This is a genomic window from Amycolatopsis sp. NPDC006131, assembly GCF_040614175.1.
Lineage (GTDB): Bacteria > Actinomycetota > Actinomycetes > Mycobacteriales > Pseudonocardiaceae > Amycolatopsis_E > Amycolatopsis_E tucumanensis.
The window spans coordinates 55,737-106,570 of sequence record NZ_JBEXTX010000014.1 but is presented as its reverse complement, the minus strand read 5'-3'; the positions used below and the strand labels follow the sequence as shown (position 1 = coordinate 106,570).

The following is a 50,834-nucleotide window of genomic DNA, read 5'->3' as shown; positions in this document are numbered from 1 at the left end:
GCCACCAGGTCAAGCCACGCTTTCCCGGCTTGACGCGGTGTCTCGGCAACCGAACACTGAAAGATCGGGTTCGGGAGGGCCAGATCCGGGCGTAGCGAAGCGAAGCCCGGCGCCCTCACCACCCGCGTAGCGAAAACCTAAGAAAGCACCTCGGCGATCCGCCGCAGGGTCCCCGCGTCCCCACGCAGCAGCAACGTCGTCACCACGGTCTCCTCCCAGGCGGCCAGCTCCGCCCGGATCTTCTCCGGCGGCCCGATCAGCGAGGTGTCCTCGACCAGCGACGTGGGGATCGCCGCGGTGGCTTCGGCCTTGCGCCCGGCGAGGTAGAGCTCCTGCACCTTCTCCGCGACGTCGGCGTAGCCGAGCCGGGCGAACACGTCCTTGTGGAAGTTGACCTGCTTGGCCCCCATGCCGCCGATGTAGAGGGCCAGCGACGGCTTGATGAACCCGGCCGCGGTCTCCACGTCGTCGTGCACGATGACCGGCACCGAGGCGGCCACCTCGAAGTCGGCCTGCGTGTGCCGGGCGCCCGGGCGCGCGAAGCCCTCGGCGAGCGCTTCCCGGTAGAACGCGTCGCTCTTCGGGGAGAAGAACAGCGGCAGCCAGCCGTCGCAGATCTCGGCCGCCAGCGCGACGTTCTTCGGCCCCTCCGCCGCCAGGTAGATGGGGATTTCCGGGCGCAGCGGGTGCACTGTGGACTTCAGCGGCTTGCCCAGCCCCGTACCGTCCTTCAGCGGCAGCTGGTACTGCTCGCCGTCGAAGGTCACCGGTTCCCGCCGGGCCACCACCCGCCGCACGATTTCCACGTACTCCCGCGTCCGGGCCAGCGGCCGCGGGTAGGGCTGCCCGTACCAGCCCTCCACCACCTGCGGCCCGGACGCGCCGAGGCCGAGGATGAACCGGCCGCCGGAGAGGTGGTCCAGGGTCATCGCGGCCATGGCGGTGGCGGTCGGGGTGCGGGCCGACATCTGGACGATGTTGGTGCCGAGCTTGACCCGCGAGGTCGCCGCGCCCCACCAGGCCAGCGGGGTCAGCGCGTCCGAGCCGTACCCCTCGGCCGTCCACACCGAGTCGAACCCCAGCTCCTCCGCGGCGCGGATCGCGTCGAGCGCGCCCTCCGGCGGACCGGAGGACCAGTAACCGATGTGATAGCCGAGCTTCACGACACCTCCCGTGGAACGTAATGGGTGGGACTGTCCCGTTCGGACAGCGGCGGCAGGTTGCGGGCCGGCGTCTCCACCAGCGGGGCGTCCGCCGGGACCTCGCCGCGCGCCCGCCGCCACGCCGCCCTGGCGCGCGGGTGGTAGCGGCGGTCGTGCGGCACGAACCGGAACGCGAGCCCGATCGCGCGGCCGGCCAGCCGGTGCAGCACCTCGTTCCGGCGCGACCAGGAGTAACCCATGCGCTCGCGCACCGCCGGGTGGTACAGACCGACGGTCCACCACACGAACGACTTCGCGATCACCACGCGCAACAACCGCCAGACCGGGTCCGGCATCCACGACACGAACGGCGGCTTCGCGATGCCGGCGATGTCCAGCACGTCCCTGGTGGCCTTGTTGTCCTCCAGGACCTCGGTGCACATGTGGTCCCAGTAGGCCTGGAACTCCTCCCACGAGCCCGGCACCGGCCGCATGGTCAGCCCGTAGAGCCGGTACCACTGGACGTGCTCGTCGAACAGCCGCCGCTTGTCCGCCTCGCTCAGCCCGCCCATCATCCGCTCCGCGGCGACGACGGTGAGCATGAAGAACGTCGAGTGCGCCCAGTAGAACGTGCCCGGGTTCAGCGCGTGGTAGCGGCGGCCGCGGGCGTCCACGCCGTGGATCGTCTCGTGGTAGCCGCGCACCGCGCGAGCGGTCTCGGCCGCGCGCGGGCCGTCGTAGACCACGCCGCCGATCGGGTAGAGCGAGCGGAACAACCGCTCCCACCGCTCGGCGAAGAACCGCGAGTGCTCCTCCACCCCCGCGCCGAGTTCCGGGTGCATGTTCTGCATGGATCCTGCCCACAGTGCCATGAGCAGGGTCCGCCAGTCGCCGAAGTACTTCCACGTCAGGGAATCGGGGCCCAGGGGCTGCGGTGCCATGATCCGAACGCTACAATTGACAACACCCGTAGTCAATTGTGAGGGCGGATGGCGGAGAAGACCTGGGCGGGCACCACCCTGAGCGACCGCCGGGCGGCCCGGCGCGCCCAGCTGCTCGACGCCGGGCTCGACCTGCTCGGCACCGAGGGCAGCGCGGCGGTGACGGTGCGGGCGGTGTGCCGGCACGCGAAGCTCACCGAACGGTACTTCTACGAGAGCTTCACCGACCGCGAGGAACTGGTGGTCGCGGTCTACGAGCAGGTCGCCGCCGAGGCCCACCGCGCCATCGCCGGCGCGGTGCCGGACAGCCGCCGCGCCCCGGCCCAGCGGGCCGAGGCCGCGGTCACCGCGTTCGTCGAGCTGATGCTGGACGATCCACGCAAGGGCCGGGTCCTGCTGCTGGCGCCGATCACCGACCCGGCCCTGTCCGCACGCGGAATGGCGCTGCTGCCGGCCTTCGCCGGGCTGATCCGCGAGCAGCTGCCCGCGCGCATGGACGCGCTGGAGAAGCAGCTGACCGCGATCGGCCTCGTCGGCGCGCTGACCCACCTGTTCACCGCCTACCTGTCCGGCACCCCCGAGATGCCCCGGGAACGCCTGGTCGAGCACTGCGTGCGCCTGCTCGTGCGGTCGTCCTAAGCGGACTCGCGCTCCGCCACCAGTTGCAGCGCGATGTCGATGATCATGTCCTCCTGACCGCCGACGTAGCGCTTCTCCCCCACGCGGTAGAGGATTTCGTGCGCGGGCACCTGGTAGCGCTCCGCGGCGCGCTCGGCGTGCAGCAGGAAGCTGGAGTACACCCCGGCGAAGCCCTGCACGATCGACGACCGGTCCATCACCGGCAGCCGCGTGATGAACGGCTTCACCACGTTCTCCGCGGCGTCCATCAGCACGTCCTTGTCCACACCGGTCTCGACGCCGAGCCGCTCGAACACCGCGGCCAGCACCTCGGTCGGCGAGTTGCCCGCGCCCGCGCCGAGCGCCACGAGCGAACCGTCGATCTGCTTCGCGCCGGCCCGGTGGGCGAGCACCGAGTTCGCGACGCCGAAGCTGAGGTTCTGGTGGCCGTGGTAGCCCACCTGCGCCGCGTCGCCGAACTCCGCGACCAGCGCGGCCACCCGGTCGGCGGCCTCCTCCAGGATCAGCGCCCCGGCGGAGTCCACGACGTACACGCACTGGCAGCCGGCGTCGACCATGATCCGGCCCTGCTTCGCCAGCGCTTCCGGCGTGGCCATGTGCGACAGCATCAGGAACCCGACGGTCTCCAGCCCGAGCCTGCGCGCCTCGGTGAAGTGCTGGATGGACACGTCCGCTTCGGTGCAGTGCGTGGCGATCCGCACCGCGCCCGCGCCGAGGTCGGCGGCGGCCTCCAGGTCGGCGACCGTGCCGAGGCCGGGCAGCAGCAGCACCGCGATCTTGGCCTGCTTGGCCTCCTCGACGGCCGCGGCGATCAGCTTCCGCTCGTCCACCAGCGAGAAGCCGTAGTTGAAGGTCGAGCCGCCGAGCCCGTCGCCGTGGGTCACCTCGATCAGCGAGATCCCCGCCGCGTCGAGCGCCCGCACGGTGTCCCGCACGTTCTCCTCGGTGAACTGGTGCGCCATGGCGTGGCTGCCGTCGCGCAGGCTCGTGTCGACGAGCCGCACCTCCCGCTCGGTCATGCCGGCACCTCCTGAGTCCGGTTCGCGGCCAACAGCTCGCCGACACGGGCGGCCGCGGCGGTCATGATGTCCAGGTTCCCGGCGTAGGGCGGCAGGTAGTCGCCGTTGCCGGCGACCTCCAGGAACACCGCCACCCTGGCGCGGCCCTGCCAGCCCGGGCGCGGGTCGTCGAACTGCGGCGCCGCCTTGAGCGTGTAGCCGGGCACGTACTCCTGCACGTCGGCGACCATCCGCTCGACGGAGGCGGTGATCGCGTCGCGGTCGGCGTCCGGCGAGATCGCGCAGAACACCGTGTCGCGCATGATGAGCGGCGGTTCGACCGGGTTGATGATGATGATCGCCTTGCCCTTCGCGGCGCCGCCGACGATCTCCAGCCCGCGCGCGGTGGTCTGGGTGAACTCGTCGATGTTGGCGCGCGTGCCCGGACCCGCCGACCGCGACGACACCGACGCGACGATCTCGGCGTAGGGCACCTCGGTCACGCGGGCGACGGCGTGCACGATCGGGATCGTGGCCTGGCCGCCGCAGGTGATCATGTTGAAGTTCGCGGCGCCCAGCTGGTCCGGCAGGTCCACCGCGGGGCAGGTGAACGGCCCGACGGCGGCCGGGGTCAGGTCGACGGCCTGGATGCCGGCCTCGGCGTAGCGCGGCGCGTTGGCCAGGTGGGCCTTGGCGGACGTGGCCTCGAAGACGATGTCCGGCAGCTCGTCGCGGGACAGCAGCCAGTCCACTCCTTCGGCCGAGGTCTCCACGCCCAGCGCGGCCGCGCGCTTCAGGCCGTCCGATGCCGGGTCCACCCCGACCATGTACGCGACCTCGATGTGCTCGCTGCGCCGCAGCTTGACGAGCAGATCGGTGCCGATGTTGCCGGGTCCGACGATCGCGGCCCGTGCCTTCCGGGTGCTCATGCGCCCTCCTTCCGGGGTCGGCTCCACGGTGCGCCCCGGAGTGCGGCACACTCAACGCATGTGTGCCGCTGAGCGGGACGACGGGATGACCGCCGCCCGGATCGCCGCGCTGCTCGGCGCGTTCCGGCCGGGCGATCAGGCGCTGGGCGCGTCCGAACTCGCGCGCCGCACCGGCCTGCCGAAGTCGTCGGTGCACCGGCTGACCGGGCACCTGGTCACGCACGGACTGCTGGAACGGGACGGCACCGCGGTGCGGCTCGGGCTGCGGCTGTTCGAGATCGGGCAGCTCGCCGGCCGCGAACGCGGGCTCGTCGACGCCGCCCGCCCCTACCTGGCCGATCTGCGCGAAGCCACCCGCAACACGGTGCACCTCGCGGTGCTGGAAGGCACCGAGGTGGTGTACCTCGACATCGTGCGCGGCCCGGACGCGCCCGCCCTGCCCTCGCGCATCGGCGGCCGGTTTCCCGCGCACGCCACCGCGGTGGGCAAGGCGATCCTGGCGCACTCCCCCGCGTCCGTGCTGGACACCGTGCTGGCGGCCGGCCTGACGAGGGTCGGCCCGCGCACGATCACCGCGCCCGGGCTGCTGCGGCGGCAGCTGACCCGGATCCGCGACGAGGGGGTCGCCTACGAGCGGGAGGAATCCGGGGTGGGCGTAACCTGTGCAGCCAGTCCAGTGCTCGGCGCGACCGGCCGGGCACGGGCCGCGATTTCGATCTCGGGCTGGAGCAACCGGGTCCGGGTCGAGCGCGTCTCTCCAGCGGTGCGCACGGCGGCTCTCGCTTTGTCGCGAGCCTTGCCGTAGGGTCTCGCGCACCAGCGGGGATGATCGACACGTACGGTCTCGTGGCGCTCGCCGGGCCACGGGGATGTTAGGGAGGATTGGCGTGACCACCGCGACCACCCAGGTAGACGACCTTCGGCTCGTGGCTGCACCGACCGCCGTCAGCTGCGCCGAGATGTTCGTCCGTTTCGCCCTCCTGGAGTGGAAACTGCGGCCACTGGCCGACGACGCGGCGACCGTCGTCCGGCACCTGGTGCGGTCCTCGGTGGAAGGGGCGGACCGGCGATCGCCCCGCTTCCTGACCGTCCGGTTGCGCCTGCACCGCGACGTCGTGGTCGTCGAACTCGACGACGACCGCCCCGGCGAACCCCCCGAGCTGCCCGGCTGGACCATCAACACCGTCGCCCTGCCCGGCGGGCACCGCACGGCCTGGTGCGAGCTGCCGTTGCCGGCCGGGCTGACCGGGGCCCTCCCGACGCGCTCCCCGCACCGCATGCCCAGCCCGGCGACCGAGTACCCGGCCGAGGAGCCGTTGCCGGAGCCGGAGTTCCTGGACTCGCAGATCCTGCAGCGCGTGCTGCACGGGCTCAACGGCTCCGCGCGATAGCGCTTTCCGCTGCCCGGCGCCCGGCTCAGGCCAGGCCGCGCACCGCCTGAGCCGGCGGGCGCTCCCCCGCGATCGTCGCCACCATCTCCAGCACGCGGCGCGTCTGCTGGACCTCGTGCACCCGGAACACCTGCGCGCCGTCCCTGGCCGCGAGCGCGGTGGCGGCCAGGGTGCCGTCCAGCCGTTCCGAGACGCCGGCGCCGAGGGTCTCCCCCACGAAGTCCTTGTTGGACAGTGCCATGAGGACGGGCCAGCCGGTCGCGGTCAGCTCGCTCGCGTGCCGCAGCAGGGCGAGGCTGTGCCAGGTGTTCTTGCCGAAGTCGTGCGTCGGGTCGATCAGGACGCCGCCGCGGGGCACGCCGAGCGCGACGACCTCCTCGGCCCGGCGGGTGATCTCCTCGATCACCTGGCCGACGACGTCCTCGTAGCGGACGCGGAACGGGCGCGTGCGCGGCACCGCTCCCCCGGTGTGCGAGCACACGTACCCGGCGCCGAACTCGGCCGCGACCTCCGCCAGCCGTGGGTCGGCGCCCGCCCAGGTGTCGTTGAGCAGGTCCGCTCCGGCCTCGCAGGCCAGCCGTCCGACCTCGTGCCGCCAGGTGTCCACGCTGATCACCAGGTCCGGGTGCCGCCGCCGGATCTCCGCGACGAACGGCACCACCCGGCGGGTCTCTTCGTCGACCCCGACGTCGCTGCCGGGGCCCGCCTTGACCCCGCCGATGTCCACGATCTCCGCGCCCTCCGCGACGGCCCGGTCGACGGCCGCCAGCGCGTCCGGGTCCGCGAAGGACGCGCCCCGGTCGTAGAACGAGTCGGGCGTGCGGTTCACGATCGCCATCACGAGCGCGCGGTCGGCGACGACGCGCCGCCCGCGGAAGACCAAGTCGACTGCCACGACTTCATCATGCCTGCCGTGGCGGGGGCGCGATAACGCGCGTTATGCCCTAAGTTGCTTCCAGGAGAGCGAAGGGGGTGCGCGGCGGATGGCCACCCGACACGGCCACGGCGACAGCCACAGCAGGGAACGCTTCCTGCAGGCCGCGCTGACGGTTCTCCTCAAGCAGGGCGTGGCCGGGCTGACGGTGCGCAGCGTCGCCGAGGCGGCCGGCACGTCGACGATCGGGGTCTACACGCGCTTCGGCGGCCGCAACGGCGTCCTGGACGCCTTGTACGAGCGCACTTTCGAGATGCTGCACGAGGAGTTCCGGGCGGTGCCGCCGGTTTCCGGCGATCCGGCCGCGGGGATCCTCGCGCTGGCCCGCGCCTACCGCCGGTTCGCGCTGGACAGCCCGGCGCGGTACGCGTTCATGTTCGAGCAGTCGGTGCCCGGGTTCGACCCGGACCCGGACCTGCGGGCGTTCGCGCAGCGGAGCAGCTTCGACCTGCTGGTGGACCGCGTGGCGCCGGTGACGCCGCCCGGCCGCGACCCGAACGTCACCGGATACCTGATCTGGACCACGATGCACGGGCTGGTGAGCGTCGAGCTGACGCACCGCGCACGCAACCCGCCGCCGAAGTGGTTCATCGAGACCACCGACGACGCCTACGACGAGGTGTTCGGATCCGGCATCCGCGCGATGATCAACGGGCTGGACCTCGAACTCGCCTGAGGCGGCAGCCGAGCCGCCGACGGAACCCGTTGTCCAGCGCCACACCGGCAACGAGCGCCGGGTCGGCCCCGGGAACGACCGTGGCCCCCGGTCCAAGCAGGACCGGGGGCCACGGATCAGTCACTCAGCCGCGAGGGCTCACGCACCGCCGGAGAGCTTCTCGCGCAGAGCCGCGAGCTGCTCGTCGCTGGCGAGGGTGCCGCCGCTGCGCTGCTCCGAGCCGCCGCCGGTCGAGCTGTAGTTCTGCTCGCCGCCGCCGACCGGACCACCGGTGGCCTCCTCGGCCGCCGCCTGGGCGCTGGCCTCGGCCGCCTTGGCGATCTGCCGCATGTGGGCCTCGTAGCGGGCGTGCGCCTCGGCGTACTGGCGCTCCCACTCCTCACGCTGCTTGTCGTAGCCTTCCTGCCACTCCTGCGTGTCGGGGTCGAAGCCCTCGGGGTAGATGTAGTTGCCCTGGTCGTCGTACTCGGCGGCCATGCCGTACTGCGTCGGGTCGAACTCGGTGTCGGTGGTGAAGCCCTCGTTCGCCTGCTTCAGCGACAGCGAGATCCGGCGGCGCTCCAGGTCGATGTCGATGACCTTGACCATGACCTCGGTGCCGACCTGCACGACCTGCTCCGGGATCTCCACGTGGCGCTCGGCCAGCTCGGAGATGTGCACCAGGCCCTCGATGCCCTCCTCGACGCGGACGAACGCGCCGAACGGGACGAGCTTGGTGACCTTGCCCGGCACGATCTGGCCGATCGCGTGGGTGCGGGCGAACTGGCGCCACGGGTCTTCCTGGGTCGCCTTCAGCGACAGGGACACGCGCTCGCGGTCCATGTCGACGTCCAGCACCTCGACGGTGACCTCCTGGCCGACCTCGACGACCTCGGACGGGTGGTCGATGTGCTTCCAGGACAGCTCCGAGACGTGCACCAGACCGTCGACGCCGCCGAGGTCGACGAACGCGCCGAAGTTGACGATCGAGGACACGACGCCCTTGCGGACCTGGCCCTTGGCGAGCGCGTTGAGGAACTCGCTGCGGACCTCGGACTGGGTCTGCTCGAGGTAGGCCCGGCGGGACAGGACCACGTTGTTGCGGTTCTTGTCCAGCTCGATGATCTTCGCCTCTAGCTCGCGGCCGACGTAGGGCTGCAGGTCGCGCACGCGGCGCATCTCCACCAGGGAGGCGGGCAGGAAGCCCCGCAGGCCGATGTCGAGGATCAGGCCGCCCTTGACGACCTCGATGACGGTGCCCTTGACGGGCTCGTCCTTCTCCTTGAGCTCCTCGATCGTGCCCCAGGCGCGCTCGTACTGGGCGCGCTTCTTGGACAGGATCAGCCGGCCTTCCTTGTCCTCCTTCTGGAGAACGAGGGCCTCGACCTCGTCACCGACGCTGACGACCTCGCCGGGATCGACATCGTGCTTGATGGACAGCTCACGCGAGGGGATGACGCCCTCGGTCTTGTAACCGATGTCGAGCAGCACCTCGTCGCGGTCGACCTTGACGATGGTGCCCTCAACGATATCGCCGTCGTTGAAGTACTTGATCGTCTTGTCGATCGCGGCGAGGAAGTCTTCCTCCGACCCGATGTCGTTGACGGCGACCTGGGCGGCGCCGGACGTCGGGGCGGTGGTGGTGTCGGTGGTCATTAGGTGGGTTGCTCCGGTTGGTTTACGGCTCGAGTAGGTTTGCAGTTTGCGCGCGCGGTGAGCGTGCGACGGCAACCATGAGCAAACGTTCACAACGGAACGGCCGCGGAGCATCACCGCCGACGGTGCGCGACCCGGAACCCGGCTCAGCTCTGCCGAGTGGAAGGTAGCGCGAACCCACTGCGCTAGAGATATCGTACGCGGCCGCCCACGCGCGGCACAAACAGGGTCGCCCGCACGGACGCGGCGGGGCTGACCGGTGAGAATACCGGTGTGACGACGGCGGCAGACGACAACGGCGGCGACCTCGACCCGGACCGGCACGCCCGCGCCGAACACCGGCTCGGCACGGTCGGCGTGGCGCACCGGGAGGTGACCGCGGACGAGGCGACGGCGGCCAACCTGGCCTGGTGGGACGCCGACGCCGACGACTACCAGGCCACCCACGGCGGCTTCCTCGGCGACGCGGACTTCGTGTGGTGCCCGGAGGGCGTGCGCGAGGCCGACGCCCGGCTGCTCGGCGACGTGCGGGGCCGCCGCGTGGCCGAGATCGGGTGCGGCCAGGCGGCGTGCTCGCGCTGGCTGGCCACGGCGGGCGCGCACCCGGTCGGGCTCGACCTGTCGGCCGGGATGCTCCGGCACGCCCGCGCGGGCGCGGCGCGCACCGGGATCGAGGTCCCGCTGGTCCAGGCGACGGCCGAGCGGCTGCCGCTGGCGGACGGGAGCGTCGACGTGGCCTGCTCGGCGTTCGGCGCGCTGCCCTTCGTGGCCTCGATCGAGACCGTGTTCGCCGAGGTGCGCCGGGTGCTGCGGCCGGGCGGGCCGTGGGTGTTCGCGGTGACCCACCCGATCCGCTGGATCTTCCCGGACGACCCGGGGCCGGCCGGGCTGACCGCGAGCCAGCCGTACTTCGACCGCACCCCCTACGTGGAGGTCGACGGGGACGGGAAGGCGACCTACGTGGAGTACCACCGCACGGTGGGCGACTACGTGCGGGCGCTGGCGGCCACCGGGTTCGCGCTGGAGGACCTGATCGAGCCGGAGTGGCCGGCCGGGCACACCCGGGTGTGGGGCCAGTGGAGCCCGCTGCGGGGCAAGCTCTTCCCGGGCACGGCGATCTTCCGGGCGCGCGCGTGCCCGTGAGCGCGGCGCTGCTGTCCGCGCAGCGGGCCCGGTTCAGCGCGCTGGACCCGCTGCTGCCGCCCGCCGCGCCACCGCCGGAGGGCGAGGTGCTGACCGCGGCCACCGCGGACGGCACCCGCGTCACCGGGGTGGTCCAGGTCCAGCGGCACCAGCCTGGCGCGTTCGACCTGCTGTGGTCGGCCGCGCAGGTGTGGCAGCTGTTCCCGTGCGTCGGGGACACCGGGACCGTGGGCATGGACGCGCTGCTGCGCGCCTGGCGGCGCCGGATGGACCGGGAGTCGCCCGGCGCGGACTCGTCGTGCACGGTGACCTGGCCGAGCCGGGACGCCGAGGCGGTGCGCGCGTTCCTCGACCACGGCCTGGTGCCGCTGTCCGTGCTCGCCGTCCGCACCGGCCCGCCGGAGGAGCACCCGCCCCCGCCGGGCGTGACGATCCGCCGCGCGCGGCCGGAGGACCTCGAGGAGGTCGTGGCGCTGTCGATGGCCACGTTCCACTACTCCAGCCTGGTCGCCGGGCCGTGGCGGCCGGGCACCGCGGAGCTGATCACGCCGCGGCTGGAGCGCAACCTCGCCGCGGACGCGCCGGTCTGGCTCGCCGAACGGGACGGCGTCGCCGTCGCGCTGGCCGACTGCGGGTGGGTCGAGTCGGCGCCCGGGTCGTGGGCCGCCGAGTTGCTGCCCGCCGGGCAGTGGGGTTACGTCAACAACGTGGCGACCAGCGAGCACGTGCGCGGCGAAGGCATCGGCCGGGCGCTGCTGAGCCGGGTGCACCGCGAGTTCGCCGACCTCGGCGCCCGCGCGACCTACCTCTACTACAACCCGGCCAACCCGCTGTCCTCGGTGTTCTGGCCGCGTCAAGGGTACCGGCCGCTGTGGTCGTACTGGGAGGTCCGGCCCGCGTCCGCGCTGCGCTGACCCCCGAGTTGCGGGCTCCGGAGGACGGGCGTAACTTTTGAACTGACCAGTCAGTTCAAAAGAGGGGGATCCTGTGCGGGTGCACGCCGACCGGGTCACCGTCGAAGGTCCGCACGGCACGGTGCTGCCGCCGACCTCGCTCGCCGTCGGCGAGGGCGAACTCGTCTTCGCGCACGGCGAGCCGGGCGCCGGGGTGACCGCGTTCGGTCTCGCCCTGACCGGGCGGATGCGGCCGACGACCGGGCTCGTGACGCTCGACGGCAAGGCGGACGCCGCGAAGCTGCGCCGCGTCAGCGCCGTGGTGGACGCGCCAGAGATCACCGCGCCGGAGGACTCGCTGCCGGTGCGGATGGTCGTCGCCGAGGAGCTGTCGATCGGGAAGCTGCCCGCGGGCAAGGACGCCGTCGCGCGGTGGCTGTCCGAGCACGACCTCGCCGGGCGCGCGGACGTCCGGTTCGAGCACCTGTCCCCCGCCGAGCGCACCCGGCTGCTCACCGCGCTGGCCGCGGCGCGGCCCGGGGTGCGGCTGCTCGTGCTCGACACCCCCGACCGGCACACCAGCGACGTCTCCAGCTGGGCCGGCCTCGCCCGCGAACACGCCGAGCGCGGCTTCGCCGTCGTCGTGCTGACCGCCACCGCCCCGACCGGGGCGCTGCCCGCTCCCCCGGCGCTGCTCGGCCGCACCGGGCAGCCCGAACCCGAACTCGTGCAAGGAGATCCGCAGTGACCGGCCTCCGGCTCGCCGCCGGGGAACTGCGCCGCCTGACCTCCGGCAAGCTGCCCAAGCTCGCCGTGGCCGCGCTGGTGCTCGTCCCCCTGCTGTACGCGTCGTTCTACCTCTACGCCAACTTCGACCCCTACGGCCGCCTCGGCAAGCTGCCCGCGGCGATCGTCAACGAGGACGCGGGATCCGCCGACCGCAACGTCGGCGACGAGGTCACGTCCTCGGTGGTCGGCTCGGGCACGTTCCAGTGGCACGAGGTCTCCGCGGCCGAGGCCGACGCCGGGGTGCGCGACGACCGCTACGCGTTCACGATCACGATCCCGCGCGACTTCTCCGCCGCGCTGCTCTCCAGCGGCAACTTCACCCCGCAGCGCGCCACGATCCAGCTGACCACGAACGACGCGAACAACTACCTCTCGCACACCATCGCCAACCAGGTCGCCGAGCAGATCCGCGACACGATCGCGGAGAAGGTGGGCAGCGAGGCCGCGAACCGGTTCCTGATGGGCTTTTCGACCATCTACCAGCAGACCCAGCAGGCCGCGACCGGCGCCACCCAGCTCGCCGACGGCGCGAACCGGCTGCTCACCGGCCAGCAGCAGCTCGCCGACGGGGCACAGCAGCTGGCCACCGGCAGCGCCCAGCTGTCGTCCGGGCTGTCCACGCTCCGGTCGAGCACCGCGACCCTGCCGCAGAGCACCCGGCAGCTGGCCGACGGCGCCCAGCAGGTCGCCGACGGCAACAGCCAGGTCGCCGCGGCCGGGTCCACCGTCGCGAGCGGGTCCGCCCAGCTGGTGCGCAACCTCGACGACGTGAACAACCAGCTCACCGACCGGCTGCGCGCGGCCGGGCTGTCCGAGGCCGACATCGAGCGGGTGCAGGGCGTGCTCGGCGACCTGCGGGCCCCGGTCGACCAGGCCAACTCGAGGATCCAGCAGACGTCGGCCCAGCTGAACCAGCTCGCCGACGGGGCGCGGCAGGTCGCGGCCGGGGCCGCCACGCTGGCGAACTCGGCGCCCGCGCTGTCCGGCGGCATCGCGCAGGCCGCCGACGGCGCGAACACGCTCTCGGCCGGCGCGAACCAGCTCAACGACGGCGAGAAGACCGCGTTGTCCGGGACGCGGGAGCTGGCGACCGGCGCCGGCCAGCTGCGGGACGGCCTGAACAACGGGCTCCAGCAGATCCCCAACCCCAGCGACCCGACGCGGACCGCGACCGCGGACACGATCGCCGACCCGGTCGCGGTCAACTCCGTCGGCGTCGCCTCCGCGGGCACCTACGGCGCCGGGCTGGCCCCGTTCTTCCTCGCCCTGGCCACCTGGATCGGCGCATTCGTGTTGTTCCTGCTGATCCGGCCGCTGTCGTCGCGGGCTATCGCGGCGGGCACCGCGCCGCTGCGGGTCGCGCTCGGCGGGTGGCTGCCGTCGGCGCTGCTGGGCATCGCGCAGGTCGTCGTGTTGTTCGCCGCCGTCACCTGGTTCGTCGGCATCCACATCGCGCACCCGGTGGGCGCGCTGGCGTTCGCGATCCTGGCGTCGCTGACGTTCACCGCGATCGTGCACGCGCTCAACGCGTTCTTCGGCGCCGTCGGCAAGTTCCTCGGGCTGGTGCTGCTGGTGTTGCAGCTGGTCAGCGCGGGCGGCACGTTCCCGTGGCAGACCCTGCCGGACGCGCTGTACCCGCTGCACGTCGTGCTGCCGATGGGGTACGTGGTCGACGGGCTGCGGCACCTGCTCTACACCGGCGCGTCGCTGCGGAACCTGCTGGACATCGGGGTGCTGGTCGCCTACCTCGTGGGCGCGCTCGCGGTGTCGGCGCTGGCCGCGCGCAGGCAACGGGTGTGGACGGTGTCGAAGCTGCAGCCGGAGCTGTCGCTGTGAGCCCGCGCGGCGAAAGCACCAAGCAGAAGCTGTTCGAGGCGACGCTGCGGCTGGCCACCGAGAAGGGGCTGCCCGGGCTGACGGTGGACGAGATCGCGGCAGCGGCCGGGGTCGCGAAGGGCACCGTGTACTACAACTTCGGCAGCAAGGACGGGCTGATCGACGCGCTGCTGCGCTACGGCGTCGGACAGCTCGCCGAGCGGCTGCGGGCGCACGCGGCCGAGCCCGACCCGGTGGCCGCGCTGGAGTCCCTGGTGGACACCGGGCTGGAGTTCATCGCGGGGCACCGCGGGTTCTCGCAGATCCTGGTCAGCGAGCTGTGGCGGACGCCGGGCCAGTGGCAGGAGACGCTGTCGCTGCTGCGCGAGGACATCGTCTCCATCGTGAAGGAACAGCTGCAGCGGGTCGCCGACGCCGGGCGCCTGCCGCCGGGGATCGAGGTGCCGACCGCGGCGGCCGGGCTGTTCGGCACGCTGCTGGTCGTCGCCCTGGACTGGCAGGTGTTCCAGCCGCAGCGCTCGCGAGCCGAGGTGCGCGAGGGCATCATGCTCCTCGTCCGGGGCGTGGCCCGCCAGGATTAGTTCCCGCCGGTTGTCGATTCCGGGGCCGCTCGTTCGCCGTAGGGGCGCGGGCGTCACCGGGACGCCCGGTGAGGAAGGGATCGGCATGCGGAAACTGGTGGTCACGGCGTTCGTGACGGCCGACGGCGTGATGCAGGCGCCGGGCGGCCCGGACGAGGACCGCGACGGCGGCTTCGCCCACGGCGGCTGGGCGGTGCCGTTCATCGGCGAGCGGGTGCTGGAGCTGATGCTCGAATTCACCCGCGGAGCCGGCGCGCTCCTGCTCGGCCGGAAGACCTACGAGGAGTTCGCCGCGACGTGGCCGCTGGCCGACGATCCGTTCGGCGACCTGATGAACGGGCTGCCGAAGTTCGTCGCCTCGCGGACGCTGACCGAGGTGGGCTGGCGCAACTGCACGCTGCTGCGCGGGGACGCCGCCGGGGCGGTGGCCGAGCTCAAGCGCGGCGACGGCGGGGACATCCAGGTCCACGGCAGCAGCGACCTGGTGCAGATGCTGCTCGCGCACGACCTGGTCGACGAGTTCCAGCTGCTGGTGTTCCCGGTGGTGATCGGGTCGGGCAAGCGGCTGTTCGGCTCCGGCGCCGGGCCGGGCGCGCTGGAGCTGACCCGCACCGAGCGGTTGCCGCGCGGCGGGCTGCTGCACCGCTACCGGCGCGCGGGCGGGCTCGAATGTGGTGCGATGGGGCCGGAAACGGGCAACTGGTGAGCGGGGACGTGACGATGCCGCAGTACGCGATCCTGATCTACGAAAAGGAACTCCCCGGCGGCGTGGCCGACATCCCGCCGGAGGTCATGGAGGCCAACCTGGCCGTCGGGCCGAAGATCGAGGCCATGGGCGCCCGGGTGGTGCACGAGCAGGGGCTGCAGCCGGTGGCGCAGGCCCGCACGATCCACAAGGGCGGCGCGGTGACCGACGGCCCGTTCCTGGAGAGCAAGGAGGTCATCGCCGGGTTCTTCGTGGTCGAGGCGGCCGACCTCGATCAGGCGGTGGCCATCGGGAAGCTGCTGCCGATCATGGACGGGGCGGTCGAGGTGCGGCCGTTGATGGAGGTGTGACCGGGGTCCGGGACGCCGTCGCCGACGCGCACCGCCGCGAGTGGGCCCGGGTGCTCGCCGCGACGGTGCGCCTCACGCGTGATCTCGACCTGGCGGAGGAGTGCGTCCAGGACGCCTACGCCGCCGCGCTCGACTCGTGGGCCCGCGACGGCGTCCCGGACCGCCCGGCCGCGTGGCTGACGACCGCGGCGCGGCACAACGCGCTGGACGCCCTGCGGCGCGCGGCGACGCTGCGCGCGAAGCTGCCGTTGCTGGTCGAGCCCGCGCCGGACGGCCCGGTGGCCGACGACCCGCTGCGGCTGGTGTTCCTGTGCTGCCACCCCGCGTTGTCGGCCGAGGCGCAGGTGGCCCTGACCTTGCGGCTGGTGTGCGGCGTGCCGACGCCGGACGTCGCGGCGGCGTTCCTGGTGCCGCCGGCGACGATGGCGGCCCGGATCACGCGGGCGAAGAAGAAGATCGCGGCGGCGCGGATCCCGTTCCGGATGCCCGCGCCGGCCGAGCTGCCGGAGCGGCTGGACGCGGTGCTGACGACGATCCACCTGCTGTTCACGACCGGGCACACGGCGCCGTCGGGCGAGTCGCTGATGCGGGTGGCGTGCGCCGAGCGGGCGCTGGAACTGGCGCGGCTGCTGCGGGAGCTGGTGCCGGACTCGCGGGAGGTGCGGGGGTTGCTGGCGTTGCTGTTGGCAGGGCACGCGCGCCGGGCGACGCGCACGGACGGGACGGGGCGGCTCCTGCTGCTGTCCGAACAGGACCGTTCCCGCTGGGATCGCGACGCGCTCGCGGAGGCGCACGAGCTGGTGGTGACATCCCTGCGCGGCGGCCCGCCAGGCCGTTTCGCCCTGCAGGCGGCGATCGCGATGCTGCACGCGAGCGCACCGTCGTACGAGGCGACGGACTGGCCGCAGATCCTGGTGCTGTACGACGAACTGGCGAAGGTGTGGCCGTCCCCGGTGGTGGCGCTGAACCGGGCGGTGGCGGTGGCGATGGTCGACGGCCCGGCGCAGGCGCTGGCCGAGGTGACGGCGCTGGAAGGCGACCGCCGGTTGTCCGGGTACCACTACCTGCCCGCGATCAAGGCGGATCTGCTGCGGCGCCTGGGCCGGCCGGTCGAGGCGGCCGCCGCCTACGAGCACGCTCTGCGCCTGACGGAGAACGAGGCCGAGCGCGCGTTCCTGGCGGACCGCCTCGCCGAGATGCGGGAAATCGGCGCCCCGGGTTGATGGGCTGGCCCCGCCCGGCCGCTCGCCTGGGCCGCTTCCCTGGGCCCGCGCCCGCCCACCAACGAGGCGCATCCCCCACCCGACATCGGGGCGAGCCTCCGCCAATTCCAGCGGCACGCGATCCCGGCTGCCAAGCGGGGGCCGAGCGCGCCACCCAGGGCACCGGCGGCCGCACCTGCTCGCCATCGAGGCGGTTCCCCCGCCCGGCACCATCCGCGAATTCCGGCAGCACGCGGTCCCAGTCCGAGCCGCATGTGCCCACCAACGTCCGATCCCCGCCCGCGGCCGCGACCGGCAGCGCGCGGGCTCAGCGCACCATCGGCCGCAGCTGGCCGATCTGGTGTGTCGAAGTCGCGTGGCCGGCCAGGGCCCGGCGCACCGCTTCGAGCACTCCCTCGGCGATCTCGGCCTGGGCCAGGGACCGGTGGGCGTCGTAGGCGGAGACCGTGCCCAGCTGCACCACCTGGGTCGGGTGCAGGGGCAGCAGCGGGTCGGGCGGTTCGACCGCCCCGGTGCCGCTGAGGCCGCCCCGCACCTCCACCACCGGCGCGCCGTCGGCGAGCAGGGACTCCACCGCGCCCATCACCGACCGCCGGTACTGCTCGTGGATCCACGCCACCAGCAGGTCCGCCTGCCCGCGCAGCGCCAGCTCCGCCTTCGCGGCGAGCTCCCGCGGCCGGTCCCAGTGCGCCTCGACCCAGATCGCCTTCCCGCCGCCCCACGGGCGGATCGTGCCGTCGCGGAAGGGCCGGTGTCCCGGCGGCCGCATCGACCGCCGCGCCGCCTCCCCCGGCCGCACCTCGCAGTCGAGCGGGTGGTACCGCCGGGACGGCAGCACCACGTGCCAGCCCTCCCTGGTCAGGACTTCGGCGAGCCCGGCCAGCATCCCCGTACCCGCCAGGATCAGCGCTTTCCGGCCAGCCATGACCCCACGCTACCTGCTGCTCGCGGCACGGGCAGCCTCTCGACGTGGCCTTCTCCCCGCCGCAACACGCCGGAAACCTTTCCACGTCCCACCGCCCGATCCGGCCGGGAACCGGCGAAGATCAGCCCCAGTCCTTGCCCGGATCGAACGCGTGCGGCTGGGTGAGGCTGAACCAGTTGCCCGAGTCGTCGCGGAACACGGCCTCGATCCCGTACGGCCGCTCGGCCGGCTCCTGCAGGAACGTCACCCCGCGCGCGGCCAGCTCGGCGTGCGTCCCGCGGCAGTCGGCGGTCTTCCACACGCCCCCGCCGAACGCGCCCTTGGCCACCAGTTCCCGGATCTGCTTCTCGGTCTCCGCGTCGTGCTGCGGCGGCCCCGGCTTCATCAGGATGAAGTCGAGGTCCGGCTGGTCGGGCGGCCCGACCGTGAGCCAGCGGAAATCGCCGATCTGCAGGTCCCGCCGCACCTCGAAGCCGAGCTTCTCGGTGTAGAACGCCTTCGCCGAATCCTGGTCCAGCACGTACACGCTGGAGTGGGACAGCCCCTTGATCATCGCGAACCTCCTGTGGTCGATGGGAAGAACGCTACTGACCCGGGGCGTCCCCCGGCTTCTCCGAATGTGCTGTTCCCGCCGCGGGCCGGGTCCACATCATCAGGTAGCACCCTGGCACCGGCGGCGGCCCGTCCGCGCGCACCCGCGCCCGGTACTCGCTCGGCGAGGAACCGGTGATCTCGGCGAACCGGCGGCTGAACGTGCCGAGGCTGGTGAACCCGACGGCCAGGCACACCTCGGTGACCGTCAGGTTCACCGACCGCAGCAGGTCCTGCGCCCGCTCGATGCGCCGCCGCGTCAGGTAGGCCTTCGGGCTCTCCCCGTAGGCGGCGGCGAACGAGCGCATGAAGTGGTAGCGCGAACAGCAGGCGACGGCGGCGAGCGCGTCCACGTCGAGGGGCTCGGCGTAGTGCGCGTCCATCCAGTCCTTGGCGCGGCGCACCTGCGCCACCACCGCCACCCGGTCCGTCATGCCGTCAGTGCGCCGCCTCGTTCCAGGACCGGCCGAACCCGACCGACACCTCCAGCGGCACGGCCAGCTCGTACGCCGCGCCCATCTCGCGGCGCACCAGCTCCTCGACCCGGTCGCGCTCGCCCTCGCTGACCTCGACGATCAGTTCGTCGTGCACCTGCAGCAGCACCCGCGACCGCAGGCCGGTCTCGGCGATCGCGCGGTGCACGCCGATCATCGCGACTTTGATGATGTCGGCCGCGCTGCCCTGGATCGGCGCGTTGAGCGCCATCCGCTCGGCCATCTCGCGCCGCTGCCGGTTGTCGCTGTTGAGGTCGGGCAGGTAGCGGCGGCGGCCGAAGATCGTCTCGGTGTAGCCGACCTTGCCCGCCTCGACCACGACGCTGTGCAGGTAGTCGCGCACCCCGCCGAACCGGGCGAAGTACTCGTCCATCAGCCCGCGGGCCTCCTCGGTGGAGATCCGCAGCTGCTGCGACAGGCCGTAGGCCGACAGCCCGTAGGCCAGGCCGTAGTTCATCGCCTTGATCTTCGCCCGCTGCGGCCCGGTGACCTCGGCCGGGTCGACGCCGAACACGCGCGCCGCGGTGGCCGCGTGGAAGTCGAACCCGGACTGGAACGCCTCGATCAGCGCCGCGTCCTCGGACAGGTGCGCCATGATCCGCATCTCGATCTGGCTGTAGTCCGCGGTGAGCAGCTCCGCGTACCCGTCGCCGACGACGAACGCGTCGCGGATGCGGCGGCCCTCCTCGGTGCGGATCGGGATGTTCTGCAGGTTCGGGTCCACAGAGGACAGACGACCGGTGGCCGCGATCGTCTGGTGCAGCGTGGTGTGGATCCGGCCGTCGTCGGCGACCGACTTGAGCAGGCCCTCGACCGTGCTCTTGAGCCGGGTGGCGTCCCGGTGCTCCAGCAGGTGCTGCAGGAACGGGTGCTCGGTCTTCTCGTACAGCGTCTGCAGCGCCTCGGCGTCGGTGGTGTAGCCGGTCTTGGTGCGCTTGGTCTTCGGCATGCCCAGCTCGTCGAACAGCACGACCTGCAGCTGCTTGGGCGAGCCCAGGTTGACCTGCTTGCCGATCACGCCGTACGCGGCCTCGGCGGCCTGCTTCACGCGGGCGCCGTAGTGCGCCTCCAGCGCGGTCAGCTGCTCGATGTCGACGGCCACGCCCGCGGCCTCGACCTCGGCGATGACCTGCAGCAACGGCAGCTCGATGTCGCCGAGCAGCCTGGTGCCGCTGATCTTCTCCAGCTCGGCGGAGAGGGCGCCGGCCAGCTCGGCGACCGCGCTGGCGCGGACCAGCTCGCCCTGCACCAGCTTCTGGTCGCCGTCGTCGCCGTCGAGCAGGGACAGCTGGCCGTCGCCGGAGTCGCTGTCGTTGCGCAGCTCGCGCTGCAGGTACCGCAGCACCAGGTCGTCCAGCTCGAACGACCGCTGCCCCGGCCGGACCAGGTACGCGGCCAGCTCGGTGTCCATCGCCAGGCCCGCGAGCTTCCAGCCGCGCGCCCGCAGCGCGTGCAGCGGCACCTTCAGCGCATGCCCGGCCTTGGCGATCGCCGGGTCGGCCAGCCACGCGGCCAGCGCCTGCTCGTCGGCCTCGTCCAGGGCGGTCACGTCGACGTAACCGGCCTCGCCGCCCGGCGCGGCCAGGCTGATCGACTGGATGTCCGACCGCACCGACGAACCGGTGGTGCGGAAGGACAGGCCCACGGTCTGGCCGGCCTTGGTGTGCTTCGACAGCCACGCCGCGAGACCGCCGGCGGGCACCGCGGCGCCCTCCACCTCGAACCCGGACTCGGCCTCCGGCTCCGCGCTGGACAGCGTCTGGAACAGCCGGTCGCGCAGCACCCGGAACTCGAGCTCGTCGAACAGCCGGTGGACCGCGTCCCGGTCCCACGGCTTGAGCGCGAGGTCGCCGGGCGTGGCGTCCAGCGGCACGTCCCGCACCAGCTCGGTGAGCTGGCGGTTGAGCGTCACCGAGCTCAAGTGGGCGCGCAGCGCGTCGCCGACCTTGCCCTTGACCTCGTCGACCCGGTCGATCAGCGCGTCCAGCGACCCGAACTGCTGGATCCACTTGGTCGCGGTCTTCTCCCCCACCCCGGGGATGCCCGGCAGGTTGTCCGACGGGTCGCCGCGCAGCGCCGCGAAGTCCGGGTACTGCGACGGCGTGAGCCCGTACTTCTCCGCCACCCCGGCCGGGTCGTAGCGGACCAGGTCGGACACGCCCTTGCGCGGGTACAGGACCGTCGTCGAGTCGTCCACCAGCTGCAGCGCGTCGCGGTCGCCGGTGCAGATCAGCACCTGGTAGCCCTCGGCCGTGGCCTGCGTGGTCAGCGTGGCGATGATGTCGTCGGCCTCGTAGTTGTCCTTGGTCAGCACCGGGATGCCGAGCACCCCGAGCACGTCCTTGACCAGGTCTACCTGCCCCTTGAACTCGTCCGGCGTCGACGTCCGGGTGGCCTTGTAGTCGGCGAAGGTCGCCGAGCGGAACGTCTGCCGCGACACGTCGAACGCCACCGCGAGGTGCGTCGGCTGCTCGTCGCGCAGCAGGTTGATGAGCATCGAGGTGAACCCGAACACCGCGTTGGTGACCTGGCCGGTGGAGGTCTTGAACCGGTCGGCAGGCACGGCGAAGAAGGCGCGGTAGGCCATCGAGTGGCCGTCGATCAGCAACAGCCGCGGCCGTCCTTCCGCGGGCGCCGTCGCTGTGGTGTTGGCTACTGGCTGGTTCTGGCTGGGGCTCACGGGTGCGAGTCTAGGGTGGGGCACCGACAGAACCGCGCGAGCGGTCGTCCTGCCTTGCCGTCGTCTCACCGAGGAGTCACCCGCGTTGTCCGAGAACCTCTCCGAAGCCATCCGCGAGCAGCTCGCGGGCATCGATCCGCGCGTCGCGGAGCAGCAGCTCAACGACAAGCTCGGCATCGAGTTCGTCGAGCTCACGGCGGAGCGGGTGGTCGGCACGATGCCGGTCGAGGGCAACCTGCAGCCCTACGGCCTGCTGCACGGCGGCGCGAACGCCGTGCTCGCGGAGGCGCTGGGCTCGACCGTGGCGGCGCTCAACGCGGGCGCGGACAAGGCCACGCTCGGGTTCGAGCTGTCCTGCACCCACCACCGCGCCGCGCGGGAAGGCCTGGTCACCGGCGTGGCGACGCCGCTGCACGTCGGCCGCGGCACCATCACCGCCGAGATCGTGCTGACCGACGACCAGGGCCGCCGCACCTGCACCGCGCGCCTGTCCTGCCTGGTGCGCGACGCCGCCCCCGGCAGCCGCTGATCCACCACGAAGAAGGGCCCCGGCGCACGAGCGCCGGGGCCCTTCTCGTTCCAGGTCCACCCGATCAGGCGACGCCCAGGTAGGCCTCCTTGATCGCGGAGTCCGCCAGCAGCTCGGTGCCGGTGCCGGTCTTGGTGATCCGGCCGGTCTCCAGCACGTACGCGCGGTGGGCGCGGGACAGCGCCTGCTGCGCGTTCTGCTCCACCAGCAGCACCGTGGTGCCCTGCTTGTTGATCTCCGTGACGATCCGGAAGATCTGCTGGATGAACTGCGGCGCGAGCCCCATCGAGGGCTCGTCGAGCAGCAGCAGACGCGGCTTGGCCATCAGCGCCCGGCCCATGGCCAGCATCTGCTGCTCACCGCCGGACAGCGTGCCGCCGGCCTGGTTGCGCCGCTCCGCAAGGCGCGGGAACAGGTCGAACACGCGGTCCAGGTCGGGCTGCAGGTTCTTCCGGTCCTTGCGCGCGTAGGCGCCCATGTCCAGGTTCTCCGCGACCGTCATCCCCGGGAACACCCCGCGCCCCTCGGGCACCTGCGAGATGCCGCGGACGACCCGCAGGTCGGCGCGCAGCTTCGTGATGTCCTCGCCGGCGAAGGTGATCCGGCCCGCCGACAGCGGGCGGATGCCGGAGATGGCGCGCATCGTGGTGCTCTTGCCCGCGCCGTTCGCGCCGATGAGGGCGACGACCTCGCCCTCGTCGACCCGCAGCGTCAGCTCCGAGACCGCCTGGATCCGTCCGTAGTGGACGGAGACCCCGTCAAGCTCAAGCAGCGTCATCGTCAGGCACTCCCAGGTAGGCGGCGATCACAGCGGGGTTCTCCCTGATCTCGGCCGGCAGTCCTTCGGCGATCTTCTTGCCGAACTCCAGAACGACGATCCGGTCGGTCACGCCCATGACGAGCTTCATGTCGTGCTCGATGAGCAGGACGGTGTAGCCGTCGTCGCGGATCTTCCGGATCAGCCCCATGAGCTCTTCCTTCTCCGCCGGGTTGAACCCGGCGGCAGGCTCGTCGAGGCACAGCAGCTTCGGCTCGGTGGCCATCGCCCGCGCGATCTCCAGGCGGCGCTGGTAGCCGTACGGGAGGTTCTTGGCCTTGTCCGCGGCCCGGTCGGCGATGCCGACGAACTCCAGCAGCGCCATGGCCCGCTCGACCGCGGTCTTCTCCTCCTGGTGGTGCCGCGGGAGCCGCAGCAGCGCGCCGAGGACGCTGGTCTTGTGGCGGGCGTCGGTGCCGACCACGACGTTCTCCAGCGCGGTCATCTCGCCGAAGAGCCGGATGTTCTGGAAGGTGCGGGCGATGCCGCGCTGCGTGATCTGGTGGCGGGTGGCCTTGCCCAGCGGCTTGTCCTCCAGCAGCACCTGCCCCGACGTGGGCCGGTAGACCCCGGTCATCGCGTTGAAGCAGGTGGTCTTGCCGGCGCCGTTGGGCCCGATCAGGCCCAGGATCTCGCCGCGGCGGATGCCGAACGACACCGAGTCCAGCGCGGTCAGGCCGCCGAACTTCAGCGTCACGTCCCGCATCTCCAGCAGGGTCTCGCCGACCTCGACCTTGATGTCGCGGTCGACGGCGACCGCTTCGGCGACCTCGGCCTCGTGCTCGGCGAGCTCCTCCGGGGTCATCCGGGCGACCTCGGCGACCAGGCCGCCCTCGACCGGGGTCTCCTCGCTGGGGTGGCTCATCGGGGACCTCCCGTCGTGTCGGCGGCCAGCGCGCTCTCCCCGCTGATCTGCTCACCGCGGCCGAGCAGCCGCTGGTAGGCCTGCCGTCCCCGGGCCAGCAGGCGCTGGCGGGCGCCGAGCAGGCCCTGCGGGCGGAAGATCATCAGGATGATCAGCGCGATGCCGAAGATGAGGTAGTTGTACTCGGCCAGCTGCACGAACCGCAGCGGCAGGTACGCCACCACGGCCGCGCCCAGCAGCACGCCCACCTTGTTGCCCGCGCCGCCGAGCACCACCGCGGCCAGGAACAGCATCGAGGTGATGACGTCGAACGACTGGTTGTTCACGAACCCGAGCTTGCCCGCGTAGAGCGCGCCGGACAGGCCGCCGATCGCGGCGCCGATGACGAACGCCCAGATCTTGAACTTGAACACCGGGACGCCCATGATCTCGGCGACGTCCTCGTCCTCGCGGATCGACACCCAGGCGCGGCCGACCCGGCTGCGTTCCAGGTTCCCGACCAGCAGCAGGATCGCGATGATGATCGTGATCGTCAGCCAGTACCAGGCGGTGGCGTTGGCGAAGAACGGCGTGCCGTTCGCGTCGGTGCCGACCCGCTCGAAACCGGACTGGCCGCGCAGCGGGTCGACGTTGTCCGCGACCAGGCGGATGATCTCGCCGAACCCGAGCGTGACGATCGCCAGGTAGTCACCGCGCAACCGCAGGGTCGGCGCGCCGAGGATGATGCCGAAGATCATCGTGACGGCCATCGCCAGCGGCAGCGTCCACAGGTAGGGCAGCTTCGCCAGGCTGGAGTTCGGGCTGGTGAACAGCGCCGCGACGTAGGCGCCGACGGCGAAGAAGCCGACGTAGCCCAGGTCCAGCAGGCCTGCCTGGCCGACCACCACGTTGAGCCCGATCGCGACCAGCGCGTAGCGGGCCACGTCGAACATCGCGGTCGGGAAGTCGGTGCCGGTCGTCGCGATCAGCGGCGGGTTGAGCACCGGCAGGAAGTAGATCAGCACCACGACCGGGATGAGGATCGCCCACTGGGCCGGCCGGGACAGGTTGTTCCACTGCTCGCGGATGGAGCGGCGCTTCGGCGGCGCGCTCACGGTCTGGGTCGTCATACGCGTGCCTTCCCGAGGGACTCGCCGAGGATGCCGGTCGGACGGAACATCAGGACGACGATCAGCACGACGAACGCCACGATGTCCTTCCACTCGCCGCCGAACAGCGACTGGCCGTAGTTCTCCACGAGGCCGAGCAGGAGCCCGCCGAGCAGCGCGCCCCGCAGGTTGCCGATGCCGCCGAGCACCGCGGCGGTGAACGCCTTGATGCCGAGCAGGAAGCCGCCGTTGTAGATGGCGCCCTGCGGGATCCGCATCATGTAGAACAGCGCGGCGGCGCCGGCGAGCAGCCCGCCGACGAGGAACGTGATGACGATGACCCGTTCCTTGTTGACGCCCATCAGCGTGGCGGTGTCCGGGTCCTGGGCGACCGCGCGGATGCCGCGGCCCAGGCGGGTCCGGTTGACGAAGTAGTCGGCCACGAACCACAGCACGACCGCCGCCACCACGAGGATGACGTGGATGTTGGTGACCGTGGCGCCGAAGATCCGGAACAGCGGTTCCGGCTGCAGCAGCCGGATCTGGGGCTGCTGGTTGAGGCCGAAGATCAGGCGCAGGGTCTGCTGGATGGCGAACGAGGCGCCGATCGCGGTGATCAGGAAGACCAGGCGCGGCGCGTTGCGCTTTCTCAGCGGCCGGTAGGCCACGCGTTCCAGCAGCACCGCGGTGCCGCCGGAGACGGCCATCGCGGCCAGGCAGGCGAGGCCGAGGAAGAGGATCAGCTCGACGATCGACAGGTCGGGCGTGGCGCCGGAGCGGAAACCGAGGCCGTAGAACGTCAGCCAGGTCGCGAACGCGCCGACGACGAAGACCTCGGAGTGCGCGAAGTTGATGAGCTTGAGAACGCCGTAGACGAGGGTGTAGCCCAGCGCCACCAGGGCGTAGATGCCGCCCTGCGCCAGGCCGTCCACGGTGTTGTTCCAGAACTGCTCCGCGAGGCCGGCCACGTCGAAGGAGATCCACGGCTCGGACTGCGCGAGGAATGTGGTCATCGCGGGGTACAAGGGTTCACTCTATTCCCGGGTATGGATCGGGCATGCACGCGACGGTCGGCCGCGTGCATGCCCGATAGGTCAGGTCGTTAGCTGATCTGGCCGTTGTTGACGATCTTTCCGTTCTCGACGCGGTAGCTCCACACCGGGGTGTCCGAGAGCTCGCCCTTGTCGTTCCACTTGAACTTCTTCGTCAGGCCCTGACCGTCGTAGTTCTTGACGAAGTTCAGCATCGCGGCGCGGTCCTTGATGCCGCTGTCGATGCCCTTGAGCAGGATGGTCGTGACGTCGTAACCCTCGGGCGAGTAGGTGCCCGGGTCGGCGCCCTCGACCGCCTTGAACGCGGCGGTGAAGTCGCGGAAGTTGTCCTCCGGGACGCACGGGCAGGTGAAGTAGGCGTTGGTCGCGCCGCCGCCGGCACCCTTGAGGAACTCGTTGTCCTTCACGCCGTCCGGGCCGACGAACTTGGCGGTGACGGCCTTGTCGTTCAGCTGCTGCGCGAACGGGCCGGCCTCGGGGTAGTAACCCGCGTAGAAGACGGCGTCCGGGTTCTCGGTGGCGATCTTGTTGACCACCGCGGAGAAGTCGGTCTGACCGGTCTTCACCTTGTCGGTGCAGGAGGCCTTCGAGCCGAGCGCCTGCTTGACGGCGTTGGCCAGGCCGATGCCGTACTCGGAGTCGTCCTCCACGACGCAGACCTTGTTGGCCTTGAGCGTCTCGGTGAGGAACTTGGCCGCGGCCGGGCCCTGCACGGAGTCGTTGCCCATGCCGCGGAAGAAGGTCTTCCAGCCGTTGTCGGCCAGCGCCGGGTTGGTCGCCGACGGGCTGATCGTGACCAGGCCGGCCTGGTTGAACAGGTTGCCCGCGGCCTTCGACTCACCCGAGAACGGCAGGCCGACGACGCCGAGGATGTCGGACTCGTTGATGACCTGCGTGACGATGCCCGGGGCCTTGTCCGGCTTGCCCTCGGTGTCGAACTGCTTCAAGGTGACCTGGCAGTTCGGGTTGGCCTCGTTGTGCTGCTTCACCGCGAGGTCGGCGCCGCGCAGGATGTTCTGGCCCAGCGCCGCGCTGTTGCCGTTGATGGTGCCCGCGTACGCGATCGAGACTCCCGAGCACACCGCCTTGCCGTCGCCGCGCGGGTTGGCCGCGTCGGCCGCCTGCGAAGGCGCCGCCGCCGAGCCGGTGGTGTCGCCCGACGTGCTCCCCTCATCACGCGCCGCGCACGCACCCAGCGCCAGCGTTGCTGCCGCCGCCAGCACGAGAACTCGCGTGAGTCGTGCTCCTGACACTCGTTCCTCCAACTATCCAGCCGGCCGCGGACTGCGGCCGTCCCGGGATGGGACCTATCGGGCGCTGAACGTAGCCGCCCGGTGAGGTCAAGCACAGCGGTACGCGCTGTCTTGTTTCCACATCGTGACGGGGGTCACTATAGTTCATGCATGATTTACACCCGGTTGCCGCATTGCAACAACCGGGTGATAACAACCAGTGACCTTTTGCTCAAATGAGCAGCGCCGTCACGCCCTCGTTGGAGTGATGTCGGAGCGTATGACCTCCCACGCGATCGCGCGGGGTTACTTCTGACCGATGCTCTCGACGACCGCCTGGGCGACGGCCTTCATGGTCGTGCGCCGGTCCATGGCGGTGCGCTGGATCCACCGGAACGCGTCCGGCTCGGTCAGCCCCTGGTGGGTCATCAGCAGGCCCTTGGCCCTGTCGATGACCTTGCGGGTCTCCAGCCGGTCGGACAGGCTGGCGACCTCGGCCTCCAGCGCCTGCATCTCCGAGAACCGGCTGACGGCCAGCTCGATCGCGGGAACGAGGTCCCGCTTGTTGAACGGCTTGACCAGGTACGCCATCGTGCCCGCGTCGCGGGCGCGCTCGACCAGCTCGCGCTGGCTGAACGCGGTCAGGATGACCACGGGGGCGATGCGGTCGGTGGTGATCTGGGACGCCGCCTCGATGCCGTCCAGCTTGGGCATCTTGACGTCCAGGATCACCAGGTCGGGCTTGAGCTCGGCTGCCAGCTTGATGGCCTCTTCGCCGTCGCCCGCCTCGCCGACCACCTGGTATCCCTCTTCGCGCAACATCTCGACGAGGTCAAGCCGGATCAGTGCTTCGTCTTCGGCGACGAGCACCCGACGCTGCGGAGCGGTGGCCACACCGCTGGCCTCGGTAGCCTCTTCGGTCACCGGGGTCCTCCTGCGTGCTCGACGGAATGTGGAATGCGGCTAACCGCAGGACGAGCCTACCCGGAACGATCCAGTTAGTGGATGACGCGGACCACGTGGTGGGCATGGTGTTCACCACGTCGTGGCACGGCGTGTCGCGTTGATCGACTCCCCTGTGACCGGTCGTCACGCAGGGCTACCCCCACTGCCGGGGCGCCAGGTGGGGCGCGTAAAGTCTGGCTGCGCCGCCCCCGTAGCCCAACTGGCAGAGGCAACGGATTCAAAACCCGTCCAGTGTGAGTTCGAATCTCACCGGGGGCACTTCGCTTGACGTGACACGAACGGCCCCTCACTTGGGAGGCCTCGTGCCGGGCCGATCGCGTCTTCTCCGGGTTACTCCGGGCCGACCCTGCCCCCTGTTCGCCCCCGGAAGCCGACCGGAGTGCTTGCCGAGACTAGGGCGCCAGGTTTGCCGCGGCGGCGAGGAAAGCGTCGATCAGCGGCGACCGGCGCGTCGCGAGCCAAGCCAGGCACACCTGGTTCGGCCCGATGTCCTCGACCGGGATGCCGATGACATCGGGGCGGGTGTAGAACGTCGCCGTCGACAACGGGATGACGCTGATCCCCGCTCCGACGGCGACGAGTTCCAGTTTCTCTTCGACACTGTTGATGCGGGGCACTTCGGGGCGGTCCGGCTTGCGCAGTTCGAGGGCGATGTCGCGCCACTCCGGGACGGCGTCGGGGTCCTGGAGCAGGTGCTCGTCGGCGAGTTCGGTGACCGACACGGACTCCTTGCCGGCCAGCCGGTGCCCGGCGGGCACCATCACGACGCGGGGTTCGGTGAACAGCGGCCGCACGGTCAGCCCGCGCTGGTCGATCGGCAGTCTGACGATGCTGACGTCCACGCGGCCGTCGTGGACGACCTCCACCTGATCGTGCCAGCTGGTGCGCAGCAGCCGGACGCTGACGTCCGGCCGCCGCCGGGCCAGTACCTGCACCGCCGGGGTGACCACGATGCCCGGCATGAACCCGACGGTGAGCACCGGTTTCGCCTCGGCCGCGGCCGAGACCCTGCGGTGCACGGCTTCGGCCGTCGCCAGCAGGCCTCGGGCATCGGCCAGAAGCTGTTCACCCGCCGCGGTGAGGACCGTGCTCCGGCGGTCGCGGACGAACAGCGGCGTCTTCAGCTCGTCTTCGAGGGCGCGGATCTGGCGCGACAACGCCGGCTGGGCGATGTGCAGCCGCGCGCCGCTGCCCGCCCGAAGTGCAGCTCTTCGGCCACCGCGACGAAATATCGCAGCTTCCGCAAGTCGAAGTCCACGCTGAGGCACCTCCCGCTCCCGCCCATCATCGCAGGTCTGTGATGCCGTCACGGCATCACAGCGCGCGGAACGGGTCTTGGACGCACCCCGGGTGCCCGGGTCACCGTGGAGGAGGAACGGAACACGAGTGATGGGACAGTGATGAAGATCTTCCTCACGGGCGGCTCGGGCTACATCGGCCGCGCGACGATCGGCGAGCTGGTTCGGCAAGGGCACACCGTCGAGGCGCTCGCGCGCAGCGAGCGTGCCGAGGCGGCCGTGGTCGCCGCCGGGGCGAGCGCGGTCCGCGGTGACCTGACCGACCTCGACGTGCTCAACCAGGCAGCGGCGCGGGCGGAAGCGGTGATCCACCTCGCTCAGGCCACCAGCGGCGAGGAGGACCTGGCGGCGGCCACCGCGATGCAGGACGGCGTCGGGGGCGGCACCTACGTGCACACCGGCGGCAGCTGGGTCTACGGCGACACCGACGGGGTCCAGGACGAAACCGCACCGTGGAACCCACCGGCCATCGTGGCCTGGCGGCAGGCCGTCGAGAACGCGGTGCTGGCCCGGGCCGCCGACGGCGGACGGCCGGTCATCGTCCAGCCCGGCCTGCTCTACGGGGGCGACAACCGCCTGATCGACATCTTCTTCGTCCAGCCGGGGAAGGAAAGCGGCGCGATCCCCTACATCGGCGACGGCGGCAACCACTGGGCCCTGATCCACCTCGACGACCTCGCCCGGCTGTACGTGGCGGCGTTGACGGCTCCGGCGGGCTCGGTGTACCTCGGCGTGGGCGGCGTCAACCCGACGGCCAAAGAGGTCGCCGAGGCCTGCGCTCGCGGCGCCGGGCTCGACGGGAAGACCGTCTCCCTGTCCCTGGACGAGGCCCGCGAGCGGATGGGCCCGATCGCCGACGCGTTCGCCCTCGACCAGCAGCTCACCTCGGCCAAGGCGCAGCGTGAGCTGGGCTGGACGCCCGCGCACACCGATCCGCTGTCCGAGTTCGCCGCGGAATGAGCCGGGAATGGGCCGCGAAGCGGTGCTGTGGTCCGAAGTGGAGCGTGCACGCGAGTCACGGCCGCTGCTGGTGATGCTGCACGGCTGGAGCTACGACGAGACGCACCTGTACCGGCGCCTCGATGGTCTCCAGCCACGACAGCATCGTTGTGAGCGTGAGGATGCACGGTGCACCGCGCTGGGCCGGCAGGCGTGCGGGACAATGGCGGTATGCGCGAGATCGCCACCAGTGATGGGTCCATCCGGCTCGGTCAGTTCCTCAAGCTCGCCAACGTGGTCGAGTCCGGGTCCGACGCCCGTTCGCTCCTGGAGGACGGGCAGGTCCAGGTCAACGGCGAGGTCGAGGAGCGCCGGGGACGGCAGCTGCAGCGTGGCGACGTCGTGACCGTCGGCGGCGACGAACTGCGCGTGGGATAGGCGAGTCCCGGAAGGATCCGGGCTCGGACAAGGCGGCGTGGCGCCGTCGTCCGCGGTCGCGTGGTGACCGCGACCGGGAGGGCGTCAGGCGACGGGAGGTAGGACGACGACCTTGCCGCGCACCGCGCCCTCGGCGGCTCGCGCGTGCAGCGCAGGCAGCTCGGCCAGGGGCACCCGCTCCGCGACGTCGACGCGCAGGTCGCCGCGGTCGATCAGCGTCACCAGCGACGCCAGTTGTTCCGCGTCGCTGCGGACGAAGAGGTCGATGCCGCGCACGCCGCGTTCCTCGTCGCCCGGCGCGGGCATCCACACGGTCGTGTTGACCAGGACGCCACCCGGCCGCACCAGGGTGACCAGCGCGGCGAGTGCGGCCGGGTCGACCGGGGCGAGGTTCAGCACGACGTCCACCGGCTCGGTCACCGCGTCGGTCACGCTCGTGGTGGTGTGGTCGATGACCTCGTCCGCGCCGGCGCCCTTGGCCGCCCCGCTGCTGCGCCCGCCGGCGATCGCGATGACGTGCGCCCCGGCGCCTTTGGCCAGCTGCACGGCGTAACCGCCGACCGCTCCCCCGGCGCCGTTGATCAGCACGCGCTGCCCGGCCACCAGCTCGCCGTGGTCGAACAGCGCCTGCCGGGCGGTCAGCCCCACCACCGGCAGCGCCGCGGCGTCAGCCAGCGGGACGCTCTTCGGCGCCGGCGTCAGGACCCCGGCCGGGGCGAGCGCGTACTCCGCGGCCGCGCCCGGCTCGTCCATCGGCAGGAAACCGATCACCTGATCGCCGACTGCGAGGCCGTCGACGCCCTCGCCCAGCGCGTCGACCGTGCCCGCGACGTCGAGGCCGGGGGTGTGCGGCAGCCGCACCGGGATGGGCCCCTGCATGAAGCCACCGCGGATGTTGCCGTCGACGGAGTTGAACGACGTCGCCGCCACCCGGACCCGGACCTGCCCGGCCGCGGGAACCGGCAGGTCCACGTCCTCGTAACGCAGGACGCCGGGGTCGCCGAACTCGTGGAAACGCACTGCCTTCATCGGGGTTCTCCCTTTCGATCGTCTTGCTTCGACTTCGAAGCAACTGGAAGCGACGGTACTCCCGCTTCGAATTCGAAGCAAGTGACGCGGCTCACCGGGAGCCGGCGGTCACGGGATCAGCAGCACTTTTCCCGGTCGTCGCGCGCGGCGTGGGAGGCGTGGCGCGACCTCATCGTCAAGCAGTACCGCGACGAAGCCGGGCTGGACTTCTGCCTCGACCGCTTGCTGTCGTGAGCCGCACGACCGCTGGTGGGCTCAGGCGTTGACGTACGCCAGCACCGCCAGCACCCGGCGGTGTCCGCTGTCGCTCGTGGGCAGGCCCAGCTTGCGGAAGATGTTGCCGATGTGCTTGGTCACCGCGCGCTCGGTGACCACCAGCTCGCCGGCGATCGTCCCGTTGTCCAGACCTTGCGCCATGAGGTGCAGCACCTGCCGCTCCCGCGCGGTGAGGCTCTGCAGCGGGTCGCGTTTGTTCATCAGCTGCGACACGACCTCGGGGTCCAGCGCGGTGCCCCCGGCCGCGACGCGTTCGAGCGCGTCCAGGAACTCCTCGACCCGCCCGACCCGGTCCTTCAGCAGGTAGCCGGTGCCGGCCGCGCCCGTCTCCAGCAGCTCCTTCGCGTAGGCCTGCTCGACGTACTGGGACAGCACCAGCACCGGCAGCCCGGGCAGGTGCTCGCGAGCCTCGATCGCCGCGCGCAACCCCTCGTCGCGGAAACCCGGCGGCAGCCGGACGTCGAGCACCGCGATGTCCGGGCGGTGTTCCAGCAGGACCGGCAGGATCTCCGGACCACTGGCCACGACACCGACGATCTCGTGGCCCGCGCTCTTGACCAGCAGCGAGATCCCCTCGCGCAGGAGGGCGTTGTCCTCGGCGAGCACTATCCGCATGGCAGCAGCACCTCGATCGTCGTTCCCGCGTTCGCCGGGCTGTCGATCCGCGCGGTTCCGTCGAGCGCCGCGACCCGGCGCCGGATGCCGGACAGCCCGCTCCCGGCGCCGGCGTCGGCGCCGCCCTGGCCGTCGTCGCGCACCGTCACGCGCAGCCTCCGCCCGTCGCCGTCGAGGACGACCTCGGCGTGCTGGGCCGTGCTGTGCTTGGTGACGTTGGTCAGCGACTCGGCGACGACGAAGTACGCCGCCGCCTCGACCGCCGCCGGTGGCCGCGGCAGGTCGCCGGGGACGCGGACGGTCACCGGGATGCGCTGGCTGCCCGCCAGCGCGTGCACGGCGCCGGCGAGGCCGCGGTCGGCGAGGATCGGCGGGTAGATGCCGCGGATGATGCTGCGCAGGTTGCCCAGTGACTCCTCGATGCCCTGCTGGGCGTCCCGCACCAGCGCGGCCGCGGGGGTGTCCGGCTCGGCCGCCAGGGCGCGCGCGGCGAGCCCGAGCCGAACCGAGACCGCGACCAGCTGCGCCTGGATCCCGTCGTGCAGGTCGCGCTCGATGCGGCGGAGCTCGGCGCCATGCGATTCCAGCGCTTCGGCCCGCGTCTCGGTGAGCCGCTGGACCTGCCGGGCCAGCAGCTCCACCTCGTCCGGCCCGAGCAGCGACCGCGCGAGCAGCAGCTGGCCGCGCGCGATCAGGGGCACCAGCCACACCACCGCGGCGGCGTAGAGCGCGGCCTGCAGCAGCGGCAGGGTGAGCGCCTCCGGCCACGTCCGGATGTCGACGAACAGCCCGGTGAAGGTGTCCGGCGGGAACAGCCACCAGTACAGCGGGATGGTCGCGCTCGTCACGATCGCCGGCCACAGTGCGATGCCGAGCAAACCGAGGAACGTGCCGGCGAACCCGTGCACCACCATCCACAGTAGAGCGCGCCAGGTCGCCGGGTCCCGCACCGCGCGCAACCGGCCGCCGCTCTCGGCATGGACCTCCTCCGGCAGCGGGAACCCGAGGTGCCGCCCGGCGCGCTCGCGCTCCAGCCCGGTCAGGACGCGCACCGGCTTCAGCACCGCCGGCGCGAACGGCGACAGCAGCACCAGCAACGGCAGGACGAGCACGCCGGCCAGCGCGGGCAGCGCCGTTTGCAGCCCGGACGCGAGCACCGCCGTGGCGCCGGCGCTGCGCTTGATCGCTGTCCTCATCGCCGCTCCCCCGGTCCTGCCGCGACTCTACTGAAACCCCCCGGCGGGGTGTACCTGGCTACACCCCCGGTCCGGGTGCTCAGGCCAGTGTGCCGCGCCCGTCCCGCTCCTAGCGTCGGAGGCACCGGACAACAGGGGAAGGACGACAGCTATGACAGTCGCGAACGGCCTGGAGTACGCGGTGCGGATGGAATCGGTGGTCAAGACCTACGGCAAGGGGGCTGCCGCGGTCCACGCGCTCGACGGCGTCACGCTCGGACTGCGGCGCGGGAGCTTCACCGCGCTCATGGGCCCGTCCGGCTCGGGCAAGAGCACGTTCCTGCACTGCGCCGCCGGGCTCGACCGGCCGACCTCGGGCCGCATCACGCTCGGCGACGTCGAGCTGACCGGACGCCGCGAGTCCGAGCTGACCGCGTTGCGGCGCGAGCGGATCGGGTTCGTGTTCCAGTCCTACAACCTGCTGGACACGCTGACGGTCGAGCAGAACATCGTGCTCCCGCTGCGCCTGGGCAACCAGCGCTTCGACCCGGCGTTCCTCGCCGAGGTCGTCCGGTCGGTCGAACTCGACGTGCCGCTGGACCGCCGCCCGAGCAAGCTGTCCGGCGGGCAGCAGCAGCGCGTCGCGATCGCCCGCGCGCTGGTCACCCGGCCCGAGGTGGTGCTGCTGGACGAGCCGACGGGCGCACTGGACACCCGGACCGCGCGCCAGGTGCTCGGCACGCTGCGGCAGGCGGTGGACCGCTGGGGCCAGACGGCGCTGATGGTGACGCACGACCCGGTCGCGGCCTCCTACGCGGACACGGTGGTGTTCCTGACCGACGGCCGGATCGCCGGCGAGCTGACCGGCGCGTCGCCGGACCGCATCGCCGAGCGGATGACCCACTTCGGGGAGTGATGAGCGTGTTCTTCCTGGCCCAGCGGACGATCCGGGCCCGAACGTCGGCGTTCGCCGCGGCATTCGTCGCGGTGTTCGCCGGGTCCGCCCTGATCACCGCGAGCGGTGTCCTGCTCGAATCCGGGCTGCGGGGCGGGCTTCCGCCACAGCGCTACGCCGCCGCGGTGGTCGTCACCGCGCCGCGGTCGGTGTCCGTGCCCGGCGACGTCGACCAGTGGTTCCCCGAACGCGCGCCGCTGCCCGTCGCGCGGGCCGCCGACATCAGCCGGGTGCCCGGGGTCGCCGCGGTCGTGCCCGACGTGAGCGCGACGGCCGTGGTGCGCGGTTCGGGACCGGTCGTCGTGCACGGGTGGTCCTCGACGAGGCTCGGCGCTGTCGCGCTCACCGAAGGCCGGGAGCCGCGGCGTGCCGACGAAGTGGTGCTCGCCGGGGCGCATCCCGGGGACGTGGTCGACCTGGCGGTGGGCGGGGTCGCTTCCCCCTACCGCGTGGTCGGCGCCGTCGCCCCGGGGCAACAGTCTGCGTACCTCACCGACGAGCGCGCCCGCGAGGTCGCCGGCCACCCGGACGCGGTCGACGCCGTCGCCGTCCTGGCCGGACCCGGCGTCGACGCGGCCGATCTCGCCGACCGGATCGGCCGGGCCGTTCCCGGGGCCGCGACGGCCACCGGCGACGACCGGGCCGGCGCCGAGTTCCCCGGCGACGGTGCCGCGCGGTCGTTCCTGACGCTGGTCGCGGGCTCGTTCGGCGGCACGATGCTGGTGGTCATCCTGCTGGTCGTGGCCAGCACCGTCGGCCTGGCCAACCAGCAGCGCCGTCGCGAGTTCGCCCTCCTGCGGGCCGTCGCGGCCGGGCCGAAGCACATCTACCGGCTGATCGGCATCGAGACCGGGCTGGTGGCGACGGTGGCGGCGGTGCTCGGCGCGTTCCCCGGCGCCGGCCTGAGCCTGCTGCTGCACGGGGTGTTCGTCCGCCTCGGCTCGATCCCCGCGGGGTTCGGGTTCGTGATCGGCCCGCTGCCCGTGCTCGCCGCGGTCGCGGGGTCCGTGCTGGCCGCGGTCGCGGCCGGCCTGATCACCGCCCGCCGCGCGGCGCGGATCAGCCCGGTCGGCGCGCTCGGCGAGGCCGCTGTGGAACCGCCGCGGCTCGGCCGTGGCCGGCTGCTGACGGGCTGGGTGCTCGCGATCGCGGGGACCGTCGCCGGGATCGGGTTCCCGCTGGCGATGGGCGGCGCCGCGGGCACGGCGGGCGCGGCCGGATCGGCGCTGTTGCTGGTCACCGCCGTGGCGCTGCTCGGGCCGCGGCTGCTCGCCGCGACCGCGTCGGTGCTGGGCAGGCTCGGGCTCAGCCGGACGGCGTCCGGGTTCCTCGCCGAGGCCGGCACCCGGGCCCGGGCCCGCCGGTTCGGCGCGGCGACCACACCGCTGATCATGGGGGTGGCGCTGGCCGCGGTCCAGATCTTCACGCTGACGACGACCGCCGCGGCGGCGCAGCGGCAGGCCGAGACCGGTCTGCTCGCCGACCAGGTGCTCGTGGCCGACGGCGGCATCTCCCCCGCCGTGGCCGGCGCGGTCCGGCGGGCGCCGGGCGTGACCGCGGCGGTGTCCGTGGTGCGGACGCGGGTCCTGGTGACCTCCACGATGTTCGGCGAGCCCACGACCGAGGCCTACGCCGCACAGGGCGTCACGCCGGATGGCCTCGACCGGGTCCTGGACCTCGACGTCCGCCGGGGCGACCTGGCCGGCCTCACCGGTGACGCCGTCGCCGTAAGCGAGAACGCGGCCGGGACATTCGGGGTGGACCTGGGCGGGACGGTCACCATGCGCCTCGGCGACGGCACCCCGCACAGCGCCCGCGTCGTCGCGATCTACGGCAACGGCCTGGGCTTCGGCGACCTGACGCTGCCGCACGCCGCCGTCGCCGGGCACACCACGACCGGGCTGGACGACGAAATCCTGGTCGCGGGGACGGCGGCCGCGGCGCTCCCGGCGTACCCGGAGGTGCGCGTGGCCGACCGGCAGGCGTTCCTGGCGGCGCGGGACGACGCCGCGAGCGCGGAGTCCACGGTGAACCTCGTGCTCAACCTCGTGCTGATCGCGTTCATCGCGATCGCGGTGGTGAACGTCCTCGTCCTGGCCACCGCGGCCCGGGTGCGCGAGTTCGCGTTGCTGCGGCTGGCCGGGGCGAAACCCCGCCAGGTCCGGGCGATGACGCGGGGCGAGGCGGCCGTCGTCGTCGTGGCCGCGATCGTGCTCGGGTCGCTCGCCGCGCTGCCACCGCTGGTCGGCATCAGCCTGAGCCTGACCGGGACGGCGCTGCCCACCGTGCCCCCGCTCGCCTACGGCGGGATCCTCGCCGCCGCTGCCGTCGTCGGGTGGGGCGCCATCGCGGTGCCGACCCGGTTCGCCCTCCGCCCGCCCGCCGTCACGGCCATGCGCGTCGGCGAATGACCATCCCCGCTCCGGAAAGGACAGTCTTGGCGACGCTGGATCGCGGGTCAGCGCAGGGCCCGCAGGCGCTTTTCCCCACCGGACTTGATGACGTCCTTGGACCGGTCCACGAGCGTGAGAAATCCGTCGGTAGAGATCTTGCCGATGTCCCCGGTGCGCAGCCAGCCGTCGTGGAACCTTCCGGGATCGACGGTCCCGCCCGCCGGCCACCTTCGCGGCAGGATCGTCCTGACCGTCGCATGACCATGCAGGCCACTCCGGACCGGGGCACGCTCGCCCGCCCGGTTCGAACACGACGGCGGCGAGTGGCGGATCGCCGACCTGTAGCGACCGACGGTCCGAGCCCCACCGCGACCCGCAGGCAGCGGGCCGCGGTGGAAGCCGCTGTCACAGGGGTGATCCCGCCCGGCTCGACGCGGTGGTGTCGACCGCGGGGCGGCTCCGGTTCTTCGGGCCCCGCACGGCGACATAGACCGCCAGCACCGCCATGACGGCCGCGCCCGCCCACATCGCGTGCTGCCATCCGGCCACAAAGGACTCCCGGGCGGCGTGGACGATCTGCGCCGCGTACGAGCCGGCGCTGCCCGAGACCTCGATCGCGTTGGCGACGCCCTCCCTGGCGACGTCCGCCGCCTCCCGGGGCACCCCGGACAGCATGCCGTCGATCGAGCCGCGGTAGCCGGCGGACAGGAGCGCGCCCAGCAGCGCGACCCCCAGCGCGGTGCCGAACTCGCGGGTGATGTCGTTGAGGGCGGAGGCGACACCTTGCTTGTCCCGCGGCAACGAGCCGGTGATGGCCTCGGTGGACGGCGTCATCGCCAGTCCCATGCCGATGCCCATGGCGACCAGCCCCGGCAGGATCGTCAGGTAGCCGCCCGCCACCGAGACGAACAGGCCCATGGACACCAGTCCCACGCCGGCCAGCGCGACGCCGGTGGTCATCGTCGCGCGGGAGCCGATGCGCTCGGCCAGCCGGGCCGCGAGGCCGGACGCCAGCATCATCGACATCGCCATGGGCATCAGCGCCGCCGTCGACACCAGTCCGGACCACCCGAGCACGGCCTGGAAGAACGGGAACAGCACCACGCCGATGCCCGCCTGGACACCGAAGACCACGAGCAACGTGAGCGAACCGCCCATCAGGCCGCGTTCGGCGAACATCCGCACGTCCAGCAGCGAAGTGTCGCGGCGGCGCAGTTCCCAGGCCACGAAGCCGATGCCGGCGACGATGCCGGCCGCGAGGCCGACCACCGTCTCGGGGGCGGTCCAGCCGCGCACGGGTCCTTCTTGCAGCACGAAGATGAAGCCGACGACGGCGACGGCGGACAGCAGCGCGCCGACGGTGTCGAAGGGGTGCGCCGAGCGCTCACGCGAGTTGGGCACCGACTTCACGGTCGTCACGAGCGCCACGGCGATCAGCGCGACCGGGAGCGCGAACAGCCAGCGCCAGTCGGCGACGTCGACCAGCAGCGCGGACAGGAACATGCCGAGGACGCCGCCGCCGCCCGCGACGGCCGTCCACACGCCGATGGCCTTGCCGCGGCGTTCCTCGGGGAAGGTGGAGGTGATGACGGCCAGTGTGATCGGCATGATCATCGCGGCGCCGGCGCCGCCGGCCACGCGGGCGGCGATCATGACCTCCGCGGTCGGGGCCAGTGCCGCCACGACGTTCGCGATGCCGAACAACAAGAGCCCGGCGGTCAGCACGGGCTTGCGGCCCACGCGGTCGCCGATCGCGCCGAACGGCAGCAGCAGCGCGGCCAGGGCCAGGGTGTAGATGTTGATGATCCACAGGACCGTGCCCAGCGACGCTCCGAACTCGACGGCCAGGTGGGTCTGCGCGACGCCGAGGCCCGAAACCGAGGCGACGACCGCCATCAACGAGGTGGACACGGAGATGAGGATGGTGCGCAGCCGGCGCGCGTCCGGTGTGGCAGCCCCCGGTGCGGGCTGGTTGGTGCTCATGGGTTCCTCTCGGCAGGCATGGGAGTGCACGACGCCGCGAGGGTAAGCACGATTTGCCGCACTGGCATATCATCTTGCCTATGAAGCAAGAAGAAGGTTCGCTGGACAGCCTCGTGCGCAAACGGATCCGGGCACTGCGGGTCGCCCAAGGCCTGTCGCTGGAGGAACTGGCCGCGCGAGTCCACCTGGGACAGTCCTCGCTGAGCCGCATCGAGAACGGCCAGCGCCGCCTGGCGCTGGACCAGCTGGTCGCACTGGCCCGCGCCTTGGACACCACCCTCGACCAGCTGGTCGAGAACGCCGTGGACGACGTGGTCATCAGCCCGGTCAACCACCACGGCGCGCACGGGCTGAGCTGGCCGATGAAGGGCGACCCCGGCATGACCGTGACGCGCAGGCGGTTCACCGACCCGCCGCCTGACAACCCGGCCAAGATGCGCGCCCACCCCGGCCGGGAATGGTTCGTCGTGCTGTCCGGCACCGCCACGTTGTTGCTGGGAGACCGGACCTTCCGCGTCGACACCAACCGCGCCGCCGAGTTCCCGACCATGACGCCGCACGCCATCGGCGCTCACGGCCGTCCGTGCGAGGTCATGTTCATCTACGACCGCGACGCCCGCCGCGGGCATCGCGAAAACGAGGCCGACGACAACGGCTCATGACGGCACGACCGGCATCCGCGGCATTTTGCGCCCGGGGCATCGCGGAAGCCCACTTCCTTGCGCAATCGGCAAAGGACCGAGCAGCAGAGCACAACGCTCTTATCGTGGCAGCATGACACGCGCGCATGCCCAGCACCAGAGCCACGATCACCACGGTCACGATCACCACGACGCGGACAGCGCGCAGGCGGAGATCCTCGAACTGGACGCGGAAGCCCTCGCCGAGCACACCACCGGCATCATCAGGTGGCTGCCTCTGCACGGCAGCCCGCGTCAGATCGTCGATCTCGCCGCGGGCACCGGAGCGGGCACGTTCGCCCTTCTCGACCAGTTCCCCGAAGCGCACGTCACGGCGGTGGACACCGCGCCCGGCCACTTGCGGCGGCTCAGCGAAAAGGCGTGCGCCCGCGGGGTGGACGCCCACGTGCGCACGGTGCTCGCCGACCTCGACGAGGCCACCTGGCCCGACCTCGGCACCCCGGACCTCGTGTGGGCCTCGGGCTCCGTGCACCACCTGGCTGATCCCGGCCGCGCCCTGCGCGCCGTCCACGACCTGCTCGCGCCCGGCGGCCTGTTCGTCGTGGTCGAAATGGCGGGCCTGCCCCGCTTCCTGCCCACGACCGCGCCCGCCGACCGGCCCGGGCTGGAAGACCGCGTCCACGCCGCGGGCGACCGGCTCCACGCCCGGCACCTCCCCCACCGCGGCGCGGACTGGGGGCCGATGCTCGCCGCCGCCGGGTTCGTGGTGGAGGGCGAGCTCCACGTCGACGTGAACGTCGAGGGCGCGGGCAACCCGGTGGTCGGCCGGTACGCCCTCCATGCGCTGCAACGTGTTCGGGGCGCGGTCGCGGCCGAGCTCGACCGCGAGGACCTCGCCGCACTCGACCGGCTGCTCGACGTCGACGGCCCGCACAGCCTGCTGCGCCGCGACGACCTGGCGGTCCGCACCAAACGTTCCGTCTGGGCCGCGCGCCGCGCCTGAGGACGCTCAGGCGAGGGACGCGGCGGCGCGGACCCCGGCGACGTACTGCTCCGGGCATTCCCACGCACCGAAGTGCCCGCCCCGGGGCTCCTCGACCCACGACCGGACGTCGAAGAACCGGGCAGCGAACTCCCGTGGCGCGTTGACGAGGTCCTTGGGGAAGATCGTGAACGCCGTGGGCGCGACGATCGGTCCCGGCCTGGGTCCGGCCTCCGCGTACGGGGTGAACGAGGTGCCGATCGAGCCGGTGACCCAGTACGCCGTGATCCAGGTCAGCAGCTCCTCGCGGGTGAACACCGTGGTGACGTCGCCCCCGCAGTCGGTCCACGTGCGCAGTTTCTCCAGCAGCCACGCGGCGAGCCCGGCCGGCGAGTCGCCGAGCCCCACCGCGAGGGTGTGCGGCTTGGTCGCCTGCTCCCGCATGTAGCCGCCCTCCTGGCGTTGCCAGCGGTGCCCGGACCGCACGTAGGCCTGCTCGACGGGAGAGAGGTCCGCCGGCGGATCGACCAGGAACCGGTACTGCGACACATCGGTCAGGTGGAGCGAGGCGACTCGGTCGGGGTACGCCGCGGCGAGCGCCTCGGCGACATCGCAACCGACGTCGCCCGCGGACACGACGTAACGGTCGTAGCCCAGCTCGGCGAGGGCGGCGGCCACCGTTTCGGCCATCGCCGCGGCCGACATGCCCCCGCGTGCCACCGGGGCGGCGAACGGGAAACCCGGCAACGCCGGGACGACCACGTTCAGATCCGCCAGGAGCGGCAGGACCTTCTCGAACCGCAGGACCGAGTCCGGCCAGCCGTGCAGCAGGACGACCGGAACGCCGCGAGTCGCCGCGCGCTGGTGGATCAGCCGGAGCCCGCCTGCCAGTGTCCACGGCAGGGCGCGGATCCGTTCTTCGTGCACCCGCCAGTCGTAGTGGTCGGCCCAGTGGGCGACGAGTTCGGCCAGGAAGTCGCCGTCGACGCCACGCTCCCACCCGAATCCCGGGGGCAGCGGCACCCGGCGGTAGGCCCGCAGCCGGGCACGCAGATCCTGCAGCACCGGCCCCGGCACGGCTTCCGGGGTGACCTCAGGCATGGAGTTCTCCGTTCTGCGACGGTCCCGTGTGGACGGAGGTGCTCACCGCAGCGAGCCGAAGAAGGCCGTGATGTCGTCGGCCAGCAGATCCGGTTCCTCGTAGGCGGCGAAGTGACCGCCGCGGGGCATCTCGGTGTAGCGGGTGACGTGGTAGACGCGTTCCACCCAGCTGCGGGGCTGCCGTCCGCCGATGTCGGCGGGGAACAACGCCAGCGCGGTCGGCACCTCGACCCGTTCGACAGGCGGGACCAGCTGGTGGTGGCGTTCGTAGTAGGGGCGGAACGAGGTCGAGATCGTGTTGGTGAACCAGTACAGCGAGGCCTGTGTGAGGAGGAAGTCGTCGCTGAACCGGTTGGTCACGACGCCGTCGCAGTCGCTCCAGGCCCGGTACTTCTCCAGGATCCAGGCGAGCAGCCCGGACGGGGAGTCCGACAGCCCCTGGGCGAGGGTCAGCGGCCGGGTCTGCTGCTGGTGCGAGTACCCGCGCTCGGCGACGTCCCACGCGTGCTCGGCCGCCAGGTAGGCCCGTTCCTCCTCGCTCAGCGCGGTCGCGTCGTAGCCGGCGGGGTTCGCGGCGTCCTGCAGGTGGAGTCCGAACAGCGCGTCCGGATGCGCCTGCGCCAGCCGGCTCACGTCCCCGGCGCCGATGTCGGACCCGTGCGCGCCATAGCGGTCGAAGCCCAGCTCCTCGGTCATCAGCCGATGCCACAGGTCGTGCGTGTGCGTGCTCACGTCGAGCGTCGGGCGTTGCGGAGCAAGCCCGAACCCCGGCAGCGACGGGACGATGACGGTGAAGGCGGCCCGCGGGTCGCGCCCGAACCGCGACGGGGCCGACAGCCGCTCCGCCAGGCCGACGAGTTCGAGGAACGAGCTGGGCCAGCCGTTGGCCAGCAGGATCGCTCGTGCTCCGCCGTTCTCGGCGCCGAAGTACAGGTAGTGCACGACCGTGCCGCCGATCTCGGCGAACCGGTGCGGCAGGTCGTTGATCGCGGCTTCGTGCTTGCGCCAGTCGTAGGCCGAGGCCCAGTAGCCGGCCAGGCGGCGGAGCTCATCGCCGTCCGTGCCCGCGGCCCAGGGTTCGGCCGGCCACGGTCGTGCCCACCGGGTGCGGCGCAGCCGTTCTCGCAGGTCCTCCAGGTCGGGGTCGGGAACATCGAGCACCGCGCGGGTGCCGGCCATCGCGCTCTCCTCTCGTCTGCGACACCGGTAAAAGCTAACAGCGGTGTCGTCGAGGGGCAACACCACTGTCGTGAGATGATGGTGTCGTGGTGTCGCTGCAGGTAATCGAAGACTTCCTCAACACCGTGGACGAGCGCACGTTCAAGCGGCACAGGGAGAGTCATGTGCCCGGCGAGCGGCTGACCTCGCCGCAGGCCCTCGCGGACTGGCTGACGGACCGGGGTCTGGACTTCGGCGACAGCCCGCCGCGGGCGGCGGATCTGGAGACCGCCATCGCCCTGCGCACGGCGCTCCGGCAGGCGCTCGTCGCTGATACCGGGGCGGCCGCGGCCCTCGCGGAACACCCGTTGCGGCTCGAACCGGACGCGTCCGGCGGATTGCGCCTCGTCGCGACCTCCGGCCCGGCCTGGCTGAACGCCATCGTCGAGACCGTGGCGGGCAGTGTGGCCAGGGGCGAGTGGTCGCGGATCAAGCTCTGCGCCGCCCCGGACTGCCGGTGGGCGTTCTACGACGTCTCACGCAACGGCCGTGGCCGCTGGTGCACCATGGAGATCTGCGGCAACCGCCACAAGACCCGCACCTACCGGGAGCGTCGGCGCCACGAGGCGTGAAGCCGAGCGGTGCTGGTGTGGCCGCGATGCGGGCGTTGCTACCGCATCCCGGCGAGAAGCAGCTCCGTCAGACGGCGGACGGCCACCGGCGCCCGGTCCGGCGGCAGGCCCCGCAGCGACGCGATCGCCATCAACCCGACCCGCACGTCCTCGGTGGCGAGGTCCGGTCGCACGGCGCCGGCGGCCCTGGCGCGACGCACGAGCGCGTCGAGCGAGCGGGTGTGCTCGCGCCGCTCCTCGGCGAACGCCTCCGCGTCCGGGTGCGAGCCAAGCAGGACGTCGTTGAGGCCGCGGTCCCGCACCTGGCGCTCGCCGAACTGGCGCACGATCGCGCTCAGCGCCCGCCACGGGTCGGGGTCGGCGAGGGCGTTGCGCACGTCCTCGCGGCAGGCGGCGACCTGCTCGGCCAGCACCGCGTCGAGGAGATCGGGGCGCGCCGGGAAGTGCCGGTACAGCGTCGCGGCCCCGACACCGGCCCGGCGGGCGATCTCCCGCATCGGCAGCCCGATGCCCTCGACGGCGAACCCGCGGCGCGCGACCTCCACGATGCGCCTGCGGTTGCGCTCGCTGTCCGCCCTGGCCTTCCGGCTCACCTCGGCCCGCACCTCCGCACGATCCGGAACACCCGTTCCCCTTCGGCGTCCACCGTACGCCTGAGGCGAGCAACTTCGTTGTGGCGCGCGATATCGGCGGCGGGGGAACACCTCGCTCGCGGAGCTCTCCGTGCTCGTCGGCGCGATTCGCTCCCCCCGTAACGGGCGGACTGGCGAGTTCTCACGGATGGTTGCGGCGTCTACTGTGGACTGATCAGCCGTCACCGGTCGTCGCGCGGTGGCCCTCGATCATGACGCGCGCCGCGGCGACTGACTTCGCGACCACCAGTTCGGGCGAGTAGCCGTGCTTGACGAAGACGCCGTCGAGCCAGAACATGCCGTAGCCGTGCGCCTGGGTGAACAGCTGCTCCATCAGCTCCAGCGCCTCCTGCGGGCTGTCGCACAGGCGCAGGCACAGCAGGAGGAACTGGTCGGTCAGGGTGCGCGTGTTCTCGTGCAGCTCGGTGTAGCCGGGGCCGTGCAGCCCCTCGGCGTAGATGAGGTGCATGCCGGCCCGCCGCCGGATCAGATACGCGGTGTAGGCGCCCGCCGCCGCGGCGAGCGCGGCGGCCGGGTCGTCCTCGCGCTCGACCGCGGCCCGCACCTCGTCGACCAGCTGGCAGGCCACGGTGGCGGCGACGGCGGCGAGCAGGCTCTCCCGCTCCGGGAAGTGCCGGTAGGGCGCGCCGGGGCTGACCTTGGCGCGCCGCGCGACCTCGGCGACGGAGAACCCGGCCACGCCGCGCTCGGCGATCAGGTCGAGGGACACCCGGACGAGCTCGTCGCGCAGGTTGCCGTGGTGGTACTTCCCGCCCATGACCCAGCTCACATCCCCCGGCCGAAATATGTAAGAGCCCTCTTACGTAGGTGATGTATGAGGGCTCTTACAGTATGCCCCGCGACGTCGTATCCGGGAGGATCCATGACCACGACCACGCACGCTATCGCTGTGCCGTCGCCCGGCGCGCCCCTGGCGCCCACCACGATCCAGCGGCGGGACCTGCGGCCGGACGACGTGCTGATCGACATCAAGTTCGCCGGCATCTGCCACAGCGACATCCACCAGGCGAGGGAGGACTGGGGCCAGGCCATCTTCCCGATGGTGCCCGGCCACGAGATCGCCGGTGTCGTCGCCGCCGTCGGCCCCGAGGTGACCAAGTACCGGGTCGGCGACCGCGTCGGTGTCGGCTGCATGGTCGACTCGTGCGTCGAGTGCGAGTACTGCCGCGCCGGCACCGAGCAGTTCTGCGTCAAGGGCAACGTCCAGACCTACAACGGGGTCGGCTTCGACGGCGAGAACACCTACGGCGGCTACAGCCGGCAGATCGTCGTCAAGGAAGGCTTCGTGTGCCGCATCCCCGACGGCATCGGCCTCGACGTCGCCGCGCCGCTGCTGTGCGCCGGGATCACGACCTACTCGCCGCTGCGGCGGTGGGGCGCCGGTCCGGGCAAGAAGGTCGCCGTGGTCGGCCTCGGCGGGCTCGGCCACATGGCGGTCAAGCTGGCCGCCGCGATGGGCGCGGAGGTCACCGTGCTCAGCCAGAGCCTCAAGAAGCAGGAGGACGGCCTGCGGCTCGGCGCGAAGGACTACTACGCGACCAGCGACGAAGGGACGTTCGAGGCGCTGCGCGGCCGGTTCGACCTGATCCTGAACACCGTGTCGGCCAAGCTGCCGGTGGACGCCTACCTCGGCCTGCTGCGCGTCGGCGGCGCGATGGTCAACGTCGGCGCACCCGGCGAGCCGCTGTCCTACAACGCGTTCTCCCTCCTCGGCGGCAACAAGGTGCTGGCCGGTTCGATGATCGGCGGGATCGCCGAGACCCAGGAGATGCTCGAGTTCTGCGCCGAGCACGGAATCGGCGCCGAGATCGAGACGATCTCCGCCGAGCAGGTCAACGAGGCCTACGAGCGCGTCGACAACAGCGACGTGCGGTACCGCTTCGTGATCGACACCGCCACGATCGGCGCGTGATTCCGGTGGGGCTGTCCGTGGACGCGGGCAGCCCCACCGGCTAGTCCGAAGGACCGCGCAGCGTCAGCACCACCCGGATCACGTGCTCGACGGCCGCGGCGAACATCGCGGCCCGCAGTTCGCCCCGTTCGGCCAGGTTGCGTGACGCGAACTCCAGCACGGCGTCCGGCCCCGCCTTGCGCACCACCAGCTCGGCGATCTCCTCCAGGTCGAGGTCCGGGTGGTCCAGCCGCGTCAGGGCGACCTCCACCAGCAGTTCCTCGTCCGTCACGCCCACCCGCCGCACGCTTCGCACACTACTTGCGCACCGACGTGGTGTCACTCGTCAGCGGCCGCCCGCCCGCGTCGGCGGGGACGAGCGGCGGCACGACCTCGCCGCGGTCGTCGACCAGCACCGAATGCCGTTCGCCGGTCTCGTAGGCGTGGCGCTCGCCCCACTGCCGGAGCGTGACGATCACCGGGAACAGGTCCTTGCCCGCCGGGGTGAGCGCGTACACCTTCCGCTTGCCGGACGGCGCCTCGACCTGGGTGATCAGACCGTGCGCGGCGAGCTTGCGGAGCCGGTCGGTGAGGATGTTGCGGGCGATGCCGGTGCGCTGCTGGAAGTCGGTGAACGAGCGGGCGCCGTCCATCGCGTCCCGGATGATCAGCAGGCTCCACCGGTCCCCGACCACGTCCGCCGCCCGCGCGACCGGGCACTCCGGATCCGTCCACACGCCGTCCTCCATTGAGTTGCGTATTGAAACCATTCTGCCCTACGCTCCAAAGAGTTGCAATTTGAAACCAAACTGGAGGCACGGGTGGGGCGCGGAACGAGGCTGCTGCTGGCGGCGGTGTGCGGGGTGGCGGTCGCCGGGGTGTACGCCGGGCAACCGGTGCTCGGGCCGATGGGGCAGGACCTCGGCGTCGCCCGCGATTCGGTCGGCTGGCTCGTGGCCGCCGCGCAGCTGGGGTACCTCGCCGGGCTGGTGCTGCTGGTGCCGCTGGGCGACATGCTCGACCGCAGGCGGCTGATCGCCACGCACCTGGGGCTGGTGGCCGCCGGGCTGGCGGTCACCGCGACCGCGCCCGCCGCGTGGCTGGCGTTCGCCGGTCTCGTGCTGGCCGGCGCGTTCGCGGTGGTCGTGCAGACCGCGGTCGCGTTCGCCGCGTCGATCTCCCCGCCCGGCGAGCGCGGCCGGAACCTCGGCGTCGTCACCTCAGGCGTGGTGGTCGGCATCCTCGGCGCGCGGGTGGTCACCGGGAGCCTGGCCGAGCTGTGGGGCTGGCGGAGCAGCTACCTCGCCCTCGCGGTCCTCGCGGCGGCCCTGTGCGTGCTCAGCCTCGTCGCGCTGCCCGCGGACGTCCGGACCGGCGCGGAACCGTACGGGCGGGTGCTCCGGTCGCTGGGCGGGCTGTTCACGCGACCGGTGTTCCTCGGGCGCGGGTTGATCGCGTTCTTCCTCTTCGCCTCGTTCGGCACGCTGTGGAGCGGGCTGGCGCTGCCGCTGGCCGGCGAGCCGTGGCGGCTGAGTGAGGCGCAGATCGGGCTGTTCGGGATCGCCGGGCTGGCCGGTGCCCTGGGTGCCGCGCGATCCGGACGCTGGGCCGACGCCGGGCACGGCGTCCGGGTCAGCGGCGTCGCGCTCGCCCTCCTGCTCGGCTCGTGGGCCGCGATCGGGCAGCTCGGCTGGTCGCTGGTGCTGCTGATCGCGGGGGTGGTCGTGCTCGACTTCGCCGTCCAGGCCGTGCACGTCGGCAACCAGCACGTCCTCACGAGCGCCTTCCCCGACCGGACCAGCAGCGCCATCGGCGGCTACATGGTCTTCTACTCGCTCGGCTCCGCGCTCGGCGCCACCGCGACGACCGCCCTGTTCGACGCCGCGGGCTGGACGGGCTGCGCCCTGCTGGGCGCGGCGTTCGCCCTGGGCGCGCTCGGCGCCTGGGCGGTCAGCGAACGCGGCCGTGCGCGCGTGCGCGCTGCCGTGGTCGTGCGCACTGTCCGCCGGTGACGTTTCAGGGGCCGCCGGTTCAAGCCGGGCCGGGCAGGCTGAGGAACGCGCGTCCTGGCTCGCCGGGCGAGGAGTGGCAGGTGACGACGGTCGACATCTCCGCAGAGCCACTGGCTCGCGGTGGGTGGAGGCGGACTAATGCATGTGGGAGCCCGGCACGCGGTTCGACGTGGTGACGACGCAGGTCCGCCCGGCGATGCCGCAACTGGGCTGGCCACGGCGGCGGCGATCACCAAGCGGTTGCGGGGCTGGGAGATCGCGACGGCCAAGGAGGTCCGGCGGCAGATGGGGCATGAGGGTGTCTGGAGGACGTGGTGGAGCGCCACCCGCCGGTGACGCCGGCTCGGCGCGGTGAAGGACCGGCCGCCGGTTCAAGCCGGGCCGGGCACGTCCTCGACGTGGACGACGTGCAGTTCCGTGGCGTCGCGGTGGCGTTTGGACCGCCCATAGAGTCCGATCGTGACGTCGGACTCCGCGGGCGGCTCGCCGGGCGCCACGTGCGTCAGGACGTCCGGGCGGTACGACGTGACCAGCCAGCCGCCACCCTCGTCGAGGGTGATCACCCCGAAGTCCCCGGCCGCGCCACCGGCGCGGACCGGGCCGAACGTCCGCAGGAGCTCCGTCGCCTGGTGGGCGAGGTCGCCCTCGGGCTCGGTCAGGACCACGCACGTTCCGTGTTCGAACAGGACCCACGGGCGCGCGCCGGTCAGAACCGTGCGCCAGACGCCGGCTCCGCTCATCGGGCCGCGGGCTGGAACAGCTCGACCAGGTTGCCCGCCGGGTCGGTGAGCAGGATCTGCCGTCCGCCCGGGCCGGCGACCGGCTCGCCGACGAACGACACCCCCTCGGCGCGCAGGCGCTCGATCTCCGCGTCCAGTTCCGGGACCACCAGGTGGATTCGGTTGCCACCACCGTCCATTCCGGACGGCGTGGCCCGCGCGCCGGAGCTCGCCGGGCCGGACAGCAGCAGCCGCAGGGGTCCGCGCACCACGTCGGCGAACGCGGGGGCCGCGCTGGTGTTCACCTCGAACCCCAGGTGCCCGGTGTAGAAGTCGACCGCGGCCTGGACGTCGTCGACCAGGTAGCGGACCGAGGCGTGTTCGGTCATCGCGCTGCTCCTCCGGTCAGGGCCGGCACCAGGTGCCGGACACGGACATCGATCTCCGCGGCCGTCGCGCGGAAACCCTCGTACCCCTCAGGCTCGGGAATGCTCCAGTGCGCCCGCCGCGCCCCCAGGTCCGGGCAGACCTCCCGCGCCTTGTCGCACAACGTGATCACGTGGTCGAACCGGCGCCGCGTCATCGAGCGGACGTCGCGGGGCCGCCCGGAAACCGCCACGCCCAGCTCGCGCAACACCCGCACCGCCGACGGGTGCAGGCGCTCCGCCGGCCGCACCCCGGCGCTCGCCGCCCGCACGCGCCCCTCGGTGTGGTGCCGCAGCAGCGCCTCGGCCATCGGCGAGCGCACGCTGTTCCCGGTGCACACGAACAACACGGCGATCCCCCGCCGCACCGGCACCGCGCCCGGACCCAGCGACGGGTGCAGCGCGGCCCCCGCCGCCGCCAGCCCGTCGCCGCATCGGCTCAGGTCGAGGTGGTAGTAGCTGTCCCGGCCGTCGAACGTGCTGCGCGCCGCGGTCACCAGACCGCCCTCGCGCAGCAGCCGCAGGTGGTAGGACACCAGGTTCTGCGGCTCACCGGTCAGCGCGACCAGTTCGCGGACACGCAGGTCCCCGTCCGCGAGCAGGCCGAGCAGCTGCCACCGCAGCGGGTGAGCGGCGAGCCGGAGGAAATCCGGAACCATCTCCAGATGATGCATCAAACCGCCTTGATACATCAAGCCCGTTTGACGAGTACCGCCCGCTCGATCTCCGCCGCCAGCAACGACGGCGCCTCCAGATCCACGAAGTGCCCGATGCCCTCCAGCGGCCGCCACTCCACGTCGCAGCCCGCGTCGCGGAAACTGTCCCGCGCCACGGCCGACGGCAGCGCCTCGTCCTCCAGCCCCCACACCAGCGTCACCGGCACCGGGATCGGGCGGTCGTAGGTGGCGTACAGCCGCGCCCGGGACAGCGGGAACACCAGCGTCGCGAAGATCGCCCGGTAGTAGTCGATCGGCGGGCCCAGATCGGCCGCCGACCGGAACCGGCCGACCAGCTCGTCCACCAGCTCCCGGTCCATCCGGCCCCGCGAGCCCTCCCGCAGCGTGAACGACAGCCGCAGCCCGGCGCGGCCCAGCCGGGTCGTCAGCAGGAACTCCGGCGCGAACGGCACCTGGAACGGCAGCACCCACGGGATCCGCAGCGGCTGCAGCTCCCGGAACGTCAGCGCGGCCCGAACCAGCGTGCGCGGATGGGTGCAGTTCACCACGACCAGCCGGCTGATCACCGGGCCGAACCGGTGCGCGAAGATCCACCCCAGCGCGCCGCCCCAGTCGTGCGCCACCAACGCGGGCCGGTCCAGCCCGAGCGCCTCGATGAGCAGCCGGACGTCGTCGGTGAGGGTGAAGACGTCGTAGCCCCGCCGCGGCCGGTCGCTGCAGGGGTAGCCGCGCAGGTCCGGCGCGTACACCCGCAGGCCCTCCAGCGCGGCCATCGTCGGCCGCCACCCGGCCGCGCC

At 72.1% G+C, this 50,834-nt stretch carries 55 protein-coding genes and 1 tRNA gene (1 of these 56 only partly in view); 24 read left to right on the top strand and 32 right to left on the bottom strand.

Going from position 1 to position 50,834, the window contains the following annotated elements:
* Positions 1-137 precede the first annotated feature (137 nt).
* Together ABZ215_RS10950 and ABZ215_RS10945 are read right to left on the bottom strand one after the other, a co-directional pair.
* Positions 138-1,163, bottom strand: a complete 1,026-nt coding sequence (locus ABZ215_RS10950; protein WP_354949385.1) for an LLM class F420-dependent oxidoreductase — start codon at positions 1,161-1,163, stop codon at positions 138-140.
* On the bottom strand, positions 1,160-2,083 hold the full coding sequence (locus ABZ215_RS10945; RefSeq protein ID WP_354949384.1) for an oxygenase MpaB family protein: 924 nt from the start codon (positions 2,081-2,083) through the stop codon (positions 1,160-1,162). Before ABZ215_RS10945 ends, ABZ215_RS10950 begins: the two co-directional genes overlap by 4 nt.
* A 48-nt stretch (positions 2,084-2,131) precedes the next feature.
* Here ABZ215_RS10945 and ABZ215_RS10940 point away from each other — a divergent pair, with 48 nt between their 5' ends.
* The gene (locus ABZ215_RS10940; protein ID WP_020418496.1) at positions 2,132-2,722 is read left to right on the top strand and encodes a TetR family transcriptional regulator; all 591 of its coding nucleotides are present in this window, start codon (positions 2,132-2,134) and stop codon (positions 2,720-2,722) included.
* Here the strand turns inward: ABZ215_RS10940 and dmpG are convergent.
* Both dmpG and ABZ215_RS10930 read right to left on the bottom strand, forming a co-directional pair.
* Complete coding sequence (dmpG, locus tag ABZ215_RS10935) at positions 2,719-3,741, bottom strand: 4-hydroxy-2-oxovalerate aldolase (protein WP_020418497.1); 1,023 nt, start codon at positions 3,739-3,741, stop codon at positions 2,719-2,721. The genes ABZ215_RS10940 and dmpG overlap by 4 nt on opposite strands.
* Positions 3,738-4,649: an acetaldehyde dehydrogenase (acetylating) gene (locus tag ABZ215_RS10930; protein WP_354949383.1), complete on the bottom strand. Its 912-nt coding sequence runs from the start codon at positions 4,647-4,649 to the stop codon at positions 3,738-3,740. The genes dmpG and ABZ215_RS10930 overlap by 4 nt, the downstream gene beginning before the upstream one ends.
* Positions 4,650-4,707: 58 nt before the next feature.
* Between ABZ215_RS10930 and ABZ215_RS10925 the strand changes: the two genes are divergently transcribed.
* Both ABZ215_RS10925 and ABZ215_RS10920 read left to right on the top strand, forming a co-directional pair.
* A complete protein-coding gene (locus ABZ215_RS10925) occupies positions 4,708-5,454 on the top strand; it encodes an IclR family transcriptional regulator (protein WP_027935942.1) in 747 nt (248 codons plus the stop codon).
* Positions 5,455-5,575: 121 nt separating this feature from the next.
* Entirely contained in the window at positions 5,576-6,040 is a 465-nt protein-coding gene (locus ABZ215_RS10920; RefSeq protein ID WP_354949382.1) for a hypothetical protein, read from the top strand.
* A 25-nt stretch (positions 6,041-6,065) separates the two neighbouring features.
* Here the strand turns inward: ABZ215_RS10920 and folP are convergent, their stop codons facing one another.
* A complete protein-coding gene (gene folP / locus ABZ215_RS10915) occupies positions 6,066-6,878 on the bottom strand; it encodes a dihydropteroate synthase (protein ID WP_354949388.1) in 813 nt (270 codons plus the stop codon).
* A gap of 145 nt (positions 6,879-7,023) precedes the next feature.
* Here folP and ABZ215_RS10910 point away from each other — a divergent pair, with 145 nt between their 5' ends.
* Positions 7,024-7,650, top strand: a complete 627-nt coding sequence (locus ABZ215_RS10910) for a TetR/AcrR family transcriptional regulator (protein WP_020418502.1) — start codon at positions 7,024-7,026, stop codon at positions 7,648-7,650.
* Positions 7,651-7,788: 138 nt separating this feature from the next.
* Here the strand turns inward: ABZ215_RS10910 and rpsA are convergent, their stop codons facing one another.
* Positions 7,789-9,285 carry a 30S ribosomal protein S1 gene (gene rpsA / locus ABZ215_RS10905; protein ID WP_017988058.1) on the bottom strand — a complete coding sequence of 499 codons (1,497 nt, stop codon included), beginning with the start codon at positions 9,283-9,285 and terminating at the stop codon, positions 7,789-7,791.
* Between the two features lie 273 nt (positions 9,286-9,558).
* Here rpsA and ABZ215_RS10900 point away from each other — a divergent pair, with 273 nt between their 5' ends.
* The 8 genes from ABZ215_RS10900 to ABZ215_RS10865 all read left to right on the top strand — a co-directional run bounded on the left by ABZ215_RS10900 (position 9,559) and on the right by ABZ215_RS10865 (position 16,806).
* Positions 9,559-10,428 carry a class I SAM-dependent methyltransferase gene (locus ABZ215_RS10900; RefSeq protein WP_020418503.1) on the top strand — a complete coding sequence of 290 codons (870 nt, stop codon included), beginning with the start codon at positions 9,559-9,561 and terminating at the stop codon, positions 10,426-10,428.
* Positions 10,419-11,342 carry a GNAT family N-acetyltransferase gene (locus tag ABZ215_RS10895; RefSeq protein ID WP_354949381.1) on the top strand — a complete coding sequence of 308 codons (924 nt, stop codon included), beginning with the start codon at positions 10,419-10,421 and terminating at the stop codon, positions 11,340-11,342. The genes ABZ215_RS10900 and ABZ215_RS10895 overlap by 10 nt, the downstream gene beginning before the upstream one ends.
* A gap of 73 nt (positions 11,343-11,415) precedes the next feature.
* Positions 11,416-12,069, top strand: coding sequence for an ATP-binding cassette domain-containing protein (locus ABZ215_RS10890; RefSeq protein WP_354949380.1), 654 nt, complete (start codon positions 11,416-11,418; stop codon positions 12,067-12,069).
* Positions 12,066-13,946, top strand: coding sequence for a YhgE/Pip domain-containing protein (locus ABZ215_RS10885; protein WP_020418506.1), 1,881 nt, complete (start codon positions 12,066-12,068; stop codon positions 13,944-13,946). The genes ABZ215_RS10890 and ABZ215_RS10885 overlap by 4 nt, the downstream gene beginning before the upstream one ends.
* Positions 13,943-14,527, top strand: a complete 585-nt coding sequence (locus tag ABZ215_RS10880; RefSeq protein WP_354949379.1) for a TetR/AcrR family transcriptional regulator — start codon at positions 13,943-13,945, stop codon at positions 14,525-14,527. Before ABZ215_RS10885 ends, ABZ215_RS10880 begins: the two co-directional genes overlap by 4 nt.
* Before the next feature lie 85 nt (positions 14,528-14,612).
* Complete coding sequence (locus tag ABZ215_RS10875) at positions 14,613-15,233, top strand: dihydrofolate reductase family protein (RefSeq protein WP_354949378.1); 621 nt, start codon at positions 14,613-14,615, stop codon at positions 15,231-15,233.
* A complete protein-coding gene (locus ABZ215_RS10870) occupies positions 15,230-15,583 on the top strand; it encodes a YciI family protein (RefSeq protein ID WP_020418509.1) in 354 nt (117 codons plus the stop codon). Before ABZ215_RS10875 ends, ABZ215_RS10870 begins: the two co-directional genes overlap by 4 nt.
* Positions 15,580-16,806 carry a DUF6596 domain-containing protein gene (locus ABZ215_RS10865; protein WP_354949377.1) on the top strand — a complete coding sequence of 409 codons (1,227 nt, stop codon included), beginning with the start codon at positions 15,580-15,582 and terminating at the stop codon, positions 16,804-16,806. Before ABZ215_RS10870 ends, ABZ215_RS10865 begins: the two co-directional genes overlap by 4 nt.
* 307 nt (positions 16,807-17,113) lie before the next feature.
* Here the strand turns inward: ABZ215_RS10865 and ABZ215_RS10860 are convergent, their stop codons facing one another.
* From ABZ215_RS10860 to polA, 4 genes are all read right to left on the bottom strand, one after another.
* Positions 17,114-17,731, bottom strand: a complete 618-nt coding sequence (locus tag ABZ215_RS10860) for a hypothetical protein (RefSeq protein WP_237335764.1) — start codon at positions 17,729-17,731, stop codon at positions 17,114-17,116.
* 121 nt (positions 17,732-17,852) lie between these two features.
* On the bottom strand, positions 17,853-18,284 hold the full coding sequence (locus ABZ215_RS10855; protein ID WP_237335763.1) for a VOC family protein: 432 nt from the start codon (positions 18,282-18,284) through the stop codon (positions 17,853-17,855).
* Between the two features lie 31 nt (positions 18,285-18,315).
* Positions 18,316-18,756, bottom strand: a complete 441-nt coding sequence (locus ABZ215_RS10850; protein WP_354949376.1) for an AraC family transcriptional regulator — start codon at positions 18,754-18,756, stop codon at positions 18,316-18,318.
* Positions 18,757-18,760: 4 nt separating this feature from the next.
* A complete protein-coding gene (gene polA, locus ABZ215_RS10845) occupies positions 18,761-21,496 on the bottom strand; it encodes a DNA polymerase I (protein WP_354949375.1) in 2,736 nt (911 codons plus the stop codon).
* Between the two features lie 85 nt (positions 21,497-21,581).
* Between polA and ABZ215_RS10840 the strand changes: the two genes are divergently transcribed.
* Complete coding sequence (locus tag ABZ215_RS10840) at positions 21,582-22,025, top strand: hotdog fold thioesterase (RefSeq protein WP_017988046.1); 444 nt, start codon at positions 21,582-21,584, stop codon at positions 22,023-22,025.
* 64 nt (positions 22,026-22,089) lie between these two features.
* Here the strand turns inward: ABZ215_RS10840 and ABZ215_RS10835 are convergent, their stop codons facing one another.
* The 6 genes from ABZ215_RS10835 to ABZ215_RS10810 form a co-directional block, all read right to left on the bottom strand.
* On the bottom strand, positions 22,090-22,797 hold the full coding sequence (locus ABZ215_RS10835) for an ABC transporter ATP-binding protein (RefSeq protein ID WP_323807007.1): 708 nt from the start codon (positions 22,795-22,797) through the stop codon (positions 22,090-22,092).
* Positions 22,790-23,707 carry an ABC transporter ATP-binding protein gene (locus ABZ215_RS10830; protein ID WP_020418515.1) on the bottom strand — a complete coding sequence of 306 codons (918 nt, stop codon included), beginning with the start codon at positions 23,705-23,707 and terminating at the stop codon, positions 22,790-22,792. Before ABZ215_RS10830 ends, ABZ215_RS10835 begins: the two co-directional genes overlap by 8 nt.
* On the bottom strand, positions 23,704-24,816 hold the full coding sequence (locus ABZ215_RS10825; protein ID WP_020418516.1) for a branched-chain amino acid ABC transporter permease: 1,113 nt from the start codon (positions 24,814-24,816) through the stop codon (positions 23,704-23,706). The genes ABZ215_RS10830 and ABZ215_RS10825 overlap by 4 nt, the downstream gene beginning before the upstream one ends.
* On the bottom strand, positions 24,813-25,808 hold the full coding sequence (locus tag ABZ215_RS10820; protein WP_354949374.1) for a branched-chain amino acid ABC transporter permease: 996 nt from the start codon (positions 25,806-25,808) through the stop codon (positions 24,813-24,815). Before ABZ215_RS10820 ends, ABZ215_RS10825 begins: the two co-directional genes overlap by 4 nt.
* A gap of 89 nt (positions 25,809-25,897) precedes the next feature.
* Positions 25,898-27,070, bottom strand: coding sequence for a branched-chain amino acid ABC transporter substrate-binding protein (locus tag ABZ215_RS10815; RefSeq protein WP_020418518.1), 1,173 nt, complete (start codon positions 27,068-27,070; stop codon positions 25,898-25,900).
* A gap of 315 nt (positions 27,071-27,385) precedes the next feature.
* Positions 27,386-28,003 (bottom strand): response regulator, encoded by a 618-nt coding sequence (locus tag ABZ215_RS10810; RefSeq protein WP_017988040.1) that lies wholly within the window; start codon positions 28,001-28,003, stop codon positions 27,386-27,388.
* Positions 28,004-28,229: 226 nt separating this feature from the next.
* On the opposite strand from ABZ215_RS10810, the gene ABZ215_RS10805 reads away from it, so the two are divergent.
* A tRNA-Leu gene (locus tag ABZ215_RS10805) sits at positions 28,230-28,303 on the top strand.
* 134 nt (positions 28,304-28,437) lie between these two features.
* Here ABZ215_RS10805 and ABZ215_RS10800 read toward each other — a convergent pair.
* Positions 28,438-29,202 (bottom strand): LysR substrate-binding domain-containing protein, encoded by a 765-nt coding sequence (locus ABZ215_RS10800; protein WP_354949372.1) that lies wholly within the window; start codon positions 29,200-29,202, stop codon positions 28,438-28,440.
* The gene (locus ABZ215_RS10795; RefSeq protein ID WP_354949387.1) at positions 29,166-29,330 is read right to left on the bottom strand and encodes a LysR family transcriptional regulator; all 165 of its coding nucleotides are present in this window, start codon (positions 29,328-29,330) and stop codon (positions 29,166-29,168) included. Before ABZ215_RS10795 ends, ABZ215_RS10800 begins: the two co-directional genes overlap by 37 nt.
* Before the next feature lie 115 nt (positions 29,331-29,445).
* On the opposite strand from ABZ215_RS10795, the gene ABZ215_RS10790 reads away from it, so the two are divergent.
* Together ABZ215_RS10790 and ABZ215_RS10785 are read left to right on the top strand one after the other, a co-directional pair.
* A complete protein-coding gene (locus tag ABZ215_RS10790) occupies positions 29,446-30,303 on the top strand; it encodes an NAD-dependent epimerase/dehydratase family protein (RefSeq protein WP_354949370.1) in 858 nt (285 codons plus the stop codon).
* 210 nt (positions 30,304-30,513) lie between these two features.
* Positions 30,514-30,720: an RNA-binding S4 domain-containing protein gene (locus ABZ215_RS10785; protein WP_020418550.1), complete on the top strand. Its 207-nt coding sequence runs from the start codon at positions 30,514-30,516 to the stop codon at positions 30,718-30,720.
* 84 nt (positions 30,721-30,804) lie between these two features.
* Here ABZ215_RS10785 and ABZ215_RS10780 read toward each other — a convergent pair whose 3' ends face one another.
* The gene (locus tag ABZ215_RS10780) at positions 30,805-31,749 is read right to left on the bottom strand and encodes an NADP-dependent oxidoreductase (protein WP_354949368.1); all 945 of its coding nucleotides are present in this window, start codon (positions 31,747-31,749) and stop codon (positions 30,805-30,807) included.
* Between the two features lie 81 nt (positions 31,750-31,830).
* Here ABZ215_RS10780 and ABZ215_RS10775 point away from each other — a divergent pair, with 81 nt between their 5' ends.
* Positions 31,831-31,983 carry a hypothetical protein gene (locus ABZ215_RS10775; RefSeq protein WP_354949366.1) on the top strand — a complete coding sequence of 51 codons (153 nt, stop codon included), beginning with the start codon at positions 31,831-31,833 and terminating at the stop codon, positions 31,981-31,983.
* A gap of 21 nt (positions 31,984-32,004) precedes the next feature.
* Here the strand turns inward: ABZ215_RS10775 and ABZ215_RS10770 are convergent, their stop codons facing one another.
* Both ABZ215_RS10770 and ABZ215_RS10765 read right to left on the bottom strand, forming a co-directional pair.
* Positions 32,005-32,640, bottom strand: a complete 636-nt coding sequence (locus ABZ215_RS10770) for a response regulator transcription factor (protein ID WP_354949364.1) — start codon at positions 32,638-32,640, stop codon at positions 32,005-32,007.
* On the bottom strand, positions 32,631-33,836 hold the full coding sequence (locus ABZ215_RS10765; RefSeq protein WP_354949362.1) for a sensor domain-containing protein: 1,206 nt from the start codon (positions 33,834-33,836) through the stop codon (positions 32,631-32,633). Before ABZ215_RS10765 ends, ABZ215_RS10770 begins: the two co-directional genes overlap by 10 nt.
* A 151-nt stretch (positions 33,837-33,987) precedes the next feature.
* On the opposite strand from ABZ215_RS10765, the gene ABZ215_RS10760 reads away from it, so the two are divergent.
* Together ABZ215_RS10760 and ABZ215_RS10755 are read left to right on the top strand one after the other, a co-directional pair.
* A complete protein-coding gene (locus tag ABZ215_RS10760; protein ID WP_354949360.1) occupies positions 33,988-34,731 on the top strand; it encodes an ABC transporter ATP-binding protein in 744 nt (247 codons plus the stop codon).
* Complete coding sequence (locus ABZ215_RS10755) at positions 34,731-37,181, top strand: ABC transporter permease (RefSeq protein WP_354949358.1); 2,451 nt, start codon at positions 34,731-34,733, stop codon at positions 37,179-37,181. Before ABZ215_RS10760 ends, ABZ215_RS10755 begins: the two co-directional genes overlap by 1 nt.
* 387 nt (positions 37,182-37,568) lie before the next feature.
* On the opposite strand, the gene ABZ215_RS10750 is transcribed toward ABZ215_RS10755, so the two are convergent.
* Positions 37,569-39,146, bottom strand: coding sequence for an MFS transporter (locus ABZ215_RS10750; RefSeq protein WP_354949356.1), 1,578 nt, complete (start codon positions 39,144-39,146; stop codon positions 37,569-37,571).
* A gap of 80 nt (positions 39,147-39,226) precedes the next feature.
* On the opposite strand from ABZ215_RS10750, the gene ABZ215_RS10745 reads away from it, so the two are divergent.
* Entirely contained in the window at positions 39,227-39,808 is a 582-nt protein-coding gene (locus ABZ215_RS10745) for a helix-turn-helix transcriptional regulator (protein ID WP_354949354.1), read from the top strand.
* A gap of 112 nt (positions 39,809-39,920) precedes the next feature.
* The gene (locus ABZ215_RS10740; RefSeq protein WP_354949352.1) at positions 39,921-40,790 is read left to right on the top strand and encodes a methyltransferase; all 870 of its coding nucleotides are present in this window, start codon (positions 39,921-39,923) and stop codon (positions 40,788-40,790) included.
* Between the two features lie 6 nt (positions 40,791-40,796).
* Here the strand turns inward: ABZ215_RS10740 and ABZ215_RS10735 are convergent, their stop codons facing one another.
* Positions 40,797-41,870, bottom strand: coding sequence for an epoxide hydrolase family protein (locus ABZ215_RS10735; protein WP_354949350.1), 1,074 nt, complete (start codon positions 41,868-41,870; stop codon positions 40,797-40,799).
* Positions 41,871-41,912: 42 nt separating this feature from the next.
* A complete protein-coding gene (locus ABZ215_RS10730) occupies positions 41,913-43,049 on the bottom strand; it encodes an epoxide hydrolase family protein (RefSeq protein ID WP_354949348.1) in 1,137 nt (378 codons plus the stop codon).
* Positions 43,050-43,138: 89 nt separating this feature from the next.
* Between ABZ215_RS10730 and ABZ215_RS10725 the strand changes: the two genes are divergently transcribed.
* Positions 43,139-43,660 (top strand): CGNR zinc finger domain-containing protein, encoded by a 522-nt coding sequence (locus tag ABZ215_RS10725; protein ID WP_354949346.1) that lies wholly within the window; start codon positions 43,139-43,141, stop codon positions 43,658-43,660.
* Between the two features lie 38 nt (positions 43,661-43,698).
* Here ABZ215_RS10725 and ABZ215_RS10720 read toward each other — a convergent pair whose 3' ends face one another.
* Entirely contained in the window at positions 43,699-44,265 is a 567-nt protein-coding gene (locus ABZ215_RS10720) for a helix-turn-helix domain-containing protein (protein WP_354949344.1), read from the bottom strand.
* A gap of 202 nt (positions 44,266-44,467) precedes the next feature.
* On the bottom strand, positions 44,468-45,070 hold the full coding sequence (locus ABZ215_RS10715) for a TetR/AcrR family transcriptional regulator (RefSeq protein ID WP_354949342.1): 603 nt from the start codon (positions 45,068-45,070) through the stop codon (positions 44,468-44,470).
* A 105-nt stretch (positions 45,071-45,175) separates the two neighbouring features.
* On the opposite strand from ABZ215_RS10715, the gene ABZ215_RS10710 reads away from it, so the two are divergent.
* The gene (locus ABZ215_RS10710) at positions 45,176-46,225 is read left to right on the top strand and encodes an NAD(P)-dependent alcohol dehydrogenase (RefSeq protein WP_354949340.1); all 1,050 of its coding nucleotides are present in this window, start codon (positions 45,176-45,178) and stop codon (positions 46,223-46,225) included.
* A 40-nt stretch (positions 46,226-46,265) separates the two neighbouring features.
* Here ABZ215_RS10710 and ABZ215_RS10705 read toward each other — a convergent pair whose 3' ends face one another.
* Entirely contained in the window at positions 46,266-46,496 is a 231-nt protein-coding gene (locus ABZ215_RS10705; RefSeq protein WP_027935951.1) for a hypothetical protein, read from the bottom strand.
* A 25-nt stretch (positions 46,497-46,521) separates the two neighbouring features.
* Complete coding sequence (locus ABZ215_RS10700; RefSeq protein ID WP_354949338.1) at positions 46,522-46,953, bottom strand: helix-turn-helix domain-containing protein; 432 nt, start codon at positions 46,951-46,953, stop codon at positions 46,522-46,524.
* 72 nt (positions 46,954-47,025) lie between these two features.
* Between ABZ215_RS10700 and ABZ215_RS10695 the strand changes: the two genes are divergently transcribed.
* The gene (locus ABZ215_RS10695) at positions 47,026-48,216 is read left to right on the top strand and encodes an MFS transporter (protein WP_354949336.1); all 1,191 of its coding nucleotides are present in this window, start codon (positions 47,026-47,028) and stop codon (positions 48,214-48,216) included.
* 371 nt (positions 48,217-48,587) lie between these two features.
* On the opposite strand, the gene ABZ215_RS10690 is transcribed toward ABZ215_RS10695, so the two are convergent.
* The 4 genes from ABZ215_RS10690 to ABZ215_RS10675 all read right to left on the bottom strand — a co-directional run.
* Complete coding sequence (locus ABZ215_RS10690) at positions 48,588-48,881, bottom strand: hypothetical protein (protein WP_354949334.1); 294 nt, start codon at positions 48,879-48,881, stop codon at positions 48,588-48,590.
* Positions 48,882-48,952: 71 nt separating this feature from the next.
* Positions 48,953-49,324 (bottom strand): VOC family protein, encoded by a 372-nt coding sequence (locus ABZ215_RS10685; protein ID WP_237335717.1) that lies wholly within the window; start codon positions 49,322-49,324, stop codon positions 48,953-48,955.
* Positions 49,321-50,019 carry an ArsR family transcriptional regulator gene (locus tag ABZ215_RS10680; RefSeq protein ID WP_354949332.1) on the bottom strand — a complete coding sequence of 233 codons (699 nt, stop codon included), beginning with the start codon at positions 50,017-50,019 and terminating at the stop codon, positions 49,321-49,323. The genes ABZ215_RS10685 and ABZ215_RS10680 overlap by 4 nt, the downstream gene beginning before the upstream one ends.
* A 32-nt stretch (positions 50,020-50,051) precedes the next feature.
* Positions 50,052-50,834: the 3' portion of an alpha/beta hydrolase gene (locus ABZ215_RS10675; protein ID WP_354949330.1), read on the bottom strand. Its footprint extends 105 nt past the window's final position; 783 of the gene's 888 nt are visible here — the last part of the coding sequence; its start codon lies beyond the right edge, outside the window; it ends in the stop codon at positions 50,052-50,054.

Bases quoted from the DNA above. Each gene is read 5' to 3' on its own strand.
- ABZ215_RS10730 (WP_354949348.1), bottom strand. From the start codon at position 43,049: ATGGCCGGCACCCGCGCGGTGCTCGATGTTCCCGACCCCGACCTGGAG.
- ABZ215_RS10685 (WP_237335717.1), bottom strand. From the start codon at position 49,324: ATGACCGAACACGCCTCGGTCCGCTACCTGGTCGACGACGTCCAGGCC.
- ABZ215_RS10795 (WP_354949387.1), bottom strand. From the start codon at position 29,330: ATGGGCGGGAGCGGGAGGTGCCTCAGCGTGGACTTCGACTTGCGGAAG.
- ABZ215_RS10785 (WP_020418550.1), top strand. From the start codon at position 30,514: ATGCGCGAGATCGCCACCAGTGATGGGTCCATCCGGCTCGGTCAGTTC.
- ABZ215_RS10910 (WP_020418502.1), top strand. From the start codon at position 7,024: ATGGCCACCCGACACGGCCACGGCGACAGCCACAGCAGGGAACGCTTC.
- ABZ215_RS10750 (WP_354949356.1), bottom strand. From the start codon at position 39,146: ATGAGCACCAACCAGCCCGCACCGGGGGCTGCCACACCGGACGCGCGC.
- ABZ215_RS10860 (WP_237335764.1), bottom strand. From the start codon at position 17,731: ATGGCTGGCCGGAAAGCGCTGATCCTGGCGGGTACGGGGATGCTGGCC.
- ABZ215_RS10830 (WP_020418515.1), bottom strand. From the start codon at position 23,707: ATGAGCCACCCCAGCGAGGAGACCCCGGTCGAGGGCGGCCTGGTCGCC.
- ABZ215_RS10760 (WP_354949360.1), top strand. From the start codon at position 33,988: ATGACAGTCGCGAACGGCCTGGAGTACGCGGTGCGGATGGAATCGGTG.
- ABZ215_RS10755 (WP_354949358.1), top strand. From the start codon at position 34,731: ATGAGCGTGTTCTTCCTGGCCCAGCGGACGATCCGGGCCCGAACGTCG.
- ABZ215_RS10855 (WP_237335763.1), bottom strand. From the start codon at position 18,284: ATGATCAAGGGGCTGTCCCACTCCAGCGTGTACGTGCTGGACCAGGAT.
- ABZ215_RS10850 (WP_354949376.1), bottom strand. From the start codon at position 18,756: ATGACGGACCGGGTGGCGGTGGTGGCGCAGGTGCGCCGCGCCAAGGAC.
- ABZ215_RS10710 (WP_354949340.1), top strand. From the start codon at position 45,176: ATGACCACGACCACGCACGCTATCGCTGTGCCGTCGCCCGGCGCGCCC.
- ABZ215_RS10940 (WP_020418496.1), top strand. From the start codon at position 2,132: ATGGCGGAGAAGACCTGGGCGGGCACCACCCTGAGCGACCGCCGGGCG.
- ABZ215_RS10740 (WP_354949352.1), top strand. From the start codon at position 39,921: ATGACACGCGCGCATGCCCAGCACCAGAGCCACGATCACCACGGTCAC.
- ABZ215_RS10780 (WP_354949368.1), bottom strand. From the start codon at position 31,749: ATGAAGGCAGTGCGTTTCCACGAGTTCGGCGACCCCGGCGTCCTGCGT.
- ABZ215_RS10770 (WP_354949364.1), bottom strand. From the start codon at position 32,640: ATGCGGATAGTGCTCGCCGAGGACAACGCCCTCCTGCGCGAGGGGATC.
- ABZ215_RS10820 (WP_354949374.1), bottom strand. From the start codon at position 25,808: ATGACCACATTCCTCGCGCAGTCCGAGCCGTGGATCTCCTTCGACGTG.
- ABZ215_RS10700 (WP_354949338.1), bottom strand. From the start codon at position 46,953: ATGGAGGACGGCGTGTGGACGGATCCGGAGTGCCCGGTCGCGCGGGCG.
- ABZ215_RS10930 (WP_354949383.1), bottom strand. From the start codon at position 4,649: ATGAGCACCCGGAAGGCACGGGCCGCGATCGTCGGACCCGGCAACATC.
- ABZ215_RS10735 (WP_354949350.1), bottom strand. From the start codon at position 41,870: ATGCCTGAGGTCACCCCGGAAGCCGTGCCGGGGCCGGTGCTGCAGGAT.
- ABZ215_RS10765 (WP_354949362.1), bottom strand. From the start codon at position 33,836: ATGAGGACAGCGATCAAGCGCAGCGCCGGCGCCACGGCGGTGCTCGCG.
- ABZ215_RS10925 (WP_027935942.1), top strand. From the start codon at position 4,708: ATGTGTGCCGCTGAGCGGGACGACGGGATGACCGCCGCCCGGATCGCC.
- ABZ215_RS10790 (WP_354949370.1), top strand. From the start codon at position 29,446: ATGAAGATCTTCCTCACGGGCGGCTCGGGCTACATCGGCCGCGCGACG.
- ABZ215_RS10945 (WP_354949384.1), bottom strand. From the start codon at position 2,083: ATGGCACCGCAGCCCCTGGGCCCCGATTCCCTGACGTGGAAGTACTTC.
- ABZ215_RS10680 (WP_354949332.1), bottom strand. From the start codon at position 50,019: ATGGTTCCGGATTTCCTCCGGCTCGCCGCTCACCCGCTGCGGTGGCAG.
- ABZ215_RS10715 (WP_354949342.1), bottom strand. From the start codon at position 45,070: ATGGGCGGGAAGTACCACCACGGCAACCTGCGCGACGAGCTCGTCCGG.
- rpsA (WP_017988058.1), bottom strand. From the start codon at position 9,285: ATGACCACCGACACCACCACCGCCCCGACGTCCGGCGCCGCCCAGGTC.
- dmpG (WP_020418497.1), bottom strand. From the start codon at position 3,741: ATGACCGAGCGGGAGGTGCGGCTCGTCGACACGAGCCTGCGCGACGGC.
- ABZ215_RS10825 (WP_020418516.1), bottom strand. From the start codon at position 24,816: ATGACGACCCAGACCGTGAGCGCGCCGCCGAAGCGCCGCTCCATCCGC.
- ABZ215_RS10875 (WP_354949378.1), top strand. From the start codon at position 14,613: ATGCGGAAACTGGTGGTCACGGCGTTCGTGACGGCCGACGGCGTGATG.
- folP (WP_354949388.1), bottom strand. From the start codon at position 6,878: ATGGCGATCGTGAACCGCACGCCCGACTCGTTCTACGACCGGGGCGCG.
- ABZ215_RS10745 (WP_354949354.1), top strand. From the start codon at position 39,227: ATGAAGCAAGAAGAAGGTTCGCTGGACAGCCTCGTGCGCAAACGGATC.